Genomic DNA, 57671 nt, shown 5'->3' on the forward strand with positions numbered 1-57671 from the left:
AAAGGTTCATTACTTAAGCCCAATGCACCTTTACTTTATAAACCGAATACTTTGAGTATTCTTATATTTTTAACTAATTGAATTGAATTAAGTATTTGTTCATAAAGATTCAGTTAGTATGAAGTTGTTCTCCTGTGAATCCCTACGACATATTGTTGTTTTAAGCAGTTTTTGCCAGCTCATATTGAGCTGGTTTTTTTTTGCCTATTTTTTTCCTAAAACCACCTAAGTATTAGCAAAATGCTCATGCTTTACCCTATTATTGCTAAGCTCACTGGGCTAAAAAATTCTTACAACTATTGCTCCTATCTAAATTAGGTCAATTTTAATCCTGAAAAGTCAACGCGCCCTAGTGCCATTCAGCCCTGCATGTTAAAGTTATTACAGTAATTAATTTAATTAGGCGTACCGATGCGTTATTACCTATCTACACTTTTTGTTTGTTTAACTTTTTTTTCGGGCATAGTAAATTCTGCTGAACAAAAACCAGCAGCCCCTACAGCACAACAAGAGCAACAAGCCCTCAAACAACTTAAAGAGTCTATGTTTAAACCGCTAATGGAGCGCTACATACTCGACGAGCTAAAAGCCGTAAGGCAAGATCAACAAAAGCTCCGTGAGGATGTAACTAAGCAAGTTACTCATGCACAGCTTGATACTGCAGATCGCGCGTTAACATACACTACCGATACTATTAATAATGTATTTTTTATAATTACCGCTACGGCTTCTATTTTGGTTTTAGTGGGCTGGAACTCACTACGCGATGTTAAAAACAAAGTAGAAGATATTGTAAATACACGTGTAAGTGTAATTACTGACGAGTATGAAGACCGATTAAAAATTCTTGAAGAAAAACTACGCGTACGCTCAGAAGAAATACTCAGTAACCAAGAGCGTATATCGGTTACCAACGAGGTTCATTCGTTATGGATGCGTGCCAATTTAGAAAGTGATTTTGCTAATAAAATTGAAATATTTGATGAGATTTTAAAACGTAAACCAGAGGATGTTGAAGCCATTGCTTATAAGGCCGATGCGTTATTAGAAATAAATGAAACAGCACAAGCCATTGAATTGTGTAATCAAGCCATTGATATAGATAGTGTCTATGGTTATGCCTATTGGCAACGAGCATGTGCTTATGCACTAACACATAAGCATGCTGATGCATTAGCCGACATTAAAATGGCACTTGAATACTCTCCAAATTTACGTAATGAGCTATTACATGAGAGCGCATTTGCAAGCTTACATGACAACGACAGCTTTAATACGATAGTAGCTGGTGAAGTTGTTTAAGCACTCGGTATTTGGCCTGTATGATTAGGCGCAACATCATAAAAAAGGGCCTTGGCCCTTTTTTTGTTTTTAAAGGTTAAGTTTGTTGTGTAATTAAGTAATTAGAAGCTGCGCTTCTCGCGCGAGCAAGCTCTGCGCCTACAACACAGCGAATCACGTCAAAATGCGATTATAATATTCACCTGTAGACGCGCTGCTTGCAGGCGTTTAAAAACGCAGTTTTTAGGATGGGTGATTAAGTAATTAGAAGCTGTGCTTCTCGCGCGAGCAAGCTTAGCGCCTACGTGGAAAACTTAACCGGTGGTTAAAATTCACTTGTAGACGCGCTGCTTGCGGGCGTTTAAAAACGTAGTTTTTAGGATGGGTGATTAAGTAATTAGAAGCTGCGCTTCTCGCGCGAGCAAGCTCTGCGCCTACGTGGAAAACTTAACGCGGTGGCTAAAATCCACCTGTAGACGCGCTGCTTGCAAGCGTTTAAAAACGCAGTTTTTAGATGGTTGAATTAATACCAACCCGCAATAATACTTAATCATTTTTAGGGGCTAAACGTGTCGCTACCTGCGTTAAAAAATTCTCATTTAGAACAACTAAATAGCGAATTTTTTGCCTAGCTATCAACACGTTTTTCCATCCTCAAAATAGATCACTTAATTAAGCGAATTGGTATAAGTAATTAGAAGCTGCTACCCATTTTCTTCAGGCATAAAAAAAGCCGCATAAAATGCGGCTTTGGAGGTTTAGTCTCACTTCACTTTGGGCGTGTCTCCAAAACTTAGTGAATACGTTACCAAGGAACTGTTATGTGTTATTTAAGCTATTGACTCTAATGCAATTTTAACCATTTCGTTAAACGTGCTTTGACGCTCATCAGCAGGTGTTGCTTCGCCAGTGATTACGTGGTCACTTACTGTAAATAATGCCATTGCGTTTGCGCCGTATTCAGCTGCAACGCCGTATAAACCTGCTGTTTCCATATCTACTGCTAGCATGCCTAACTTGTCTAAGTCTTTATAGAACGAGTCATCTGCTTGATAGAATGTGTCTGTCGTAAATACGTTACCTACTTTTGCTTTAATTCCTAGCTCTTTAGCAGCGTTTACGCCGTTTAAAAGTAGGTCAAAGTTAGCAATAGCAGCAAAATCGTAGCCACGTACGCGTGCACGGTTTACGTTTGAATCTGTGCTTGCACCTTGTGCAAAAATTACGTCACGAATTTTGATATCTGTGCCAATACCGCCACACGTACCAATACGTATAATATTTTTAACGCCAAAGCTTACAATTAGCTCACGTGCATAAATAGACATTGATGGAATGCCCATGCCTGAACCCATGATACTTACTGGCTTACCTTTGTAAGTGCCAGTGAAACCGTACATGTTACGAACGCCTGTAACTTGTACTGCATCATCTAAAAAGTTTTCAGCAATATATTGCGCACGTAGCGGATCGCCTGGCATTAATACTGTTTCGGCGAAATCACCAACGTTTGCACTGATATGCGGAGTACTCATTAATTGTTTTCCTTTTTATTTGGCGTTTTTAGCTCATTTAAAAAGCTGTCGCCGTAATCAAGCGCAGATAAGCTAAACCACTGTGCCAGTGTTTGACCTATATCTGCAAAGCTGTTGCGTTCACCTAATGGTGTGTTACTCATACCTGGTTGGTATGCAATAACAGGTACGTATTCACGAGTGTGCTCAGAACCTGGAAAGGTTGGGTCACAGCCATGATCTGCAGTGATCATTAATACGTCATCTGCTTTTAACTGATTTAGTATAGTTGGTAAATAGTCATCAAATTCTTTTAATGCTTTTGCGTATCCTACTGGATTACGGCGATGACCAAATTTTTCATCAAAATCAACTAGGTTAGTAAAGATTAAGCTGCGATCTGGCGCGCTTTCCATTACTTCGCTGGTTTTTTCTAGCAAGTTCATAAGCCCAGGTGCTTTATGCTTTTGGGTTATGCCCTGATGCGCGTAAATATCTGAAATTTTACCAATACTAATTACTTCGCCGCCGTCTTTTGCTAGTACATCTAGCAATGTTGGTGCTGGCGGAAGTACTGAATAGTCACGACGATTACCCGTTCGGGCAAAGTCTTGGCTATTTGAACCCAAAAATGGCCGCGCAATCACTCGTCCTATGTTCATTTCATCAAGTAGCGCCCGTGCGATTTCGCAAACTTGATAAAGCTTCTCTAGGCCGAATGACTCTTCATGCGCGGCTATTTGAAACACGCTATCAGCTGAGGTGTAACAGATTGGTTTACCTGTTTTTACGTGCTCTTCACCTAGCTGTTCTAAAATGGTAGTTCCTGATGCATGGCAATTGCCTAAAATGCCAGGAATACCTGTACGAGCAATAAACTCGTCTATAAATTCTTGTGGGAAACTTGGCTGTGTTTTTGGGAAATATCCCCAATCAAATAACACCGGTACGCCTGCCATTTCCCAATGACCTGATGGTGTGTCTTTTCCGCTAGAGATTTCTTTAGCGTAACCCCATGCACCTTGAGGAGCTTGGCGGTCTGAAATTAAACACGGTTCGCCACCGGCAGCTTCGCATGCATCCACCAACCCAAGTTTTGATAGGTTAGGAAGCGACAGTGCACTGCCTGTTTCGTCGTAATATGCTTTTAGTAAGTGAGCGAATGTATTAGCCCCAAGATCGCCGAATTTATCTGCATCTGGTGCTGCACCGATTCCTAGGCTATCTGCCATTAAAATAATTGCTCTTGCCATTTTGACCTCACTTTGATTCTAGGTGGTTACTTTATCCGCTGATCGAATTTTCCGTACAGGACAAAAGTCCTGTTTCATAAAACCTAAACATTATAAATTTGCACCCTTGAGCGAAGCAAAAGAGATTAATCGTGTCTTTTTTGCTATTGTGATCTACCAACAATATATCTTTCTGTGTGGATGAGAACTTTAGTGACACGAACTACTATTATAGCCATTGCAGGCGCATCAGCGTCGGGCAAATCTCTTTTTAGCCAAACAATTTACAATGAGTTGGTTAATGAGCTTGAACCAGGCGCTATCGCCATTATTGAAGAAGATGCTTATTACAAGGATCAGTCGCATTTGCCGATGGCTCATCGTACGCAAACAAATTACGACCATCCAGATGCATTTGAACACGCATTAATGCTTGAGCATTTAACGCAACTTCGTTGTGGTAACTCAGTAGAAGTACCAACGTATGATTATGCACAGCACACGCGTAGCGCAACCACACGCCGAGTGCCAGCTGCTAAAATACTCATTGTTGAAGGTATTTTACTATTGAGTGATAAAGCGCTTAATAAAGAATTTGATATTAAGGTGTTTATAGACACACCTTTAGATATTTGTTTAATGCGTCGTATGCAACGTGATATGGAGCAACGAGGCAGAACATTACAATCTGTTGTTGAGCAATATCAGGCAACTGTTAGACCGATGTTTTATCAATTCATTGAGCCTTCTAAGCATAACGCTGATTTAGTTGTGACTCGAGGCGGCATGAACCGCGTTGCGATTGATATAATAAAAAGTAAAATTAAATATTTACTACAAGAATAACAACGGGAAACATTTGTATGACAACATTTATGAGCTTAGTAGGCATGTGTGTGCTACTAAGCATTGCCTTTGCTGCGTCAACTAATCGCAAGGCAATTAATTTAAGAACCGTTGGTATAGCATTTGCGATGCAAATTGTTATAGGCGGTTTTGTTCTGTTTTTCGAAGCAGGAAAAAATGTGTTAACTAGCATGTCATCAGCCGTCTCGTCGGTTATTGGTTATGCTAATGATGGTATTGGGTTTTTATTTGGTCCACTTGCCTCACAAGACACATTAGGTTTTATTTTTGCAATTCAAGTTTTGCCAGTTATCGTGTTTTTCTCAGCGCTTGTTGCTGTGTTATATCACCTTGGCATTATGGATTGGATAATTAGGATTTTAGGCGGCGGTTTACAAAAATTATTGAAGACCTCTCGCACAGAATCGCTTTCAGCAACTGCAAATATTTTTGTAGGCCAAACTGAAGCACCGTTAATAGTTAAGCCATTTATAGCAACGATGACAAAGTCGGAATTGTTTGCAGTAATGGTAGGTGGCTTAGCCACTGTAGCAGGCTCTGTAATGGCCGGTTACGTAATTATTGGCGTAGATCTTAAGTATCTTATTGCTGCGAGCTTTATGGCTGCACCAGGTGGTTTCTTAATGGCCAAGATGATTGTGCCAGAAACTGAAACGCCTAGAGATAACTTAGCTGATTTAGATTTAGATGACGAAGATAAACCTGTAAATGTAATTGATGCAGCTGCATCAGGTGCTGCAAACGGTATGCATTTAGCACTTAATGTAGGTGCAATGTTACTTGCTTTTGTAGCGCTAATTGCATTATTAAACGGTTTATTAGGCGGTATTGGCGGGTGGTTTGATTACCCAACATTAACGCTTCAAGAAATATTAGGTTATGTATTTGCTCCAGTTGCATGGTTACTAGGTGTGCCATGGGATGAAGCGATTATAGCCGGCAGTTTTATTGGTCAAAAGATAGTAGTAAACGAGTTTGTTGCTTACTTAGACTTTATAAATTATCGCGATACGTTAAGCGCGCACACACAAGCAATCGTTACTTTTGCTTTATGTGGGTTTGCTAACTTATCATCGATAGCCATTTTACTAGGTGGGTTAGGCGGTATGGCGCCTAGTCGGCGGAAGGATATCGCACGCTTAGGGCTCAGAGCAGTGTTAGCAGGATCTATGGCTAACCTTATGAGCGCAGCAATTGCTGGGTTTTTCCTCTCGCTAGCTTAGAAACTTATTGAGATGAACACCGGTGTTGCAAAACAAGAGGATAGCGCTTTAAGGGGTTAAAGCTCTATCTGACTTGAACGATACTTCACCAAGGGCCGCAAGGCCCTTTTATCGTTTTAGGCCTTAATTTTTTAGCCTCACCTACTTCAAACTTCAAGCCACTTATCTATCTAGCCTCCTTTATAGTTATACATAACTCAAATAAACCAATATCTTAGTAACAAGTTCACATAAATAATTTTTTGTGTTTTTCATATTTTCAGCCACACTTATTATTACTTAAGCTAACCGAATGACGATTCGCTATTGTGAAATATATTCTTTATTCTCTTTTTTTAATTTGCTCTGTGTATGTTCAAGCAAAGGAAGCCCTGCTTGTTGTTACAGAGTTAGCACCACCAAATCAAGTATTGATTAATGGCGAGGTAGCAGGTGAAGGTACTCAATTTATTAGAGATATATTTGCTGAGGCTGATCTAACACCTAACATTCAAATGTATCCTTGGGCACGTGCTTATAAAATTGCAGATGAGTTAAAAAACACCTTTATATACAGCCTTGCACGCACTGTAGAGCGAGAAAATAAATTTTATTGGATTGGACCAGTTGGACGATTTGAGATGGGCTTTATCGGCCTATCAGAACGAAATGATCTTATTATAAATAATACTGAACAAGCAAAAGTGTATAAAATTGCAATGCAACGCAATGACTTTTCAACACAAACCCTCACGGGACTTGGCTTTGAAGTTGTTTTAACCTCTGATATTCAAAAATCATACTCCTTACTATTAGCTAAAAAAGTAGATTTAATTGTAGACGATCCTTTATTCATGCAGCAGATGAGTGATTATCTAAAGCTCAAACCAGCACACTTAAAGTTTATTTATAAAATAGATGAGCTAACAATTGATGCTTATTTAGCTGCAAATAAAAAAACAGATATGCATTTAATAGAAGCACTGCAAGCTGCATTTTTAAAAATAAAGCAAAATAAAGGGCTGCCTTACGAAAGATAAATCATTGAAGGTAAGTATGCTTATAGGCGGCAAAATCATCTTTCATTTTTAACTTTTTATATTCTTTGTTAAATCGCTTTATGGCACACACAACTACTTACTTATTAAATGCGATGCAATTGCTAGCAAGCGCACAAAGATGTAATTTTTGCAGCCTTTCAGCACCTTCCCCACTTTATAGTCAAAGGTTCCAGCTGATGCATTATTGTCATTATGAGCCCAAAATTAGATCTATTTTTCTTTTTAAAAACAAATCCATATATTGTTTTCGCCTCCAAACATTAGTAAGTTTTTACCCGCTTTAAAACCAATTTTATTTACTATGATTCGTATATATCACCCCTTACAATTTTAAAGAAAACTGCTTTGCATCTTTTTGATTATTTATACTAATACCAATTCCAATAAATAGAGGTTCACGTTCGGTGTTTTCGCTATTGAAACAATGCCTAAGTGAGGGTCTTTATGAACTAAGTTATAAGCACGCTTCCAAAGAAGCAATTTAAACTCGCAGGTTTTATCAATAGCTGTGCAAATATCTTTTACAATATCGAGAGTACTACTAACAAGCTGGTCTTTGTCGTTTTGAATTTGTTGTTTTGAAATTATAAGGGAGAAATGTTCGGTATAAGTTACAAGCTTCAACTCACTTGCATTAGCGTAATGGTTTAGAAGAATGACTTAGAAGAATAGAAAAACAAATATTAGGAGGGGCTTAATAATAGCAATATCATTTAGTTAATTTACATTGATAATGGACGTTGCTTGGTTTGAGTCAAATTTCAGACACAAAAAAAGCGCCTTAAGCGCTTTTTTTCATTTTACTTAAAAAGTAAAATTATACAGCTGTGATGTTATCAGCTTGTGGACCTTTTTGACCTTGTGAAAGAGTAAACTCTACACGTTGGCCTTCAGCTAAAGTTTTGAAACCTTCGCTTTTGATTGCTGAGAAATGTGCGAAAACGTCTGGGCCATTTTCTTGCTCGATGAAACCAAAACCTTTAGACTCGTTAAACCACTTAACTGTACCTGATACGATGTTAGACATTGTAATATCCTGAAATAAAAATAAAAATATGCTCATAAGAGCGGGTGTAGCAAAAAATGAGATGGTACTTTAAAAACTTCAGGACGGTACTACAAGTATTACTTATATCGAAATGGAGATTTATAGCTTACATGCTTTCTTTCTAGCTGCGGCCCACTATATAGAGTTTAAATAATATGTCAAGTACCTATCTATAATCAGAATAATAAACAACCAAAACTACTTTTAGTTGTTATTAAAATTCAAATTCTAATGCGAGCCTAAAACTATGGTTTTTTTCTGATTGGCTTATCTCAGTGATGAAACCCGCTTCCCATTTTAATTGCTTTTGCCCATCAAAGCGCTGTAAACCTATAAAGCCAGGCCCTATACCAATAAAGTCTTCACCTACGTAAACCTCTATAGAAGGCTGGAAAGCAGAGCGATATCGATAGCGATATTGTGCTCTAAACTCACTTTCCCATTCGTTTTTAATGTCTTGCCCCCACTCATAAACCAAAAAAGCGTTTAGCGTAAGACTTGTTTTTCCAAATTCTTTTTCGATCACAAAACCCGAAGTTGCCTCATACACATCTTCGTTATGCTTTTTTTCAAGCTCAAATAACGCGCCCCAATCAGCCCATAATTTACCTTGCTCAATTAATTGCCAACGTAGCTCAAGCTCATAAGCTTCTAAACCAAAATCGCCGTTATCGTCTCGCTCACCAACTAAATAGCCTTCCAGTGCCATTGTATCGTTAATAGCACCACCGCCACCCAAACGCTGCGCTAGTATGTTGCCACTATCTGTTTGGTGCGACACTAATCGCCACTCAAACTCACGCTCAAAAGGCAAAACATAGGGGTGATATACCTTATCAACAACAATACCATCAGCCTTTACTTGGATTGAGAATACCAACAAACAAAGAGCGGTAAAACTAAGCGCTAAATATAGGTTGAGTGCTTTCATACACGTTCCTTAGTTATTGAAGCTGGAATAACATAACAAAGCAATAAAAATAACACGCTGCTTGTACTATATATAAGTACACTCATTAAATCAGGAGTGGCCTCGTAACCAACAAGAGCACGCAGTACACGGCCGAGCTCAGAGTTTTCGTTTAACAAATCACGTAAATCCCACACTGTTGAGGTATTTGTAATTAAATCTATTTGGCTTGCTAAATCCAGTGCAACTAATAACTTAGCCGCGCTGTTAAAAGCAAGCAAAGTAAAAAGCGGATACATACCAAAACGGTGCTTAATTGCATTCATTAAAAAGTACAGCAATACGCTAAAACTTAAACAAATTCCAACACCTAATAAAGTGCCAATAAATAAGCTTTGCCCTGCATCATTATTTTGCCAAAAACTGGTGAGGTAAATAATATAGTGGCTTAAATAGAGCGTTATTGTGCTTATAACTGCGATATAAAATGCCGCTGACTTTTGCTTTAGTGCAAATACCAATACAGTAATAAATATAGTGATACATAGCCCTATTTGTGAGTACTCTAACCCTTGGTGTTCAAACCACTGGCTCACCCACGACGCACTTTGCATGTACAAAAACGACATTACCGCGCCTATTACTAAAGCAGACCCTATTTTTAAAGAGCTTTGTTTTTTAACTACTTGCAGTAGCACTAATAAAATAGCCACAGGTAGTAATTGATTAAGGCTCATGACTAAACTAGTTATTAGCATGCTGCGCCCCTTCATCGCTAACTATAACAACGCCCCTTGCTGTATTTGGCGAAAACTCACCAAAAAACTCGTAATGCCCTTTACTTAGCGGTCCTATATAAATAATACTTTTACGATTTGGGTAGAGTACTTTTTCTCTGTTTAGATCAAAGCTATCAAACTCTTCTGGTGTACTATCTTGGTTTTCTATCAATAGTTTTACTTTTTTATTTGCGGGAATAATTATTTGCGAGGGATAAAACAAATGATCTTTTAAAATAATAAGGTACTCTTTACTCGCCGCGTTAAACGACAAAAATAGCAAACAACAAAGACATTGATTAAATAAACGTTTAGTCACTTTTTACTCCTGTAAAAGTAACCTTAACGGTTAGTCCGCCTAAAGGGCTATTCGCTAAATGAATACTTGCGCCATAAATAGCAATTATGTGTTGAACAATCGCCATACCTAAACCCGCACCTTGCTCGCCTGATGGATGTTGATCGCCACCCACGCGATAAAAGCGATTAAATATCCGGTCTTTTTGCTCTTCGGTCATGCCCGCACCAGAATCATCAATTTGCCAACTAAAGCCGTTATTACTTGACGCTAATTTAATTATAATTTGACCATTATCAGGTGTGTATTTTATGGCATTGCTAAGTAAATTAGCGATGAGTGTGGTTAATGTAAATTCATCACCATTAATTACAAAATCATCACCTTCGAGGCTAATCGTTTGATTTTTTCCGTCTATTTTGTCGTATTGCTCCGATACAACTTGCTGAGTAATCGCTAGCAATGACTGCTCGCTAAACTGCCTCTGCCATTGCTCAGGCTGAGTGCGCCCTAAAATTAGCATTTGTTCAACAATATTACTTAAGCGATTAATGCCTTGTGACATTGCTTGGAGTTCTTGATGGTTTTGCGAGTTGCTTTGCTTACTAGCTAAATTGTGTACATTAATTTTTAAGCTACTGAGCGGGGTACGTAATTCGTGAGCTGCATCTGAAGCAAAAAAGCGCTCTCGTAAGTAAGCGGTTTCTACTCGTTTAAATAAATCGTTTAAACGATTAATAACAGGTTTAATTTCTTCGTCGGTTACCTGCCAGTTAATTGGCGTAAAGTCGTTTGCTTGGCGAGTAGCCAACTGCTTAGATAGTCGGGTAAGAGGGGCTAATGCGTATTTAACAAAAAAACTTATAAAAATAGCAAGCAGAGGGACAGCCCATAACATAGGTAACATTGCAGATAAAATAACGGCTTCAGCTAATTCAAACCGCTTTGACATAGGCTCAGCAACGATGACTTTACGGGTATTTTTTCTCATCACAAACACTCGCATGCGCTGCCCTCCTACATTGGCAGTTTGAAAGCCCTCGCTAAAACTAATTTGGTTATTTGATAAACTCGATGAGCCACTAAGTAAACTATTATTTTGCCAAATTTGATACAACAACTGAGCACTATTATTGCTTACTTGTACTGCATTTGTGCTTAGTGCTAATGGTTGTTCAATTAAAACGCCAGCCACTATTTTAAGTTCATTATCAAGCAAGTTTTCGCCGTGGTGCATGCTTTTTTGATAGCCTTTTACTAATGCTAAAAAGCAAGTAAGCACCATCATTGAAAGTAAAATTAAGGTCAGACGTTTACGAATAGACATTTTCAACCTCGAAAGATAAACACACCCTAACGCTTACCAACCACGTAACCAATGCCACGTAAGGTTTTAATAAAATCGCTAGGGAATTTTTTACGAAGATGATGAATATGCACCTCTATGGCATTAGAGCCAACTTCTTCACCCCATTGGTAAAGTTTGTTTTCGAGTTGTTGTTTTGATTGCACCCTTCCCTGATTTTCCATCAGCGCTTTTAAAAGCATGTATTCTTTACGCGGCAATGTAAGTGATTTCCCACTAACTGTCACCGTATGCGCTGAGCTGTCTATTACGACTTCTCCGTATTGTAACAAACTAGATTGAGTTTGATTAACACGTCGACTTGCTACACGTAGTCGAGCAAATAACTCAGCAGGATCAAACGGCTTTGCAAGGTAATCGTCAGCGCCCATGTCAAGCCCTTGGACTTTGTCATCAATACTGCCGCGAGCAGTTAAAATAACCACCGGAATAACTTTTTTTTGCGCTTTAATATGCTTTAAAACTTGCGAGCCGTCGCCATCAGGTAATCCTAAATCGAGAATAACAAGCTCAATTTCACCACTAGAAAGGCACTCTAAGGCGTGTTTTACTGTGCCACTATGCTCTACGCTGTAGCCCTCTTGACGCAAAGAGCGAATAAGCCCTTGCGCCACTAAATGATCGTCCTCAACGAGTAATAAATGCATTATGTGTTTATCTTTTTAGTTTTTTATCTACTTTTACCAATAGCTGGCTTATTGCTTGTTGGCGATATTTATCTGCTTTTGCACGAGTATCACGAATGCCCGCGGCTTGTGCTACAAGTAGTCGTGCTTTAGCTTGTTTATAATCGCCTTCGTCATACAAGTATTCACCGTATAAGTAATTAGTATCAATGCCTTCGAGATTAAAAGCGAGCGCTTGTTTAAATAATTTTTCAGCTTTGTCGTCATCACCAAAACCAATTGGCCAACCAGGTACTTTGCTATAAAGCGTTGCAAGGCTTGCGTAAGCTGAGCCATTTAATGCACTGCCATCTATTGAGAGTGCATTTTCGAGTGACGTTTTTGCCTCTTTTGCTAAACCAAGTGCACCCAACCCGCCTTTTGCGCCTGCAAAGCTGGCTAACACAATGCCATTCCAAATATGTGTTTGCGCCGAACCTGGATAGTTTTGAACAAATAATGCGCTTTGCTCACTTAGTTGCGTAAACGCGTCTATTTGCGCATCGTCTTCAAGTTCGTAATTAGCAGTTGCCCACTTTTGTTGAATAGAGGTTAAGTCTTGTGTTTCATCTGCGTGTACTGCGGTTGCAAATACAATTGTTAGTACTAAATAAAATGCGAGTGTAAATTTATACATAATTTTGCCCTTGTGTGTTTGTTAACTTAAAAAACGTTTAATTTTGGGAAGTTGTTTTGCAATAGCGTTGTCAACAACGCTTGGGAATGCGCCATTTATGCGTGCAAATAATTTTTCAGGAAAACCAATAAAACGCCTTGTTTGATTCGAATTTATAAGTGCTAATAACTCTTGAGCAACTAATTCTGGCGAGTCCATTTTATTACCGAGCTCTTTATTCATTGCCCGCGCTTTACTACTATTAATGGATGTATCTGTTGCCCTTGGTGCTAAATAGGTCACTTTAACGCCTGAACCATTCAACTCACGCGAGAGCGCTTCTGTAAAACCACGTAAACCAAATTTACTGGCGCAATAAAGTGTTTGAAACGGGTAGCCAATACTGCCAAACGATGAGCCCACGTTAACAATGGTGCCTTTGGTATAGTGTAACTGCCCTAAAAATAGCTGGCATAATTTAATAGGCACCGACAAATTAGTAACGAGCATATTGTCTATTTGCTCAGAACTTGTGTGCTCTAAGCTTTGCATTGTATTTATACCAGCATTGTTAATAAGTAACTTAACGCCACCGAGTTGCTTGGCTTTTATTGCTAAGTTAATGCGTGTTGTATCGTCGGTTAAATCGCCCGTAAATATTTCACTGTCTGGGCATGCACTACTGAGCTCCTCAAGGGCTTGCGTATTTCGCCCTACAAGCAGTAACTTCCACCCTTTTGCATATAGGGCTTTAGCAATCGCTTGCCCTATTCCGCCTGTTGCGCCAGTGAGCACACATAAAGAGCTACTCATGCCAATTTGCCTTGTGCACTTGCTTTAAAAAACGGTTCGTCATCGAGCCCACGAAATATATCGCCGTATAAACGATAAAAGCGCTTTGCACCATGGAGTATGGCTTGTTGATCCGCCTCATCTGTTATTTGGTTCATTAGGTTTTCAAAAAACTTTACATGCTCTATATCAAGTGCGCCGTGAGAGGTTAAATAACTAAATGCTTTTTTAGGTAAGCCCACAGCATTTGCAATATTTGAAGCTGCGCCATCAGCAAGCGCTATAGAAGTGCCTTCAAGCACATGCACCATGCCAAAAAAGCTCAATGGATTTTTACGTGTAATGGAGTCGTACGCATACGACACCATCATTTCGGTAGCAAATTGCGGCTGACTACACCGTACTGTTTCTTTGTCAAAACCACAGGCTGCAATATCATTAAGTACCCACTCTTGATGACCTATCTCTTCTTCAATGTATTCTGCGACCGCTTCGCGCAGCCACTCTTGATCGTCGGTTAATCGCGCACCAACCGACATCATTAATGGCACAGTGTGCTTAACATGGTGATACGCTTGCGCTAAAAACGAGGCGTATTCTTCAAGTGATGCTTCGCCTTTAAAAACACGCTGAATAATAGGCGCTGCAAGCAGATAGTTTTGCTCTTGTTTAGTTTGCTCTTTGAGGGTGTTAAAAAAATCACTCATTAATTACTTCTCCAAGTCGGTAAAATTGCTCAAACACAGCATGGTACTGCTTACTTATGGCATCTCGTTTTGGGCGATTATTTGTGGTTAATAATCCTTGTTGCACACTTAATGGGGCAGTTAAACGATACCATTTTTGAATTCGTGAATAGTCGGGTAGTTGTTTATTAATTGCGTTAATGTATTGAGCTAACACTGGGTTACTTAGCTTTGAATCGGCGTAAATAATGGCGGTTAAAAAAGGTCGACCTTCACCAAACACAACCGCTTGTAAAATTCCGCTTTGACTTAGTAATAGTGATTCAGGCCACTCGGCACTGATGTTGCGACCCATGCTGGTAATAATTAGGTTTTTTAGGCGGCCTTTAATAAATAAGGTATTTTGATGCTGCTCGACTAGATCACCGGTTGCATACCACTGGTTTTTGTCGTGAGGTTGATGATTTAAGTAACCTAAAAACAAATCGCCTTTTATAAAAAGCTGGCCATTTTCAATTTTGGTTTGAATATGAGGTAACACAGAGCCTGCACTGTGAAGGTTATCGTTTGTGGGCGTATTTAAACTAACTACAGATGCCGCCTCAGAAAGCCCATAACCTTGGTATACCGGTAAATTTAAGCTACGCGCTTTGGTTAATAGCATTTCGCTGACAAGCGCACCACCTACTGCAATAAACTGTAACGAACTAGGCGGTTGCCACCCATCTTCTGCAAAAGCAACTAAGCATGCTAATAGTTCAGGCACTAAAATAAGCGTATTTGGCTTAACTTTATCAATAGCAGCTATAAGCTGTGCGGGTTGTTTTAATACAGTTCCAACAAAGCCTAATTCATTTAACGGCATTAAATGCACTGTACCGCCACTTTTTAAGGGGGCATACACACCGGCTATATTTTCAAGCAATACAGCAAGCGGCAATAAACATAAATGAACAGGCTTTTTAATATTAATCTTATCGCACAGAGATTGAGCTACCTGCATTTGGCTATTTGCAGATAAACACACGCCTTTTGGTTGCCCAGTCGATCCTGATGTAAACGTTACTTTTTGAGTTTCTGGAAAATAACTGACGGGTTTAGCTACAACGATTTCGTAAATATATAATGTGTAAAACTCAAATAAAGTAATCGATGCAGTCGGCTCCCCAAGTAAAGGGTTTAGCGTGTCGCAAATAAGTAAATTAGCGCCGCATTGAGCTAGTACATATTGAGTTTGTTGTTCACTAAAAAAGTGAGCAATTGGCACAGCCACTTTGTTAGAAACTGCAGTAGCGGCATCAATAACAAGCCAAGCTGGCGTATTATCGAGCTTATAAGCGACACATTTGCCGTTAAAGCTTTGTAGTATTTTTACTACTTTTTGTATTTGCTGGTTAAACTCACCACCGTTAATTTCAAGTGTTTGCTCTTTATTATGGGCAATAATTAATGGCGATATTGAATGTGTATTATAGTAATTCATACATTCACCAATGCATTTACCAAAGAATTAATACTTGAGTGGTTTTGCTGCATCAAACTATAAAGCATTGGGGTATTTAATACTTGTTGGTGAGCTTGCTCTAGGCTCACAATGCATACTGTTGGTTGGTTGGCGTAATAGCTGCCCCACTTTAATGGGTTCTCAACTACAAAACTGCTCGCAAGTGCAATTTCGGTACACGTAACACCAAGTAAGCGCAATAAAGCACGCACTTTGTTGGTTGCACAAAACACTAAATGTTTTGCCCCCACACTTTGCAGAGCTTCGTTAACAATAATAAAATGTGCAAGTGTTGCTCTTCGATTTGTAGAGCAGAGATTACCAAGTTCAAAAATCTTATTGCGAGAAATGCTCTCATCTAAAAAATCTTCAACGGGTGATGCTAAATATTGCTCAATAAACAATGGCGAAGTTGCTTGCCTTAGCCCTAACGTGCACTTTCCTTGCTCGGTAACGTATTGGCAAAGTAGTGGCATAAAAGAGGTAAGCTTAGCGTTATACGCAACTAAAAAACCTTCTTTCACTGTGTTTTCGAGATTTTTTCGATGCACATCATTAATACGAGCACTAATAAATTGACTGTTATTTTGTGTTAAACCTAATGATGTAGAAGTGTGGGCTAATTGCATAAGCTCGCTCATTTAAACCTGTTTATATTTCAGGGTTTAAACTTAACGAGTGAAACTTAAAGAAAACTTAAGAAAATTAATTTAAATGAAAAAGCGTCTTAAGTGTTAAATCGCGAGGGCCTAGGCAAGCTAAATAGATCAGAATTCAACTAACTAACAAATTGCTATAACAAAACTTCTTTTTTAAATTAAACTTAGGTTAATTATTACCCTAGGGCCTATTTATCTTTCGAGGTTAAATTTGCAGCAGCATGTTTGGTTTTTAGGCAAGGCAGAGCCTATGTAGTGTGGTTATTCCCCATTAATGGGCGATAACGCAGCATAAATACCAAACATGCGCTGCCCTCTGGGTTCTTTCTAGGGACGATTAACTCTTTGTTGCCTGCATGGATGTAGGTAAGGGGCGTGAGCAGGACGCGGAAGCTTTGCTCGGTTTTTACTTATTCTTACATGGGTGTAAGCCAGTAGGGTAACGCAGGAGCAGTTACCGAGCCCACTAGGTTACAAACCTCGCGCCGCGATTAAATCGCCCCTAGATAGAACAATTTTTAATCCTGAAAGGTCAACAGGCCCTAGCAGCTTTGTATGCATCACGTTAGTATAGTGTTCTACTTAAGTTACATAACGATAATTACATGAGCATAAAAACAAACGCGTTAATTTACTTTTTAGCTTTTTGCAGCGGCTTTTGCATAATGGGCATTGAGCTTTTAGGTGGGAGAATTCTTGCCCCCTTTTTTGGCAGTAGCGTGCATATTTGGGGCAGTATAATTACTGTGTTTATGCTTAGTTTATCTTTTGGGTATTTACTTGGTGGTAAACTCAGCACTAAAAATGCATCCCTTACCAAATATGGTTTAATATTTTTAATTGCCAGCATTATGGTTGTGCCTATTACATTATTTTCGCAGCCAATAATGGAATTTATATTTACCCATATTGAAGATAGCCGCTACGGCTCGCTCTTAGCGTCAACTGCTTTATTTTTTATACCTACCGTTATTTTAGGCATGATCTCGCCCTACTCTGTGCGCTTACTGGTAACAGATAGCGATAAAAGCGGCCAAGTGGCTGGGCGTTTATACTTTGTAAGTACGCTTGGCAGTGCCCTGGGTACTATAATTACCTCGTTTTACTTTGTACTCGCGTTTGACGTGAATACAATTATTAGCGCCTTTGCTTTAACGCTTGGGTCACTGGGTTTAGTAGCGATTGTTATTAATACCTTGGTTAATAATAAGGGGCTTGCTCATGCTTAAATATTTGCTACTGCCATTAATTGTGTTTTCAGGTTCTGCGTTTAGTAACGTTATTCATGAAGAACGCTCGCTTTATCGCAATATTATTGTTGAAGAAACGAGCGACTTACGTTGCCTTAAATTTAATACTAAAAGTAGCCAAACAAGCCAAAGTTGCATGTATAAAAGCAATCCCGACAAACTTGTTTTTAATTACACAAAATTGACGTTTGCGAGCCTTTTAGTAACCGACAACCCTAAAAGTGTACTTATTATAGGATTAGGTGGCGGTACGCTTTCTAATGTTATTCATGAGCTATACCCCACTGCAAATATTCATAATGTTGAAATAGATCCTGCAGTAACTAAAGTTGCACGCGATTACTTTAACTTTATAGAAAACGACTTAGTGACATCAAGCGTGCAAGATGGCCGTATTTTTATAAAGCGCGCCGCTATTAAAAAGCAAAAGTACGATTGGATTATTTTGGATGCGTTTAACGGTGACTATATTCCGGAGCATTTGCTCACTAAAGAGTTTTTTGAAGAAGTACAAAGCGTATTAGCCGATGGTGGCGTTATTGCCGCAAATACGTTTTCAAGTAGTAAACTTTATGAGCATGAGTCGGCAACTTACCACGCTGTATTTGGCGACTTTATAAATGTAAGCCGCGAAAATCGCAGCAACCGTATTATTTTAGCGGGGCTTAAATCAATACCGAGCGAAGCCCAAATTAACACGCGTGTTAATGCTCTCGCCCCTAAATTAGTAAAATACGGTGTAGATATAAAAGCGATTAGCCAACTTATGCACTTTACTAAAGACGGCCAAGATTGGCCTGCAGATACAAAAGTACTTACCGATCAATACTCCCCAGCTAATTTACTTAACTTTTAAAACTCCCTAAACCTCACCATTTTTTTACAGGTGAGGTTTAGCAAATATTTTGCCACTTCCCGCACTTACACATATTTACTTAGCTTGCTAAGTAATGATAAAATAGTTAGCTTGCTAACTATGTTGGGATGGCTATGCCTACACAAAAACCTTTTCACGAGACGCTCGATTTAACAGTTATCGGTAATATGGGCCGAGTTCATCGCTTATGCCGCGAAGCAGTAACCATTGCTGTTGAGCCTTTGGGGCTTACTCAGTCGCGCTGGACTGCACTAATGCATATAAATATGCGTGGTGAGGGACTAACACAACTTGAACTTGCTAATAGCTTGGGGATAGAAATGCCTTCACTGACTCGTACGCTTAAGCAATTAGAGGAGCAATCGTTAATCGTTCGCCGTGTAGACAAACATGATAAGCGCAGTAAAAGACTCTATTTTACTGAGCAAAGTGATGCCATTTTACATTCATTGCAAGAAACCATTTCCGATATAAAAAATCAGTTATACAGCGGTTTATCTGTTGAGCAGCTAGATGCCATTGCATTTGGTTTGATCAAAATAGAGCAAAACGCCCTTAAATGTATTCAAGTTAATAAGTAAGGCTAAAAATGACACCGGATCAAAAGTTTGCACGCTATGTAAGGTTTTCTCTCATAGGGTTTATCTTAGTATTTATTTACTATTTAGTGGCCGATATGGTTTTGCCTGTGACACCACAGGCACGTGTATACCACCCTGTTGTGCAAATATCACCGCAAATTAGTGGCCGAGTCACTAGTGTGCAAGTTAATAATAACCAACCAGTTAAAGCGGGCGATATATTATTTAGTATCGATGAAGGCCCATATAATTTAGCCAAAGAGCAAGCTCAACTCGCGCTTGATGATGCCAAATTACAAAACAAGCGTCTTGATACCAATGTAAAAGCCCTTGAAGCACAAATTAGTGCTGCAAATGCTAAGCAGCATGAGCAAAAGCTATTAAAAAGCAGAGGCGAAAAACTCTATACTCAAAAGTCTATATCGGAGCAAGAGCTTGAAAGCATTCGTGCTAATTTTGAAGCCAGTAAAGCAAATGTTGCGGCTCTAGAAGCGCAGTTAGCTGAAGCAGTTTTAGCTAGAGGTGACTCAGGTAATAAAAACTTAGCTATGCGTCATGCAGCTAACCAGTTAGCGCAGGCTGAGTTAAATTTATCCTACACGCAAGTACGTGCACTAAGTGACGGCGTAGTTGCTAACTTACAATTATTAGACGGCGCATACGCAGTTGCAGGTAGCCCATTATTAGCTATTGTCGCTAAAAAAGCCGACTTAGTTGCCGACTTTAGAGAAAAGTCACTCTCAAATATGAAGCAAGGCACTCAAGCGCGCGTAGTATTTGATAGCCGCCCAGGTGAAGTTTACGACGCAATACTAGAAACATTTGAAGCAGGTGTTAGCAACGGTCAACTTAGTGCAAATGGTTTACTAAGTACAACAGAAACCAGCAATCGTTGGGTACGCGATGCACAGCGTCAACGTATTCATTTAAAGCTCGTAAATCATCAAGACTTAATAGCGAACATGCCAAGCGGGTCACGTGCAACAGTACAATTATTACCCGAATCGACAATTGGGCAATGGTTTGGCTCTGCACAAATTAGATTTATTAGCTGGTTACACTACATTTATTAATGGAGGCTTTATGACTCAAATTGTTAGCCAAGGCCCACAATTAGACTCTAATGGCCTTCGCCAAGCACTACGCATTGCAGGTGGATGCACCCTTGGCTTTACTATTAGTAAATTAATGAACTGGCCTAATGGTATATTTTTTACCGTTTATCCTATGTTGATATTGGGCATGGTACCTACGTTAAGTCGTGGGCTCATAAATCAATTTATAGCATCTGCTGCATTTAGCGCGCTTATAGTGCTGATAATGCAGGGATTGTTTTCTCACTTACCAGTAGTTATGACATTATTAGTGTTTGGTGTTTTTTGCTTTTTATTTTACCAAATGAGTAGCGGTAGTGCCTTTTTATTTGGCGCTTTAGGCGTGATAAGCCTTTCTATTCAGCTACATTTTTCGAGCTATGTTGATGAAGGAAGTAGTATTTATCCGTTAATTTTAACTAATGGTTTGGCTATATTTTTAACCGTTGTTATTGGAGCATTAATGCATGGCCTATTTCCTGATGTAACCGCAAGGCCCGGGCGAGTAATGCCAGCTAAAGCAAAAGAAAGTATTCGCCATGAGGTATTGTTATGCTCAACCGTGGCTACGCTCTCTTTTGTGGTTTTTCAGGTTCTTGATTTACAAGACTCAATATCTGCGCAGGCAGCATCTGTGCTTATTTTGTTTTCATTGTGCTGGAAAGCCGCAGGTATGGCTGGTTGGCAGCGAGCAATTGGAACGCTTATAGGGTGTAATGCAGCGTTACTATCGCAACTATTTTTGTATAGTCACTCTGATTTTTTACTTTTTCCGATGGCTATTTTATGGATACTTTCGTTTCTTTTTGCGCGTTTTCATATTTTAGGCGGAGGCATACCTGGTATTGGTTTTGGTGTGCTGACTACGTTTGGTATTTTATTTGGGAACTCACTCGGGCCAGGCCAAGATCTTGTTTATAGCGCAATGTACCGGTTTAGCTCGGTATCGGTGGCTATAATATTAAGTCTGTGCGTTGTGTATATTATGCACCATATACTTAATCGGTTTAGTGTAACTCGCCATCATACTTTTGATTAGGTAAATCTTGTTTTATAAAACTAAAGGCTGCAATTGCAGCCTTTTTTATAAGCTTAGTTAAGCTATTTTAATGATATAAATAAACTATAATTTTGTTTTAAATACTCACCAACGGCTCTTTGTACACAATAAAGCTTTTAGTCTTTTTGGGTGATAAGGAGCGTAAGCACACCTGCTATAATTCCCCAAAAAGCAGACCCCACTGATAGCAATGTTAAGTTAGATGCTGTTACTAAAAAAGTAACAATTGCGGCCTCCGTATATTTAGTGCTACTAAGGGCTTGCTGCAAACTATTAGCAATGGTGCCAAATAGCGCAATGCCCGCCAAAGCTAAAATAAGTGCCTGCGGTAAACTTGCTACCAACCCAACTAATGTAGCTGCGCACAGCGCCATTAAAATATAAAATGCGCCCGCCGCTATACTCGCCCAATAACGTTTATCATGATTTTTATCCGCTTCATCACTCATACAAATAGCAGCGGTAATAGCGGCTAAATTAATAGAGTAAGCTCCAAACGGGGCGGTAAGCATATTTACAAAACCAGTCACATTAAGAGACGCAGATATAGGCGCTTTATATTTATGCGCTTTTAAAACAGCAATACCCGGTAAATTTTGCGATGTCATGGTAACTATATAAAGTGGTAAACCTATGCTAATGCATGCTTGCAAGTGAAAAACGGGTTCAATATAAGCAAATTCGCTCATTTTCCAGTGCAGTGCACTGGTATCAATATGGCCCATTTGCCAAGCGAGTAATACACCTATAATAAGCACACTTAACATAGCAAAGCGGGCAAAAAAGCGTTTACCAATAAAGTACATAACAACCATTAAGCCAATCACTAAAGGCATGTCGTTCATAAAATTAAACACATCGATACCAAAGGTAACAAGTACGCCGGCCAACATGGCGCACGCAAGCTCACTTGGAATACGGTTCATTATTTTTTCAAACCAGCCCGTCACCCCCGACAAAAAAACGAGCAATGCACTGAGCATAAACGCGCCAATAGCCTCGTTTAAGTTATACCCTTGTGCACTTGAAATCAGTAATGCAGCCCCCGTAGTAGACCACGCAATTAAAACAGGCACTTTGTAATAGTACGACAAACCTATTGACGTTGTGCCCATCACTAAACCAAGCATTAAAATCCAACTAGCTACTAAATCGGGCGTGCCTCCAAGGGTTATCACCACCTGATAAATCAATGCAATGGAACTCGAAAAACCAATAATTACAGCCACAAGCCCTGCTGTAATTCGGTTAAGCAACTGATCAGACACCTTCATAAATCCCTCGTAATGCCATTTATGCAGCACACAACATACGTGCCCGATAAATGCATTGCAATTAGCGATTAGTTTACAAAGAGTGAAAAAATTCACTTTTTATTTTCATTGTAATTAACGTCAAAAAGTCACTTTTAACCATTGTATTTAACTAAACAAACAAGTACCCACAAACGCGCCAAAGGCCGCATAAACCCTACAAAAAACCAATACTAAAAAGAGTGAAAAACATACCAAAAATAAATATCCTTATATTTTATAAGGAATTATGAAATTTAGAATTAATTCTTTTCGGTTACATTTATTATCTTGATCTAATCCATTTAATAATATAAAACGTAACAAACAGTTAACCAAAAAAACTAAAAGAGAAACAAATGAAGAGTTCTGTCGTCTTACTAATTGCTATACCATTATCGGCATTTGCAGTTTATGGGCTATTTTTTAATGCAGATGAAACGGGCGAACCTATCGCGCCTGTTGCTATTGATTTTGTTCCTATTGATTTACAAAAAACGCGCAATACACATCCCCCTGCACCTATTGATATGAGTAAAGATCCAATTACCGTTAAACCTATTGTTGCCCCTGACAACAGCTTACCGTTTGAAGAATTTGATGCCGTAAATCGCCTATCCGACAAAGCAAAGCAAGTGCTTATAAACGCAAAAGTTTTACCTACCGACTTACATAACGAAGCCTACATTGAGTTTGATTTAAATTCTTTACAGGCTTTAGAAACTGGCGAAAATTTTGATTTAGCTATTCCGCAAACAGCCGAAACATTCACCGCAGAAGTGACTAATGTGATTGAGTCTGAAAATGGCGATAAGAGCATATTTGGCAAAATAGTGGGTGTTGATGGCCGCATGCATAATACCGTTTTAACGGTAGGTAAAGATGCCGTATATGGTCAATTTACTGCGCCTTCTGGCAATTATGTATTCGAAAGTAAAGGTAAGTACGGATGGATTGCAGCAAAACGCGATTTATATAAAAGCCACATAGAGCATGATGTAACCGCACCAAAACCCAAATCAGATAAAAGCATCGATATATTTGCACCAAAAATTGATGGCTAACCAATAATCAAAATATAAAAAACAACTAAAGCCGCACTATAAGGCAACTTTAGTGTGTCTGCTTTTTATGAGCTCAACCAAGTTCCAACCACAACAAGAGTAAGGAAATACAATAATGAAAAAAGTAATCACAACAACCGCACTGGCTGCGGCATTATGTGCAGCAAGTGTTGCACAAGCAGAAACAATCGATATCGGTATTTTATATACCGACCAATCAGCTGCTGCAACTAGCAATATTGACACTAAAATAAATCAACTAATTGCTTTTAGTAATCAGGTATATAGCCAAAATGGCGTTGATATAACACTACGCTTAGCTGGCAAACAAAACTTAGGTGACTATGCAGTAACGCCGTCTGAGGATTGGTTAGATTCGGTTACAAATAGCAGCTACGTAGATGGTTTACGCAGCGATTGGAAAGCCGACATGATTGCCGTATTAGGTACTGGTCAAAGTGCTGGCAATGGGCTTATTTCATGCGGTTTAGCATGGGTTGGCCAAGGCACTAATGGCAATCTATACAGCTCAATGAGCAGCCGTATGTACTCAATCACTGCAATTGATTGTGGTGCAACTACATTTGTACACGAACTTGGTCATAACCAAGGTTTAGCGCATTCACGCAAACAAGGTGATACGTCTGGCGGTGTATATGTAGATGGCATGGGTCACGGCGTACAAAACGAGTTTGCAAGTATAATGGCTTACCCGCACGTTTACGGTAGCGCTACTCAGTACGATTACTTCTCTAACCCTGGCTGGAGCGTAAACGGTATTGCATTTGGTATTACAAACCAAGCGCATGCAATTCGCACAGTTACTGCTACAAAAACAAGTATTGCTAACTTTAAATAAGCTGCCCAATAAAAAAGTGGGCTAAATAGCCCACTTTAAAGTTTTAACATGTTCTTCCCTGCAGAGCGCTTACGCGCTCTTTTAGATTAAGCTAATGCACAACGATTTTTTGCTTAATTGCTGGCATTAATGTTTTACCATTGCCATCTACTTTGTTTAACAATTTAAGTCCCATCACTTTTGCAAGTACGGGGTAAATATCAAGGTTATTTACTTCTTTAAGGCTTACACCTTGTTTAAATGCAGGGCCTACAGCAATAAATGATGCTGCCATATCCTCGGTATATGCATAACCGTGAGTCCCTAGATAGGTTGGTTTTTTACCATTGGTAAATACCGCTGGCGCTGTAGTTTGCACCACAATATCGCCTACGCGAGTGCCTTTATTGTAATGATACGCTGCTAATTGTTCGTCAGTTAATACTGTATAACGACCGTTTGACGCATCTCGTAAACGTGCTTTGTAACCTTCAATATCAGCGTTTTTAGCATCAGGCTGAGTATAAATAAGTAAACGTGGGCCAGTATTTTTAACTAAAAAGTTTTCATCTTGAGGTAGTGTGGTTACATCAATGCTTTTATCTGGATCTATACTCGTCATACCGTGATCCGACACAATAACTAAGTTTACCTCTTGCTCTAATTTACTTAAGCGAGTTTGTAATTGCCCCATTAATTCATCAAGCTGTTTAACTGCATCACGCGTTTGTGGTGCGTCTGGCCCAAATTCATGGCCCATGCTGTCAACTAGCGAAAAGTAACTCGCAATAAAGCGTGGGCGCTGTGCTTTTGGTAAGCTTAACCACTGAATAATTTGATCAACACGGCTTTGGTAATCGCTGTATTTAGAATAGTGATAAAAGTAATCTGGTGTCATGCCGTTAAATAATGCATCTGACTCAGGCCAAAAATAAGTAGCCGATTTAAGCCCCTGCATTTTTGCTAAATTCCAAAGCGGAATACCCTTTACCCATGTGCTATCGCCTAATGCTTTGCCCATGCTGTAACAGTCGTTTTTACGCGCTTTATCACAAAAGCTATTATCAACAATGCCATGGTTTACCGGCAGTAAGCCCGTAATAATAGAAATATGATTAGGAAACGTTTTAGTTGGATAAACAGGTATTAGCTTTTGTGCGCGAACACCGCGCTCGGCCATTGCTTTTAAATTTGGCGCGCCGTGTTTTTCAATATAATCCCAACGCAGGCCATCAATTGATACAAGCACCACAGTTTGCTCTTTTGCAGCAAATGCGCTGTTCATTCCTAACATTAGGCAAATTGATACTGCCTTTAAAATCCACTGTTTCATTATAAACACCTATAAATGCACAACAATTACTCAAAAAATTATTTTAAAGCAAGTTGTTACTTTATGATACAAACTGATAGATTAAACCCTGTATATTAAAGACAAATGACTATGTGCTAAAAACTATGCCAGTCATCAATTGTAAAAAAGGACAAGTATAAAGATGACCATAGATTTTAGTAAAAAAATAACGCCAGCACGAATGTACCGCACAACCTCTAACTTACAGATGGCGCTAGAAAGCGACCGTGGACGTATTATTAACAGTGCTGCTATTCGCAGGCTGCAGCAAAAAACACAAGTGTTTCCGCTTGAGCGCAACGCAGCTGTGCGCTCTCGCCTTACCCATTCGCTTGAAGTTCAACAAGTTGGTCGTTTTATAGTGCAACGTATTTTTGCTAATTTAAGCTATGAGCAACAAAAAGATTACGGCTTAACCGAGCTAGAGCGCCCACTAGAAAGCTTAGTAGAAATGGCCTGCCTAATGCACGACATAGGCAACCCGCCATTTGGGCACTTTGGCGAAGCAGCTATTAACCACTGGTTTAATAACAACCTAGCAAGCGTAACACCCGAGCGCTGTAAAGAACCAAACACCGGTATAGGTGTTGTTTTTAAACACCTTGCGCTTGATATTTGTAACTTTGAGGGCAACGCTCAAGGCATACGTATAATTCATTCTTTGCAAACGCTTAATTTAACCTACAGCCAAAGTGCTGGTATTTTAAAATACACTCGCCCTGCTGGGCTTGATGTAAAAGACATACCCCAAAATAAAAACTACTTAATGAAAAAAGTGGGTTACTACTACAGCGAAAAAAACTTTGTTGAAGCGCTACAAAAAGAGCTCACTATTGAGCCTTACTGCCGCCATCCTGCAAGTTACATAATGGAAGCCGCCGACGACATTTCGTATTGCCTAGCCGACATAGAAGACGCCGTAGAAAAAGACATAATAAGCACTGAGTTGCTGTGCGAAAAACTTAAAAGTAGTTACAAAAAAGTATTAATAAATCTGTTAATCGACGACGCTCAACATCAAAATTTTGTAGACAAAGCCGTAGACTACGCACTAGAGCGTGCACAAGCACAACCCTATAATTTTAATAGTGAATTTTTTATATACTTGCGGGTTGCATTGCTACATCCGCTAGTAAATCACGCCGCAAAGCGCTTTATCGAAAATATAGAACCTATTTATCATGGCGATTTTAACCAAGCGCTTTTAGAAGATAGAAGCCATCTACATGCAGTAACTAAAACACTAAAGCAGGTAGCGCTTGAGCATGTATTTTCAAACAAAGAAGTCGAAAAATTAGAGCTACAAGGGTATCGCATAATTAATGGTTTGCTCGATTGCTATAAACCATTACTGCTACTAAACAAGGATGACTTTAAGCGTGCACTAAATGGCGATTCACGTTTATTAATAGAGTCGCGACTTGTTAAAAAGCTCTCTAAAAAGCACTTAAATAGTTACCAACACGCAATAGATGCGATGCAAGAAGAGCCCGATCACTTTGCGGCATACGAGTTTTATTATCGTTGTAGATTAATCCAAGATTATATAAGCGGTATGACCGACCAATTTGCTTACGATGAATATCGCAGCCTTATGGTTATTGATTAGTTGTATTACTCTGGATAATTTTTAATTTTGCGCTTAAAATCAAACTATTAATATTTAAGCGCGCATAACTTCATGATATCAAAACTAATTAGATTTACCCTTTGCTTTGCCTTATTTTATAGTGCGCAAAGTGCTGCATACAACGAAGCTATGTGCATTTTAATTAAACAAGAAATGCAGCAAAATAGTAATAATAAAGCGAGTCAAAAATATCGTAAAGCTGCGCGTGATTACAAAAATAACTGTAATAAGCCAAAAGAAATTCAAGCACAACCTAAGCCCCAAATAATGGAGCCTGAACCGGCGATTATTACTCAGCCCCAACCTAAAATTGTTGAACCTGCCCCTGTAATACAACCCACTGAAGAAGCTGTTAAAGATAGCATCAACGAGCAAACACTTAATTTAACTGATGATCAAAAACAACAAATTAACGATCAGCTAAATACCAATAGTAACGAAATAGTAATTGATGCAGAGCCAACAACAGTAGTACCCGAGCAAGTAGTTACAGAGCAAAAAAGCGAAGCCGCAATAGAGCAAGTACAACTGGCGACACCAGAGCAAAGCGTTCAACCTGCGTCTGAAAAGCCTGTACCTTTAAAATCAGCACCTGTGTTAACTAAACCAGCGCCTGTAATTGCGCCGCAACCTGTAGCACAAAGCCCAAGCTCGTTACTTTTACCCACTTTAATACTTGTTATAGTGGTACTTATTGGCGCTATGATAGTCGTGCGCCTGCGCCGTGCAAAACAAAGCAAAGCGATGGCAGAACCGACTATAGCGGCTCCACCTGAAGTTAAATCAGAAAAAATTGCTACGCCAGCTAAACCTGAAATTAAAGCAACAAAGCCAGTACAAACAACAAAAGATCCAGAGATTGAGCCTGTCGCCATCAACGAAGTAACTCAAGATAATAAAGCAGTTGAGAGCAGCGTAGAGGCAAATGAAGAGCCTTTAGAGCCTACGAACACTGCGCAAAATGCTGATATTGAACATACATCAACGCAAATTTCAGATGAGCAAAACAACGTAGCTACACAAGTGCAAACAAGCGAAATTGAGCCTACACCGCTTAACTCAACTGATACTTTAGAGCAAACAAGTACCGCTACGTTTAACGAAGTAAAACAAAAACCTGAACCTAATACCGCCGAGTTTGAAGCAGCAGCAAAAACAACCTTAGAGCGTATTAAAAATGCCAGCAGCTTTAATGAGCCAGAGGTACGCGACTTTGACCCAGATGCAAAGCCAGTAAAAAAACAACGTAAGCACTATACAGCGCAAGTAACGGGGCCTGCGCCAATAGAAGCCGAACATAACACTGTAGAGCCGGTTATTACTACTCCTGAGCCAGTAACAGCGAGTGAGCCGGTTATAGATTTACACGCTCCAGAGCAAATATCTGACGCTCAATCGACTACATATACAACAGAGCAAGACTTTAAAGAACCAGAAGTGCGTACATTTAACCCAGATGCACCATTACCTGGTGAAAAGCCGATGCCTAAAAAAGAAGACGCGATACCTGAGCAAGCACAAACAACACCGCTAGTTGATGAGCCAGTAATTGAGCCTAAAAAAGCAGACAGTAACAATCCATTTGCTAACTTATCGTTAGACTCAAGCTGGGATCCTGACTCGGCTGAAAAGCCCAAAATAGAAGAGAAAAAACGCGCACCTAAATCACAAGCTTTAATAGATGCAGAAGAACGCGCTAAAAACATGCAAACCAAATAGTAAGTTTTAAAATAACGCTTCATATTGTGAGGCGCTATTTTCGTAACCAAATAATTAACTGCTTTTTTACCCCATATTACTTACACTCTTATCCCATCCTAAATGCGCCTTAGTAATTAGAAGCTTCACCCCTCGCGCAAACAAGCTCAGCACCTAGTGCAATATTCAAGCTTGAAAGTCTTTTGTAAGCCTACAACTTGTTGACGCGATGGGTGCTGAGCATACATTTAACTGGTGGTATTTTTAGACTGGAGTTTACGGCTACGTTATCCGTAGCCTTAAATTAAAGTAACTTGGTCAACATGCCCTAATTAAAAGTCCTAGTTAACAGCCCTAGCGGTACGTTTATTTTTAAGCTTTAACCCGCCAATTAATAGCAGTGGCCCTATAAACATAGCAAGGCCATACACGCCACCGGTAACCGCGTATTCTGGTTTATTCAAAAAGCTAATAGCAATTAAAATAGCTAACGATGCATTTTGAATTCCAACCTCAATTGAAAGCGTCAGCGAATCAGTTAAATTTAATTTTGAACACTTAGCAATTAACCAACCAACAACCATTGAACCAATATTAAGTGCTATGCACGCCCAAAATACATCGTTAAATGAGCTAACTAATAAATCGCGCTCTTTTATTACTAGTGCTGCAATCATCATAAGCATAAAAAACAACGAGAAGCGTCTAAAAAACGGCTCTGCTTTAATAGCAAAATCACTTTTAAAGTGACGTAACCAAATGCCTATAGCAACTGGCACTAAGGTAATAAAAAATAGCCCTAATGAAGTAGTTAAAATAGAAAAAGTAGCATCGTCTGCTGGGGCAAACTGACTCATAGCAAAGCCAATAATAAACGGTGTGGTTATTATACTAATTGCGGTAGAGGCAGCGGTTAAACTTACCGAAAGCGCTAAATTAGCTTTAGCAAGCTGGCTTACTACATTTGACATAGTACCGCCTGGGCAGGCAGCTAATATCATTAAACCAATAGCGATAGGCGTTGGTAGGTTAAGTAAATAACACAGCCCTAATGCTAATAAAGGCATTGCTACAAGTTGGCCTATTAAACCCATAACAATGGCAAGCGGGCTTTTAAATAGACGAGTAAAATCGTTTGTTGTGAGCCCAAGACCCATACCAAACATAATAAGTGCAAGAGCGAGCGGAAGTATTACTTCGGTTAATATAGATGCATTCAAATTAGACAGCCTCGTTTGTTATTGTTTTTAATTGGAGTGTTAATTTTTAAGTTAACTGTAACGCCTCTTTGCAATAGCTAGAAGCATTACTTATTTAAAATAGTCGCAATGCGTTTATCCAGTTCTGGAAGTACATCTTGCTCAAACCATGGATTCTTTTTAAGCCATATATTATTACGCGGACTGGGGTGTGGAAGCACTAAATAATTTGGCCAATACTCACGCCACGATTTTACTAACTCCGTAAGTGGCATTTTTTTAGTCTCCGGTAAATGATACGCCTGCGCGTATTTACCTAATACTATTGTCAGCTCAATATTTGGTAGTGCAGCCAATAATTGCTCGCGCCATGCTGGGGCACATTCTTTTCTCGGTGGTAAATCACCCGACTTACCCCTACCCGGATAACAAAAGCCCATAGGTAAAATGGCTATATTATTAGCATCGTAAAATTCATCCCTTGTTAGCCCAAGCCATTCTCGCAGGCGGTTTCCGCTTGCATCGTTAAACGGCACGCCTGTTTCGTGAACTTTTATACCCGGTGCTTGGCCCGCGATTAAAATACGTGCGTTTGGGTTAAATTGTATTACAGGTCGAGCCCCTAAAGGTAAATGAGGATCACAGATCACGCATTTACTAACTTGGTCTATTAATTGGTGACTATTCATGTTTATTTGGCCTTAAATGCTTAATTTTTATCCTAAATGGCCATTTAGGATAAATGAGTTGGTAAAAAATCGGTTTATTTTATCTAAAATGGCGATTAGTTAGTAAAATCCTGATCTTTAAGCCTAAATGCCCTACAGCCCTTATAGTACCTAGTGTTCTTTCGCCCATACCGCAAATTCGTTACCACTTGGTTCTGTAAAGTGAAACCGACAACCGCCAGGAAACTCAAAAATAGGTTTTAATATTACTCCGCCAAATGTCTCTACTTTTTTAAAGGTTGCGTGTATGTCGTCGCTATAAAAAATAAGTAATGCTGCCCCATGCTGAGTTAGTGATTTTAATGGAGCCTGAAAAATCCCACCATCTAACCCCTGCCCACTAAACGCCGTGTATTCTGGGCCGTAGTCAGTAAACTGCCAATTAAATACATGACTAAAAAAGGCCTTAGTTGCGGGTAAGTCGCATGCAGGAAACTCTACGTAATTTAGTTTTTCGTGATCGCTCATCGTTATTTCACTCTTTATTTTTACTCAGTTTATTAACCTTAAGCTTTACATGCAGCCTGTGCAATATCATTAAACAATAACAGATCAGTATTTTACTAAGTAATCTGAACTCTGGATAATAAATCTATCTCGAGCAGCTATTTTCAGCCCTAGAGAAAATAAATTTAAATATCACCATAATTCAATACGTATAAAACCTGTTAACCAAGGTTCAGGTTAAGTAAGAAGGATAATTTACTAAAAGTTAGCCGCCGTAAATGAGAATAGCTATCTTTTGTATTTGTAACATATATAATAGCGCCTTTGTTTTATCCTCAGCTTTAAATAAAGGGATTAATTAACTATGCAGGCACCTTTGCACAGTGCGCCATTCGATAAGGTTAACGTAATTGCGCTTATAGTAAAAAGCGTAAGCAGTTATCGAGTTTTGGTATTTTTACGTTTTTTTATTGCCATAATTGGTGGCTATGCCTTTACCTCTGCAAGTACTGCGTTATTAAGTTTTGTATTGCCAATAGCTAAGCAAGACGCTGTACTGTTTAGTGTTTCAATCAGCATTTTAATTTATGCCGTAGTATTTATTTATGCCTTTAGCGTTAAATCATTAAGAAAAGTTTGGATCAGTATTTTACTAAGTACAGGTGCGTTTATCGGATTGCTTGTATTACTAAAGGGTTGGGTATGAAAGACAGCTTTTTTAGATCGATGACTTGGTTACACACTTGGGTAGGGTTACTCGTTTGTTGGTTATTATATTTAATATTTTTTGCAGGAACACTTAGCTTTTTTAGAGACGAAATAACGCTGTGGAATCAACCTGCCATACATAATGTACAAGCCCAAACACAGCGTATAGAAGCGCAAAAACAACAAATAATTACAGGGTTCGATTACTTAGCTAACCATGGAGCTAACTCATCAAGCTGGCGTATTACATTACCTGAGCCGCGTATTCCTTATTTAATTTATGGTTATGCAAAGCCAAAAGAGCCAGGCCAGCGCCGCAGCCAGTTTAAAAACACACAGTTAAACCCTAATACCATGAAAGAGCTTGAACCCTTTGTAGATACTAAAGGTGGTAACTTTTTTTATCGGCTGCACTATGATTTACATTACATGGATGCAATAACCGCACGCTGGATTGTATGTTTTGCTAGCTTTTTTATGCTGATTGCCATTATTTCGGGTGTGGTTATTCATAAGCGTATTTTTAAAGATATGTTTAGTTTTAGACGTAATAAAGGTAGCCGTACGTGGTTAGATGCCCACAATTTAAGCTCTGTGCTTGCCCTGCCTTTTCATTTAATGATTACTTACACGGGCATGATTACGCTCATATTTATGTTGTTTCCCTACCCTGCGCAAACGTCTTACGATAACGGCATGCGTGGCTTTTTTAACGATGTAACCCCTCGCAACACCATGACCGATAAAGCCCAAGGCGAATCATCAATGGTGCCGATTCAAAGCATTTTGGATCAGGTTTATACTAAGTGGCCTCATGCAGATATTACTCGCGTACAAGTTAACCAACCAAATATGGCAGCTTCAACAATTACCGTATTGGTAAGCGCAGGTAAAGCACTACGTGACCAAGCACCACGCTTAATATTTAGTGGTGCTACAGGGCAAATGGTCGCTAAAACTGATGACGAGCTAACTAGCAGCAAAGCGCTTTACGAGTCGCTTAATTCAATGCATACGGGGCGTTTAGCTACGTGGTTACTGCGTTGGTTATACGTATTAGGCGGTATTGCAGGCTGTGTAATGATTGGCTCTGGCTGTATTATGTGGGCTAAGCGAATTCGCGAGCGAACTAAAAATAACGTTAAACCTTCGTTTGGTTTAAAACTAGTTGAAGGGTTAAACCTAGCCACTATTATGGGACTTCCACTGGCAACGTGTGCATTTTTTATTGCTAACAGACTACTTAGCCCAACTACCGCAGAGCGCGCCGATAAAGAAATACTCGCGTTCTTTTTAACATGGCTAGCGGTTGCTCTTTTAGCACTTATAAAGCGCGACACACTGCAATGGCGAGTTATGGCAGCTATAAATGCTGTTGCATGTTTAAGCGTACCGGTTATTAATGCACTTACAACTAACGGTAATCTAATTAGCTATTTGATGCACAAACAGTGGGCTTTATTTACTTTTGATGCACTGTTTTTGTTATTTAGTATATTGTTTTTTATACAAACCGAAAAATTACGTACTGCTAAAAACAACTCAAAAATAATCAGCCCTAGTCAATCTAATAACCTTAAAAGGCAAAAACCATGATTGATTTACTTGGGTTTAGCCTATGCCTGCTCAGTTTTAACTGTTTTGCGCTGGCTAAGTATAATCATTTTAAAGATGTATTTAAAAAACGCCCTACAGAATCCCAACGTAAAAAGCTGCTATTAGCTGCTTGGATCAGTATTTTACTAAGCTTGGTGCTTTGTATAGTTACTCAAGGTGGATATGGAACATTACTATTTTGCGGGTTTATGAGCCTAAGTGTCTTAATTATAATGGTTTTTTATAATTTTTTAGTAGGCTACGTAAAGTGGTTTAGTGTTTTAAATCGCGTGTTAGTTGTACTAAGTGGGTTGTTTTTAGCGTTAAACTAGCCTTAGTTAGTAAAAACGTGATCCGTTATTTTCTCATATATTAGGCAAAAAAAATGGCAAGCTATATAGCTTGCCAACAATAGGGGATATTCAGTGTTTCTAATACTTGCTGTCTCACGGCAAGTGCATACAATATAACCATAATATATGTAAGTTACTTTACAGTTAAATTACTCTTTTATTACTACTTTAAAAACGTATATAACTAACTGTAAACCCCCTTTACATAGTCTCTTGGTTTACCAAAATTATTTCATCGGTAGCAAAGCCCAACTCTTTAGCTTTAGTTAAAAAGTGTTCTTTAAGCTCTTTGCTAACCGTTGGTGTACGCGATAAAAACCACAAGTAATCTTTGTTGTAACTGGTTATAAATGCATATTGGTAATCGGGTTGGTCAAGTTCAAAAATCACGTAAGCGCCATAAAATGGACCAAAAAACGAGACTTTAAAATGCCCTGTGTCGGTGCCTTCAACAAACTTGGCTAATCCTTCGGCGTCATTCCATTTTTTATCATCCGTTAAATACCCTTTGTTAAGGACCTTTACTGTGCCGTCGTCGTTAATTGAATAAGTAGCGGTAACTTGCTCCATACCTTCTTCAAACGAGTGATTAAGACGCGCTATTTCAAACCATTTTCCTTTATATTTTTGTATATCAAAGTTTTTAACGGGTGTTATTCCCTCAGGAGGGCTGTTGCAAGCACTAAGAAAAAATAGCCCTGTAATAAGTAAACCGTATTTAATAGCCTTCATGTAAGCTCCTTTTTAAATTACATAAATAGTACGTATTATCTAAATATAGATGGATATAAAGTTTGCTAGCCGATTAAAAAATTTTGCTATAGGATCATATTAATTCTAAAGCAATAAAAATGACCATAGCATGAAAATTTGGGTAGATGCAGACGCGTGTCCTGTTGTTATAAAAGAAATACTTTTTAGAGCTGCAGAGCGTATGAAAATCGAGACTATTTTAGTGGCTAATCACGCAATGCGTATTCCGCCGTCAAAATACATAAGCCGCGTTCAAGTATCGTCGGGGTTTGATGTAGCCGACGACGAAATAGTAAAACGTATTGAAAAAGGCGATTTAGTTATTACTGGCGATATTCCGCTAGCAAGTGAAGTAATTGATAACGGCGGGCAAGCACTCAACCCGCGTGGCGAGCTTTATACCACCGAGAATATCCGCTCAATACTTAACGTGCGCGACTTTATGGATACCATGCGCTCAAGTGGCGTAGAAATGAGTGGTGGGCCACCGCCACTTAGCCAAACCGATCGCCAAAACTTTGCAAATAACCTCGACCGTATTTTAGCGCAAAACAAGGCTAACTAACTTGAATACCCAATTAGTTGGCTTAGGTGATACGCAATTTAGCGTGGCGGTATACGTAGCAAAAGCGCCGCCAATGCCGTTTTTTGAAACACTTGAATGCCTAGAACCGGTTATAAATGAGCAAATAAATACCATAAACCAGCACTGTGGTAATGGTTGGCGTAAGGTATTTAACGTTTACGCCAAAGTGCTATTTTCCCTGCCAAGTGAGCATTATTCATTTGCTAAACAAGCCCCTACTTGGCAACAATATCGCGATGAGTATTTACTGCAAAAAAACAGTAAAACTGCCCTGCTATTTAGCGCGCCTAACACTACTATTACGTGTGCAAATAAAGCTACTAGCAATAAAAACCAGTTGCACATAATTGCCGGTCGTACGCACGCTAAAAACTTATTACAACAAGGTAAGTTACATGCACAATTTGATTGGCTCGACGACGAGTTTGCAATAGACACCAGTAACAACATTATTGTGTGCCCATATTTTGATTATAGACAGTTAAGTAATATAAAAATTGCGAGATTAAGCGAACTAGTCGCGCAGCTAAAAAAATAACACATTGTAAGGAACGACCATGGCCGGAATTTTAGAGTTAAACGAATTATTAAAATCAATGCAGCCTGTGCTTAAACAAGGTGAATACATATTTTGCTGTTTGGCAGGGAAATTGGCTGATTATGTTCACTTAGAGCCACTTGCCACTTACGTTGAAGAGGAAGGGCTAACCCTTATTTTAAAAGCTGAAACCGCCGATAAAGCAGGTATTACTTACGAGGGTAAATATAATTTAATTACTCTTAATGTACATTCAAGTTTAGAGGCCGTTGGTTTAACCGCTGCGGTATCTGCAAAGCTCACTGAGCATAATATAAGTGCTAATGTGGTAGCTGCGTTTTATCACGACCATATTTTTGTACAAACAGATAAAGCACAAGCCGCGATGAAAGCGCTTGGAGAGATTGGTTAGGGTTGCTGGCACAGTAATGATCTGAGTGATGTGGATATTAGAGCGTCGGGTGGCGCTTCGCTTAACCGACCTACGTATAAAATAAAAGCGTGGTGTAGAGAGGGTTATATAAAAACACCGAGTTTGTTCACTCGGTGTTTTTATTGGTGCCAAATAGCGGGTGCTTGTTCAGCTTGTAAAACTTAAACTACATACCCACTAAAGCCTAGCGCTTTAAAATACAGCTTCGGAATGCCAAATTTGCACTCATTTAGCAGTTCGCTAAAGCGCATTCTATCAAGCGGGTAAAACTCATTTTCTAAGTCGTGCCCTGTTTGTGTTTTACCTGTTTCGGTTAAACCCAATTGCGCGCACGTTGTAAGCTGGGCTTCGCGCTCAAATGAAGTTTCAGGGCGCATTAAATCTGCAATATAAAGGTTTGCGTCTTTTTTAAGGCTTCCTTTAATCGCTTTTAGTAACTCTTTTTTATCGCCGTTATCTTGTACAAAATGCATTACCAATAAACATAAAACGGCATCGGCTTTAACCGATAATTTATTAACAGGTCCACTATGAATATTAACGCGGCTTGCTATGCCTTGCTCATCAAATTGCTGCTTCGCGATAGCAAGCATATCGGCCGATGTATCTTGCGCGGTAAATTGCCATGTAGGGTTTAGTGCCGCTAATGCGAGTACTTCTTTGCCTGTGCCTGCCCCTACTACTAAAATATGCGCATTATCGCTTAGCGTTGCTTTTAGCTGCGCGTTAGTGAGCTGATGTAATAATTCATAACCAGGAACTAAACGGGTTATACGGCTATCGTATTGTGTTGCTTGCTCGCCTGTAAACGTTGGCATTGTATCTCCTTGTTTTCAGTAATGTTGCTTATAAAACTTCAACTGTGGAATATCCACCTGGCTTTTTGGCTACATGCACTTGAGTGGCTACACGCTCGCTCATTTGTGTTACGTGCGATATAACGCCTACTTTTCTGCCTTGTGCTTGCAAAGAATCCAAAGCGTCCATTGCAATGCTTAGGGTTTCGCTGTCTAACGTACCAAACCCTTCGTCAATAAACAAAGAATTGATTTGTACTTTGTTTGACGAAAGCGATGCTAAACCAAGTGCAAGTGCGAGCGATACTAAAAATGACTCCCCGCCTGAGAGTGTATTAACAGAGCGTTGCTCGTCGGCCATGTCGCGATCGATAATCGCAATGTCGAGCGTTTGCGCTATGGCGGTTAATTCGTAGCGTTTGTTGAGTGTTTTTAAATGGCTGTTGGCATAGTGCAGTAATATTTTTAACGTTTGTGTTTGCGCTAAGTTACGCATGGTTTTACCCGTTGCATCACCCAATACTTTATTAAGCAAATGCCACTGTTCAACCAGCGTTTTAAGTTTAGTTAACTCAGCCTGCTTACCTTCAAGCGCTTTTGCGTTTTGGTTGTGTTGCTCAATAGCGGTATTAGTTGCTAGTAATGAATTTTGCAGCTGCGTTTGTTGCTCGTTTAAGCTGCTTAGTTGAGTACTTAAAGCCTCTGCACTTTGCGTTGGTTTATCGCTACTGTTGTGTTTTTCAAGCGTAAGTTGCTGCTGTTTTAATGCGGCGTTTGCATCTGTTAGGGCTTGAGTTAACTGCTCGTGCTGAGTTAAATGCGCTTTAATAGTATCGCTACTGAGCGTTAGTAAAATTTTGACCTGTTCGTGCGTTGCATTGCTATATTGCGCTTTAAAGTCAGTAAACCACTGGTTATAACGTGCCTCAAGCGTTGCTAGCTCTTGGCTGTTTTCAAGTAAGCGTTGCTCAACATTTTTAAGCGTTATAGCGTGCTCATCTCGTTGTTTTATAGCGTCGTCATATGCTTTTTGACTCGCTTGAACCTGCGATTGCATTTGCTCTTGCGCACTTGTAAGTTTTGCTTGGTAGTCGTCTGCGCTTATTTGCTCGTTATTAAATAAAGCTAAGCGCTCACTTTGCGTAGCGTTTAATAGCTCTTTAGCTTTTACAAACTCTTCATTAAGTGCTTTTAACGATTGTTCGTTGTTACTTATAAGCGGTGTGAGCTGCTTTATTTGCTCATTAGCTGTGTCTTGACGTTTTTGGCTTTGCTCAAGTTGCATTTGAGTTTGCTGATACTGCGTAACTTGCTCGTGCAACTGGGTAAGCTCAAGCGTATTGGCTTGTAGTTGCTGCCAAAAATCACTGTTTTCAAATTGGCTATTAAGCGTTGTACCGAGCTCGTTAATTTGCGCACTTAGTTCGCTATGCTTACTCGTTATTTGGTTTTGCTGATGTGTAAGCTCAAGGTGTTTATTACTAAGTTGCTGCTGTACTTGCTGCTCTGCTTTAAGTGCTGCTAGTAGCTCATTTACTTTAGTTTGCAGTGTACGTTGGCGTTTTTGCTGCTCAAAGTATTGCGCTTTTTGCTCCGTTAACTGCTTATAAGTTACTTCAAGCTGATCAGGCGTTAAGTCGTTAAGCTCGGTGCGTGCACCTTGCATGGTATTTTTAATGTCGAGCTGTTTAGCTTTTGCTGTTTGTATTATTTGCTCAAGTTGTCCGTGTTCAGCAGTTAATACGGCATGTTGAGTTTGGTGCTTATGCAGCTCGCTTTGTGCATGGTCAAATTGCTTTTTAGCTATATTAAAAGCATTCTCAAAATCAGTAATTAAGTTATTTAATTGCTGATTTTGATTTACCGCATACGGGTGCTCCGTTGCGCCGCACACTAAACAAGGCTCATTAGGGCGAAGCTCTGTGCGTAAATGTTCTACGTTTTCGCTGGCTCTTAAGCGCGCTTGGTTAAGTGCGTACTCGCTGCCTTTAAGCGCTTGCTCACTGGTTATTAAATGCTGATTAAGTAAAGCATGGGCTTGCTGGCTTTCATTTAACTGCTGATTAAGTACTTGTTGGCGTTGAGTGCTTTGTTTTAGTTCTGCGTTAAATTGCCCGTAGCGCTCTCGCTGCTCTTTTAAGTAATCAATACTTTTTAGCTGCGCGTCGCAGTGCTCTGCATTAAATTCATTAAGCTGAGTATTTAATGCCTGTAAAGTTGATTGCTCACCACTAAGTGCCACCTCGCACTGCTGCACTTTATTATTTTGCGCATTTAAAAGATCGCTCTGACTTGCAAGCTCGCTATTAAGAGTTTGGCTTTGTGCAAGGTTTGCGGTTAATTGCTGCTGTGCATTTAAGTAAGTATTAAAGCTTTGCTGATAGTAGCTCCAGTCTTTTGCTAAAACATGCAGCTGTGCATGCTCATTAAGCCATTGCTGGCTTTTAGCTGAGTCGGTATTAGCAAGTTCAAGCTCGCTATTGCTTTGTTTAAGCTGTTGTTTGAGCTCATCTAATAGAGATTGCTCTTTGGTTATTTGCGACTCAGTACCTTTTACAGCTTGAGTTTGCAAGGCTATATTGCTATCGAGCTCTCGCGCTTTAGCTATAACGGGCGCTGCATTTTGTTTTTGCTCATTGGCGTTATTAAGCAGCTCGGTGTGTTTAGTAAGCGCGGTATTACGCTCGTTAATTACCGCTAAATGATCAACACTTTTAAGCGATGTTATTTGCTGATCCAAAGCCGTATTTTGATCGGTTAACAAATTAAAACGGCTGCGGTTATCTTTTATTTCAAGCGCTTGTTTAGCTTGTTTTGCCTGCTCGCTTTGCTCAACGATACTTTCAAGCGCTGAGCTTGCTTGTTGCTGGGTTTGCTGTGCTTGCAGTAAGTTTTGCTCAAGTACTGTAGCTTGCTGATACCAGTTAAGTGCTTTTTCGGTTTTGGATAGCTCTTTTTTAGTGTGTTCGGTTTGCGCTTTTAAATCGGTTAACTTGGTTTGTTGTAGCTCAAGTTCATCGCTCGTTAACAAAGTATAGCTTTCAAGACCAGCTTTAAGCGCTTCAAGCGTTGCTACTTGCTCTTTATGGCGCTCAAAAATACGCACGCCAATACGGCTAAATTTATCGGTACCTGTTAAGCACTCTAAAAGTTGCGCTCGCTCATCGCCAGTGGCTTTTAAAAACGCAGCAAACTCATGTTGTGCTAAAAGTACGGCACGGGAGAATTGCTCAAAGTTAAGCCCTATTTTACTCTCGACTTCTTTTATTGTGTGGCTTTTGTCAGCTATAAGGGTTTCGTCTGGCAGGGTTACTAAAGTGTGCTCTGCTACTTTAAGTTTGCCTGTTACTTTTTTATGGGTTCGTGCAATTGTATAGCGCGCACGATAAAGCTGTTTATCTTGTCCTAAAAAGTCGACCTCGGCGTAACCTTCCCATGTACCTCTGCGTAGCAAGTTTCGCGCATCATTAAGCTTAATGCTGTCGCCGTTAAACTCAATTAAGTTACCTTTATCACCGCGCAGCCTCGCTGTTTTTGTATAAAGGGCTAAACAAATAGCATCTAAAAAGGTACTTTTACCAGCACCGGTATCGCCTGTTATAGCAAACAATCCTGCATCTTTTAATGGGGCTTTAGTAAAGTCTATTTCAGCGTCAACTATTGAAGCTAAATTATGAATACGAACTGCGGTTATTTTCATAGTTGTTCTTGCTCCGTAAGCTCGTTTATCACATCACTTAAAAGTGTTTTTAGCTCATCGGGTACGCTTTGCCCTGCCATGTCTTTATCGTTTGCGAACGCTTGTTCTAATAGGTTTAGTGGATTGAGCATTTCAACTTCGCTTAAATCTTCAAATACGGTGTTGTCGTCATTTTGCGCTGATTGCTCACGTACACGTTCAATACCACAAAATTTAATATGCTTACCTTCAAGTGCTTGTTCTATTTGTTCTCTGAATGTTGTGTCGGTATCGCTTGATTTAAGCTTTACACGTAAATAAGGCGCTATTGTATTTTGTGCAGTGTCGAGCGCTTTAATTTGCTCGCATAGTTCGCTTAATGGTACACACTCCCCTTTTGGTAAAATAATTACATCGGCAGAGCGCGGAATGTAAAGGGGGTTTACAGTTGTACTAATATGTTGTTTTTCATCAATAATAAACTCAACAACATTTACTTGGTGCGTGTAGTTACGTTCTGAAAACGACATAGGGATAGGTGTGCCGCTGTAGCGAATAACATCACTTTTAGCGACTTGTTGCGCTTTGTGTAAGTGCCCAAGGGCAACGTAGTTGGCTTGTTTACCAAATACATTGGCTGAAATAGACTCTTCACCACCTATTACTAAGTTACGCTCAGAATCACTTGAGATGTCCCCGCCCTTTGCGTGTAAATGCCCCATAACTATTAATGGTGAGTTTTGCTCGTTTATATTAGTAGCTTGCTCTAGTGCAAGTTCGTAAGCTTTTGAAACGCCTTGAGCATAACTAGGACCGTTTTCGGTTTGGCTAAGTAAACTTACATCACTTGCGCGTAAAAATGGCATAGCGACGATTACAGCGCGTTTACCATTGGTATTTATGGTAATAACAGTTTCATCGGGTGTTGCGACATCAAAGCGCCCTACTACGTGAGTATCAAACTGTGCAAGTAATGGCTGAGCTGCCAAAATACGATTTGCAGAGTCGTGGTTACCCGCAATAATCACTACGTGTAATAGTGGGCATGCTTTTTTGGCGTCTTTAATAAATTGATAAAGCTGATTTTCAGCGCTAGCACTTGGAGTTGCTGTATGATAAATGTCGCCAGCAACTAAAAGTAAGTCTATTTGTTGTTCAACAAGAGTGGCTAATAACCATGTAAAAAAAGCTTGATGTTCAACACGGCGATCGTGTTCGTAAAATTGTTGGCCAAGGTGCCAATCTGAGGTGTGGAGGACTTTCATGTCGCGCTCTTAATAAAACCGTAAGAGCGCCAATATACCCAAGGCTGTTAAAGATGCAAGCCTAAGGCATGCATTACGTTAGGTTAAACTGTACCAAGCTGAAAAAACAACCGGTAATGCTAAAAGTGCCATTAATAATGGAATTTTTAACGTTTTAGTTTGTTTTGCGTGTAGCGCCTTTAGTGCATTAGTTTCGTTGCACGCTGCTACTTTATCGATATAAAAATAACCCGAATCGAGATACTGCTTACAGTTATTCTCACTTGCTGGAATCGCAATTAGTTCTTGTTGTTTTTTTAGGATGTAAAAATCCATAAGCCCACCGCATTTCTTGCTAGTAATCGATATTAATTTGAGGATAAATGTGACGAATTTATTTGCCTCAAATAAAAAGGTTGGCGATTTTAAATATAAACAGCACTAAAGATCAACCTAAAATTACACTATTTGTCATTTATCGTACAAATAGCGAATATTAATGAAGTTCGGCAATATTTGAGCCAATTATTTACTCGTTTCACTGTATTTTTGTTCAGTAGAGTGGGCTTTTAGGCCATTTTACTTGTTGCGAATTAGTAATACTTATACGTAGGATTAATGGTCTACCTGGTAATGTCAAAGCAATACTTTTTTAGCAATATATATAAAATGAATGATATTTTTTTAAGTTCTGGGACTTTGTATTTAACCGATCAAAACCATTATTAAAACCCAATTTTGTAAACCCCCTTTACAGTTTTTATCTATTCGTATTTTGTTACAAAATAATTGTATTTTTCAATCTAAAAAACTAAGTGAACATCACCCTAAAAATACGGTACTTGGTCGCTAATTTATTGAAGCTAACTGGTATATTTGTCAAAGTACGCTCACAAAATTATATTAGGACTAACAATGAAAAAAATAGGTCTTACGCTAAGTGCTTTTGTATTGCCATTCGCAATATCTAGTGCAGCTATGGCGTCTTCGGTTGAGCAAACAAAAGGTTCTTTTGTTGATAAATTTCGTCAATTAGACGAAGCACTTCCTACACCCAATGTTTATCGTAGTGCCGCTGGCGAACCAGGTGAAAAATACTGGCAGCAACGTGTAAACTACGATATTGATGTGAAGCTAGATGAAAAAAAGCACCGCATCACTGGTAGTCAAAGCATTGAATATAAAAATAACTCACCACATACGCTTAAATATTTATGGTTACAGTTAGATCAAAATATTTTTAAAAGTGACTCTATTGCCGAAACAACTAAAACGTTTAAAAGCACTTTAGAAAGCCTACCAGCTCAAAAGCCCGCTAAATTAAGTTTAGGTGAATTACGTCGTCAGCAATTTATGAGCGACAACGAACTGGGTTATACAATCAGTGGCGTAAAAGATGACGATGGTAAAGAGCTACGCGTAACTGTAGTTGATACCTTAATGCGCATCGATTTAAACGAGCCATTAAAACCAGGTAAAGAAGTAGAGTTTAGCATGAACTTTGCCTTCAACATTGTTGAAGAGGATGCAGTGGGTGCACGTTCTGGTTACGAGCACTTTGAAGAAGACGGCAACGACATATTCTTAATTGCTCAGTGGTTTCCTCGTTTAGCGGCTTATACCGATTACGAAGCATGGACAAACAAGCCGTTTTTAGGCTCTGGTGAGTTTACGCTTGAGTTTGGTGATTACGATGTTGAGATTACTGTTCCGGCAGATCACATTGTATCGGCAACAGGTAAACTTGATAACGCGAGCAAAGTACTTACAAGTACTCAGCGTAAACGTTTAAAGCAAGCCGAAACATCTAAGCGTCCTGTGTTTATTGTTAACGCAGAAGAAGCGCTAGAAAACGAAAAAGAAGGCACCGACAAAACTAAAACGTGGCACTTTAAAGCGCAAAACGTACGTGACTTTGCTTGGGCGTCGTCTCGTAAGTTTATGTGGGATGCAAAGGGTTATCAGCAAGGTGGTGACGTTCAGCCTTTAGTTATGGCAATGTCGTTCTTCCCTAAAGAAGGTGGTGACTTATGGGAGAAGTACTCAACTGAAGCGGTAGTACACACAATGGAAGTGTACTCTAAGTATTCTTTTGACTACCCATACCCAACTGCGCAATCGGTAAATGGTCCTGTTGGCGGTATGGAATACCCAATGATTACCTTTAACGGCCCACGTACTAAGTTACAAGATGATGGTACACGTACTTATTCTCAAGCTGAAAAGCGCTTTTTACTTGGCGTAGTTATTCATGAAGTGGGTCATATTTACTTTCCAATGATTGTTAACTCAGATGAGCGCCAATGGACGTGGATGGATGAAGGCTTAAATAGCTTTTTAGATGGCGTTGCTGGTCGTGAATGGGATCCTACTATTCCTTGGGGTGTTGAGCCTCGCGATATAGTGAGCTACATGAAGTCTGAAAACCAAGTACCTGTTATGACTCAGTCAGACAGTGTATTACGCTTAGGTCCTAATGCTTATACTAAACCTGCAGCAGCCCTTAATATTTTACGTGAAGTAATTTTAGGCCGTGACTTATTCGACTTTGCATTTAAAGAGTATGCTCAGCGCTGGAAATACAAGCGCCCTACTCCAGCTGATTTTTTCCGTACAATGGAAGAAGCCTCTGGTGTTGATTTAGATTGGTTTTGGCGTGGCTGGTTTTACACCACAGACCATGTAGATATCTCTTTAGATAAAGTATATCAACTACGTTTAGACACTAAAAACCCTGATATTGATTACAGCCGTTTACGTGATATTGAAGCAGACAAACCTACTTCATTATTTGTTGAGCGTAACCGCGCACAAGGTAAAAAAACATGGGTTGAGAAAAACTCTGATGTTACCGATTTTTATGACGAAAACGACCGTTTTACTGTAACCAATAAAGAACGTAACTCGTACAATAAGTTTTTAAAAGGCTTAGAGCCGTGGGAGCGTAAAACGCTTGAGCGTGCTTTAGAAGAAGATAAAAACTATTACGTTATGGAATTTTCAAACCTTGGTGGTTTGGTAATGCCTATTTTATTAGAGCTAACATATGAAGATGGCACTAAAGAAGAGCGCTATATTCCTGCTGAAATTTGGCGTCGTAATTATAAAAACGTTCAGAAGCTGATTGTTACCGATAAAAACAAACCGCTTGTATCAGTTACTGTTGATCCAGGCTGGGAAACAGCTGACGTAGATGTTGAAAACAATAACTACCCTCGTCGTATTATTCCTTCACGTATTGAAGTGTTTAAAAAGGAAAAGAGTAAAGCTAAAGTAAGTCGCGATATCATGCAAGATATTAAAACTGAGCTTAAAACTGATGAGAAGAAAGACGAAAAGGATGACGGTGAGGAGCAGCAATAATGCGCTTTTTGCTTATTATTGTTTGCCTTTTAGTTGCTGCGCCAAGTATGGCGCATCAACTAAAGTCGTCAGTTACAACCGTGCTTTTTAATAAACGAACGCATAATGTTGAATTAATGCATCGCTTTTATTTACATGATACCGAACACGCCGTAGGAACATTGTTTAAAGGCAAAATTGATATTATTAGTAATAAAGCCGACCAACAACGTTTTGCTAAGTATGTTGAATCGCATGTTGCTCTACAAACGTTAAGTGGCGAACCTTTACCACTTAGCTTTGTTGGGGCACAAGTTGATGGTAAGTTTTTTTGGGTTTACCAAGAAGCACCAATTCCTGAAAATATTGAAGGAATTAAAATGAGTAATGGCGCACTTCGTGATTTATGGCCATCTCAGGTAAATATGGTAAACGTTGAGGGCAAAGGTAAGATTAAAACTTTAAACTTTGCTCAAGATGATACTTGGCTCGAAGCCCGCTTTGAGCAAAATTAATATTTAAAACTTCCCCAACCGACGCGCACAGCAGTTGTTTATGTGCGCGTTTTCTTCATACGTTTAAACTGCGTTCATGTTTGATCTGTTATTTGTAAATTTACGTAAAATTTGTGAGTTCAATTTGTATATTTACCTTTTTTTGCGCATGATATATCAAGCACTTAAATTACCTTGTTATCAATAGATTGATAATGGTGCGTATTAATATTTAAATATAGTTAGTTTCATTTATCCCTTTGTATTTACCGGCCTAGGGCATAAGCAGTAGAGAATTTTATGTTTAAATTTCATTTAGTAATAACTAAATTCAGGGAATGATATGACTACTCAGGTTGAGGCTATTTTTGGAGTGATTTTTGATTTAGATGGAACATTGGTTTCATCAGAATTAGATTTTGCATTAATAAAGGCCCAAATAGGTTGCCCTTGCGAGCAAGACTTACTTGATTACATTGCTCAGTTGCCCTCACCGTATATGCGTGAAGAGGCAATGAATATAGTTCACCAACACGAATTAATAGATGCACAACATGCCAGTATTTTACCTGGTGTGAGTGAAGCTATTCATGCTTTAAAGTCTAAAAATATTCCGATGGCGATTGTTACTCGCAATTTTGATAAAGCAGCGGCAATTAAATTACAAAATAATCCACTCCCTATCAGCACAGTTTTAACGCGAAGCGATGCCCCAGCAAAGCCAGATCCCAGCGCTTTAAATGCCATTGCTACACTTTGGAACATTAACGCCAGAAATTTACTTTATGTAGGCGATTACCTTTACGACATTCAAGCTGCGCACAATGCAAATATGCGCGCGTGTTTGTACGCTCCAGAGTCAACGCCTGCTTATGCCGATCAGGCAGATTACGTTTTACATGACTTTGTTGAATTAGTGACATTAGTTGAGAGTTATTCTGAAAAAATAGAGTTATGTTAAATAGCGTGCTATTAAATTTATTTAAGAATAAGTGCTACGTTATTTAAATTACAAAATAACGTTTGTTCCTAGCCCAATACGTTTTGAATTGGTAAAATACCGCAAAACGTAACGTATTCATTAGGGGCACAAAATGGGCAGAGCATTTGTAGTTCGTCAAAGTTCTATGATCAAAACAGCCAATGCAAAAACAAAAGTAAACTCAAAGTATGGTAAAGAGATTTACGTTGCAGCAAAAAGTGGCGATCCCGATCCCGAAGTAAATCAAACACTACGCCGTCTAATCGAAAAAGCCAAAAAAGACCAAGTACCCGCACACGTTATTGAAAAAGCAATTGAAAAAGCAGCCGGTGGCGCAGGGGAAGACTATTCTGTTGCCCGTTACGAAGGCTATGGCCCTGGTAATTGCATGGTTATAGTTGACTGTTTAACTGACAATCCGAACCGTACAATTAAAGATGTACGCTTACCGTTTACTAAAACAGACTCAAAAATTGGTACTCCTGGCTGCGTAGCACATATGTTTGATCATTATGCGGTACTTGGCTTTGCGGGTGATGACGACGAAATAGTATTAGAAGCATTAATGATGGCTGATGTTGATGTTAGCGATGTTGAAGCCGAGGACGGTAAAATATCGGTATTTGCACCGCCAACAGAATACTTTAAAGCTAAAACTGCCCTTGAAGACGCATTTGAAGGCATTAACTTTGAAGTAGACGAAATTACGTTTATTCCTCAAGTTAATATTGAAATTGAAGACGAAGAAGTTATTGCTAACTTTGATAAGTTTATAAATATGCTTGAAGATTGTGACGATGTACAAAATATTTATCACAATGCCATTGTAAAAAATTAGATTTAATTAGCTAAAGCTTTAAAAAGCGTGTTTTGTGTATGCAAAACACGTTTTTTTACGTTTGAATAAATGTTAGATATTCATGTGTATTATCTATATACCTTTAAAATGCCTTAAAAGTGATGTTATTCTAATTTTAGGCGATAAAAAACCAGCTTAAAAGCTGGTTTAGCACTTAATCTGAACTTTGCTTAAGCGGTTAAAGCGTATTCGTTTTTTGTGCTTTATATTTTATACGGTAGCTATGTAGCAGTGGTTCAGTGTAACCACTAGGTTGTGTTACACCCTCCAAAACCAGTGCAAGTGCAGCTTGAAACGCTATGCTGTTATTAAGGATTTCTTCGTTTGTTGCCATGGGTGTATACGCAGTGTCGTGCTCGTTTTGACCATCAACCACTTTGGCCATTTTAGCCATTGTTGATTTTATTTGCGCCTTTGAGCACACGCCATTTAGCAACCAATTAGCCATATGCTGGCTTGAAATACGCAGTGTTGCTCTGTCTTCCATTAGCCCTATATGGTTAATATCGGGTACTTTTGAGCAGCCAACGCCTTGATCAATCCAACGTACAACGTAACCTAAAATGCCTTGTGCGTTGTTTTCAAGCTCGCTTTGAATATCTTCTTTTGAAAGCGTTTTAGGGTCTGTCATTAGCGGCGGTGTAAGCAGGTCATTAAGGCTCGCAATAGTTCGCTTAGCTATACTTTGCTGCTCGGTAAATACGTTTATATCGTGATAATGCATTGCATGCAGAGTAGCGGCTGTAGGGGAGGGCACCCATGCAGTATTAGCGCCTGATTTAGGGTGAGCTTGTTTTTGCTCCATCATTAATGCCATTTTATCTGGCATTGGCCACATGCCTTTACCTATTTGTGCTTTATGACTTAAGCCACAAGCAAGGCCAATATCGACGTTGCGATCCTCATAAGCTTGTATCCATGGTTGCTGCTTAATCTGTGCTTTTGGAAGCACAACACCCGCTTGCATAGAGGTATGAATTTCATCGCCTGTGCGGTCTAAAAATCCAGTATTTATAAATACAACACGCTCTTTGGCTGCATAAATACAGGCTTTTAGGTTTACAGAAGTACGGCGTTCTTCATCCATAATACCCATTTTAAGCGTGTTTTTAGGTAAGCTTAGCGCTTCCTCTACTAAGCTAAATAAAGTGTTAGTAAACGCTACCTCTTCAGGGCCATGCATTTTTGGTTTTACTATATTAATACTTTGCGCGCTGGTATTTTTAATACCTGTTTTTTTATTTAGGTCGTGCAGGGCAGCGGTGGCAGTAAACATCGCATCCATAATGCCTTCAAATACCGGTTGATTGTACACATCGGTAATCGCAGGATTCGTCATTAAATGGCCAACGTTTCTAACAAACATCATGCTACGGCCTTTTAAAGTAACGGTGCCGCCATCAAGTGCGGTGTATGTTTTATCACTTTGCAGAGTGCGCTCTACAGTTTTATCGCCTTTTTTAAAGGATTCAACTAATTTACCTTGCATCAAACCAAGCCAATTTTTATAAACTTGTACTTTATCTTCTGCATCTACCGCAGCTACAGAATCTTCACAATCCATAATGGTGGTAAGCGCGGCCTCTAACACTACATCTTTTAAGCCTGCTTTATCTGCTTGGCCAATAATGTGGTGGTGATCGATATGGAGCTCTATGTGTAAATCATTGTTTTTTAATAACACTACGGTTGGGTTTTGTGCTTCACCTTGATAGCCAATAAGCTGAGATGGGTCAGCTAATGTGGTTTGAGAGCTATCACGTAACGTAATTAAAAGTGCGCCATCTACTACTGAATAATTAGTGCTTTCTATATGCGAGCCATTAGTGAGCGGCAATGCTTTATCTAAAAACTGGCGAGCGTAGGCCATTACCTTAAAACCACGAACAGGATTGTAGGTATTGCCTTTTTCGGCTCCATCGTCTTCGCTTAACACATCTGTACCGTATAAAGCGTCGTATAACGAACCCCAACGTGCGTTAGCGGCATTAAGTGCAAAGCGTGCGTTACTGACAGGCACAACCAACTGAGGGCCTGCTGTAAGGGCTACTTCGGGTTCTACATTTTGGGTTTCAATTTCAAAGTTGGTAGGCTCTTTAACTAAATAGCCAATATCTTGCAAAAAGGCATGGTACTTAACGCTATCCCACGTTTTATTAGCAAGATGGTAGTCATCTATTTGCTGTTGAAGCAATTCTCGCTTTTCAAGCAGTGCCTTATTTGTAGGGGTAAGTGTTTGAACTATATGTGCAAAGCTTTGCCAAAATTGATGCTCACTTAAGTGAGTGCCTGGTAGTAATTGATTTTTAACAAAATCAGCGAGTTGTGTGTCTACGCTGAGTCCTGAATGTGTGAGAGTGTGGGACATAATTGCCTTCCTTAAACGGTCGCGATGTTGTTGTGTGCTTGTGCGTTAAGGCAACAATAACTCAAAAAGGCAATGTTGAGTGCTTTTTAGCCATTCACAAAATGTATAGCCACAATAACAACTATAAATTTACTAAATCTAGAAAAGGAGCCTAATGTTGAATCAAGCGAAACGGAGCACACACTCCTAGCCACTCTCACAACATTAAAATAATTTACACACTCGTTCGAAGGATTTTATTATGACAACATATCAACGCGAAACAGACACACTCTCTACTCTTTGCCAATCACAAGGTAGCGCATGGAAAGCTATTAACCCTGAATACGCAAGCCGTATGCGTTTACAAAACCGTTTTCGTACAGGGATTGAAATTGCGCAATACACAGCAGACGTTATGCGTGAAGATATGGCTGCATATGACGCCGACACAAGCCTGTACACCCAATCTTTAGGGTGTTGGCATGGCTTTACTGCCCAACAAATGATGATGGCTATTAAGCGCCATCAAAAAACAACTAAACGCAGCTATGTATACTTAAGTGGCTGGATGGTTGCAGCACTTCGCTCTGCATTTGGTCCGCTGCCAGATCAAAGCATGCACGAAAAGACATCGGTACCTGCATTAATTGAAGAAATTTACACATTTTTAAAGCAAGCTGATGCACGTGAACTAGACCACTTGTTTAACGATCTAGATGCAGCAAAAGCGAATGGCGGCGATGTTCAAGCTGTTATTGATAAAATAGACAACTTTGAAACTCATGTTGTGCCAATTATTGCTGATATTGACGCAGGTTTTGGTAACGAAGAAGCAACTTACTTACTGGCTAAAAAAATGATTGAAGCCGGTGCGTGTGCCATTCAAATAGAAAACCAAGTATCTGACGCCAAACAATGTGGTCACCAAGCGGGTAAAGTGACCGTTCCACACGAAGACTTTTTAGCAAAGATTAACGCAGTACGTTACGCCTTTTTAGAACTTGGTATTAATAACGGTATTATTGTGGCACGTACAGATTCATTAGGTGCAAGCCTTACTCAAAAAGTACCTGTGTCGCAAACACCAGGTGACTTAGCAAGCCAATACAATGCATTTTTAGAAACGACGCCAATTAACGGTGTTGATGACTTAAATGAAGGCGACACAGCAATGAAAATTAATGGCCAGTTATGTAAACCAACTCGCCTAGATAACGGTTTATTTCAATTTCGCGAAGGCACTGAAAAAGACCGCGTAGTACTAGATTGTATTACGAGCTTGCAGTCGGGCGCTGATTTACTGTGGATTGAAACAGAAAAACCTCATGTTAAGCAAATTGCAGAACTGGTAAATCGTGTTAAAGAACACGTGCCAAATGCAAAACTGGTATACAACAACTCGCCTTCGTTTAACTGGACGCTTAAGTTTCGTGAGCAAGTGTATCAAGAGTGGGAAGAAGCAGGCCGTGACCTTAGTGCTTACCCAAGCCTTGGCGACAATAAAGGCCTTATGGCACCAGAAATGGATGCAACAGAACTTGCGCAAGCAGCCGATTTACTAGTGCAAAACTTCCAGCGCGATGGCGCACGTGAAGCAGGTATTTTCCATCACTTAATTACTCTGCCTACGTACCATACAGCTGCGCTGAGCACTGATATTTTATCAGAAGGTTATTTTGGCGATATGGGTATGCTGGCTTATGTACGTGATGTACAACGCCAAGAAATTCGCCGTGAGCAAGCTTCTGTTAAGCACCAAGACCTAGCAGGGTCTAACATGGGCGATACACACAAAGAATACTTCTCTGGTGATAACGCGCTAAAAGCCGGTGGTGAAGATAACACCATGAACCAGTTTTAATTCCTAACTAGATAGTGTTACTCAAGGGCCAATAGGCCCTTTTTTATTGCTTTAAGTAAAGTTAGAACATTGAAGCATAATTACAGATCAGACTTTAACTAGGGCGTGTTGATCTTTGTGGATTGAAATTTGTTCAATCTAGGGGCGATTAAATCGCGGCGCGAGGTTTGTAACCTAGTGGGCTAAGTAAAAACCGAGCAACAAAGAGTTTATCGCCCCTAGAAAGAACCCAAAGGGCAGCGCATGTTTGGTATTTATGCTACGTTATCGCCTATTCATGGGGAATAACCACACTACATAAGCTCCGCCTTGCCTAAAAACCAAACATACTGCTGCAAATTAACCCACCAAAGTTCAACACGCCCTTGCCAAATAATTTTGGATCACTATTTAACTACCTGAGTGAATTTACAGATCAGAGTTTAACTAACCTTTCATAAAACGGCATATTTGGGGTGATTTTGCTGTAAAAAGCGTTTACAACAACTTTAAAAGGCAGGTAAGTGACTGATTTTTGCTTTAATAGGCAAACTTAGCGAATTTATAAACCGATTTTTTACTAACTTCTCTGTGCTATAAAACAAAATTTTACTAACTGATAGGCTATAAACAGTGACTCAAACCGATTTTTTACCAACTCAAGTTACAAAAAATGCTATAAACCGAAATTTTACTAACTGAAGTTTTAGCTAAGTCCGATATTTAACTGTCACAGAAGTGTAAAGGGGGTTTACAGTTTGAATACTAAGGCGGTAAATACAAAAGCCACTTATTTGAAGTGGCTTTTATTTGAGCTATAAATTTATTACCCAGAGTTTATTTAGTGTGTTTATCAAACCACCATTGAATATAAGCTACTTTAGTCATTAAGTTTGATGGGCGAGCTGTAATACCATGCGATGCATTAGGAATGCGCACCATTGCAGTATCAACGCCTTGTAGTTTTAATGCCTGATAAAACTGCTCAGTTTCTGATATTGGTGTACGGTAGTCAGATTCGCCAGTGAGCAACATAGTAGGAGTTTTAACGTTTCCAACATAACTAATAGGCGAGCGCTTCATGTAATGCTCGATGTGATCCCACGGTTTACCCGGAAACCAGTAATCAGCAAAAAACGGGTAAAAATCGGCAGTTAGTACAAAGCTGATCCAATTAATAACAGGCTTAGCAACTACAGCCGCAGCAAAGCGATCGGTATGACCTACAATCCAAGCTGTTAGTACGCCACCGCCAGAGCCACCGGTTACAAACAATTTAGACTCGTCAATAAAGCCTTTCGCTATTAGCGCATCAACGCCAGTCATTAAGTCATCAAAATCGTTACTTGGATAATTATGATGAATAGTTTGTGCAAACTCTTTACCGTATGAATCACTACCACGTGGGTTCATGTATAAAACGACATTTCCTTTGGCTGCAAACAGCTGAATTTCAGCGCTAAAGTGTGGACCGTAATTAGCTACTGGACCGCCATGTATTTCTAGTATTAGCGGATATTTTTTGCTGCTGTCAAATTCTGGTGGGTAAGCAATCCATCCTTGAATAGGCAGCTCATCGTGACTTGATTTAATCCAAATTTCTTCCACTTTAGCCAAAGCTTTGTCGCCCAATGCATCTGCATTAAGGGTAGTTAAACGCTGCGCTTTACCGCGTTTAATTGTTGCTATATCAGCAGGGCGCTGAGTATCGGCAAGGGTAAAGGCTACTTCGCCATCTTCGCTTACATCAAAGTCGCCACCAGAATAAGGGCGACCAAAGGCAACACTGCCAATTTGGGTTGTTATAATTTTACGCTTGCCGCTGCGTGGTTGATAGGCGAGGGCAGTTTGACCTTTATCTGCATAGCTAAAGTATATGCCTTTGGAGTTTGCACTCCATTTTATTTGACCTACGCTACGATCAAAATCTGGCGTTAAGCTAGTTGTGTTACCTGTTTTTAAATCACGAATATAAAGCTGAGCGTTTTCGTAGTTAGTGCGTTTATCATCGTAACCTGTGTACGCTAAGTAACGACCATCGGGCGATACTTTAGGCTGCTCGTCAGGACCATTTCGGTCAGTAATTTTAGTTATATTTTGCGAAGCTAAATCGAGTTTATAGATTTCACTGTTCGTGGGTTTTAGCTGGTTGTTTGTGTGCCTGTTCGCAGAAAAATAAAGCGACTTACCATCGTTACTAAAACTTACATCGCCTGCGCTATCAAATTCATCATGAGTGAGTTGTTTGGCATTACCACCGTTAGCGTCTATGGAAAATAATTGGCTAAAACCTTTTTGTGTGTAACCGCCACCATCTGAACGATAATAAACATTATCGATGAATTTAGCGGGTTCTGCCCAGGTTGCGCCTTTTGGTTTGCCTGGTAAGCTCACTGGCGGTGAATTAGCGCTTGGAACAAACATGCTAAATATTAGCTGGTTAGAATCAGGGTTCCATGTAATCGAACGTGGACTACTCGTTAAGTTACTAATTTTTGCCATAGCACCTGTTTTAAGCCATTTTATATATATTTGGCTGCTGCCATCGCGAGTTGATATAAACGCAAGGCGTTGACCATCAGGAGAGAGGACTGGCGAATAATCCATATGCACGCCAGAGGTTAGCGGTTGCATTTGTTTGGTTTTGTAATCAACAGACCAAATATTACCAACTTTGCGATCTGTTTTTATATCCATGCGGTTACGCACAAAATAAACAGTTTTACCGTCTTCGGTTATATCTATTTGATTGGCATATTCTAAATTAAACACGTCTTGCAGTTGTAGTGTATTTGTTTCAGCGTAGGCTAAATTGCTACAGCCTAAAATGAGGCTAAGTGTTAAAAGCTTTTTCATTTTAATCCCTGTTGTTACTTTTTTAATTTGCTAAGTAGTTATATGTTAGGGATTATTAAATTAACAGTAGGATGCGATGAAGCTCTTATTTAACTCTATGAGTTAAAGCTGTAAAGGGGGTTTACAGCTTCTATTTGAAGTTGTGTAAAAGTTTAGTTAGCTGAGTTACAAAGGGCTTTTATATCTTTTATAAGCGCTATGCCATCAGCATTGTCGCCATGTACGCATAAGCTATCGGCGTTGAGCGTTAGTTTTTTTCCAGTTCGTGTTGTCACGCTGCCATCGGATAAAAGCTGAGTTACTTGTTTTAGTAATGCAGCTTTGTTGTGAACGCTACCCTCAAGTGTTCGTGACACTAAATGCCCGTCGTCGGTGTACTGCCTGTCGGCAAATGCCTCGAGTATTAGATCAACTCCTGAGCCTTTAGCTATTTGAATGTGCTTATTGGCATTTTTAGTCGCTAAGACCATTAGTTTCAAATCTATTGGGTAGCTAGCAATTGCATTTATAACGGTTTGTAATATTTGCTCATCAGCCATCATGTCGTTATAAAGTGCGCCATGCGGTTTAACATAGCTAAGTGTTAAACCTTGTACTTTTGCCATGCCCTCAATAGCGGCTATTTGATAATGCAGGCAATTTGTAAGCTCTTTTTCGCTAAGTACCATTGAGCGCCTACCAAAGCCTTGCTTATCTGGGTAGCTTGGGTGAGCACCAATTTGTACGTTATGTTGCTTGGCAAGTACAAGAGTGTTTGCCATTACGTCGGCATCACCTGCATGGAACCCACACGCAATATTAGCCATATCAATATGTGGCATAACGTCATCGTCTAGCCCCATTTTCCACGCGCCAAAGCTTTCGCCTAAATCACAATTGAGCTTCATATTAGTGCGCCTTTTGCGGTTTTATTGTGACAGGTAATACGCCGTTAGCCGGTGCTTCTCCTAGTAACACTTTTGCAAGTGCGGTAAAAGCGGGACCAGACACAATATCGTTTTTATCTACATCAATATTATATGCGTAAGATGCAAGTACAGCATTTGCATAATTGCCAAATTTAGCAATGTCGTAAGGCGCTCTTAGGCTTATAAAAACAGTGCTTTTATTACTCTGCTTTGCCATCTTTAATAATGACTCAAGTGCTTTTGGTTGCTCTGCATTATTAAGTGCAAAATTAGGATCGTCTTTTAAATCATCCATACCGCCAATTTCTACCGCACTTTGATTAGGCGTTGCATTGCCGGCTATAACTACATCAGCAGCGTGTATTTGTGTTTTAGCTTGTGCAGGGTTAAACCCTTGTAGGCTGCTACAGCTATAGTTTAGTTTTTGCTGGCTGGTAGCTTCAATCGCTTGCTGCATTGCCATACATTTACGCGTGTCTGGCATAATAATATGAACATTACTTCCTGCTTTTAAATTAAGCGGCAAAGTACTGTTATTATTTTTAACCTGCGTTATTGCCTCTACAGCAAGCTGCGCTTCTATTTCGCGATGTGCTGCACTGCCGATTGTTTGCTTTGCATTTATGAGCGCGGTAATAGGGTCAAAATTAGTGCTTAACCTAAATTTATTTTTAAGCGTAATTATACGCATCGCTGATTGTGCTACTTCTTGCTCGTCAAGTTGGTTTGATTTAACCGCTGCAACAAGCTCTTTAATAAGGTCATCGAGCTTGTTTAAATCATCCGGCGTTCTAATTTCAACGGGCATTAGGGCAATGTCAGCCCCAGCCGCAAACGTATTTATTACCGCTTGAGTTGGTGTGAAAAAGTTACTAATGCCAGCCATATCAAGCGCATCAGTTACTACAACACCTTGGTAATTAAGCTCACCACGTAAAATATCAGTAATGATTGCACGCGACATTGTTGCCGGTTTTATCATAGTTTTGCCATTAACACTTATGAACGTTTTGCTATCGAGGGCAGGGTATTGAATATGCGCCGTCATTATCATGCCTGGGTTTTGCTTGGCGATAATGTGCTTAAACGGTGCTAAGTCTTGCTCGTAAATAACTTCTTTTGCATGGTTTACTTTAGGCAAACCTGTATGACTATCTACATTTGTATCGCCGTGGCCTGGAAAGTGCTTTAACGAGGTAATAACACCGTTGTTCTCAAATCCTGCAACCTGTGCGGCGCCCAATTTACTCACTAATGCTGGGTTTTCACCAAACGAGCGTACATTAATAACAGGGTTATCGGGGTTCATGTTTACATCAACCGTGGGCGCGTAGTTTACATTGATACCCAGCGAGTTTAGTTCTTTAGCTATAACAGTTGCTGTTTTTGTCGCAAAGCTCGTACCGTGTTTTTTGTAGGTTGCGCCAATCGACATATTACCGGTAAATGAGGTGGCAACATCGCGTGGTAAACGCGCTACACGTCCGCCTTCTTGATCTATTGATATAAATAGAGGCAGCTTACTACTGGATTTACTTGCAGCTGTTTGCAATTGGCTATTAAGCGTAATGGTTTGTTCTATTGATTGGGTATTTTCAGAAAATAAAATAATTCCACCAATATCGTATTTAGCAATAGCGGTAGCAAGCTCATTAGGTAACTCGGTCATTGGAGTTCGGCATTTATTACTTGCTCCTTGCTGGCAAAAGTAGCGAAAGTCGAGTATTAACTTTTGCCCAAGTTGTTGTTCAAGAGAAAGCA

Annotated in this window: 51 protein-coding genes (1 of these 51 running past the window's edge); 24 read left to right on the plus strand and 27 right to left on the minus strand. The window is 39.6% G+C overall.

The window, feature by feature from the left end; genetic code table 11:
- The first annotated feature begins 411 nt into the window (after positions 1–411).
- Positions 412–1302 (plus strand): tetratricopeptide repeat protein, encoded by an 891-nt coding sequence (locus CXF89_RS00775; protein ID WP_007583526.1) that lies wholly within the window; start codon positions 412–414, stop codon positions 1300–1302.
- Between the two features lie 809 nt (positions 1303–2111).
- Here the strand turns inward: CXF89_RS00775 and deoD are convergent.
- Complete coding sequence (deoD, locus tag CXF89_RS00780) at positions 2112–2816, minus strand: purine-nucleoside phosphorylase (protein ID WP_002959109.1); 705 nt, start codon at positions 2814–2816, stop codon at positions 2112–2114.
- The gene (locus CXF89_RS00785; RefSeq protein ID WP_010555228.1) at positions 2816–4048 is read right to left on the minus strand and encodes a phosphopentomutase; all 1233 of its coding nucleotides are present in this window, start codon (positions 4046–4048) and stop codon (positions 2816–2818) included. Before CXF89_RS00785 ends, deoD begins: the two co-directional genes overlap by 1 nt.
- Positions 4049–4240: 192 nt before the next feature.
- Between CXF89_RS00785 and udk the strand changes: the two genes are divergently transcribed.
- From udk to CXF89_RS00800, 3 genes are all read left to right on the plus strand, one after another.
- Positions 4241–4873, plus strand: coding sequence for a uridine kinase (udk, locus tag CXF89_RS00790; protein WP_007583533.1), 633 nt, complete (start codon positions 4241–4243; stop codon positions 4871–4873).
- A 17-nt stretch (positions 4874–4890) separates the two neighbouring features.
- Positions 4891–6117: a NupC/NupG family nucleoside CNT transporter gene (locus CXF89_RS00795; RefSeq protein WP_007583535.1), complete on the plus strand. Its 1227-nt coding sequence runs from the start codon at positions 4891–4893 to the stop codon at positions 6115–6117.
- A 308-nt stretch (positions 6118–6425) separates the two neighbouring features.
- Positions 6426–7136: a substrate-binding periplasmic protein gene (locus CXF89_RS00800; RefSeq protein ID WP_121953515.1), complete on the plus strand. Its 711-nt coding sequence runs from the start codon at positions 6426–6428 to the stop codon at positions 7134–7136.
- Between the two features lie 838 nt (positions 7137–7974).
- Here the strand turns inward: CXF89_RS00800 and CXF89_RS00810 are convergent.
- The 11 genes from CXF89_RS00810 to CXF89_RS00860 all read right to left on the minus strand — a co-directional run bounded on the left by CXF89_RS00810 (position 7975) and on the right by CXF89_RS00860 (position 16450).
- Positions 7975–8184, minus strand: a complete 210-nt coding sequence (locus CXF89_RS00810; RefSeq protein ID WP_002959120.1) for a cold-shock protein — start codon at positions 8182–8184, stop codon at positions 7975–7977.
- A 235-nt stretch (positions 8185–8419) separates the two neighbouring features.
- A complete protein-coding gene (locus CXF89_RS00815) occupies positions 8420–9136 on the minus strand; it encodes a hypothetical protein (RefSeq protein WP_024607818.1) in 717 nt (238 codons plus the stop codon).
- Entirely contained in the window at positions 9133–9873 is a 741-nt protein-coding gene (locus CXF89_RS00820; RefSeq protein WP_121953517.1) for an iron transporter, read from the minus strand. Before CXF89_RS00820 ends, CXF89_RS00815 begins: the two co-directional genes overlap by 4 nt.
- Entirely contained in the window at positions 9860–10213 is a 354-nt protein-coding gene (locus CXF89_RS00825; RefSeq protein ID WP_024591521.1) for a cupredoxin domain-containing protein, read from the minus strand. The genes CXF89_RS00820 and CXF89_RS00825 overlap by 14 nt, the downstream gene beginning before the upstream one ends.
- Positions 10206–11519 (minus strand): ATP-binding protein, encoded by a 1314-nt coding sequence (locus tag CXF89_RS00830; protein ID WP_121953518.1) that lies wholly within the window; start codon positions 11517–11519, stop codon positions 10206–10208. The genes CXF89_RS00825 and CXF89_RS00830 overlap by 8 nt, the downstream gene beginning before the upstream one ends.
- A 26-nt stretch (positions 11520–11545) precedes the next feature.
- Positions 11546–12205, minus strand: coding sequence for a response regulator (locus CXF89_RS00835; RefSeq protein ID WP_007376647.1), 660 nt, complete (start codon positions 12203–12205; stop codon positions 11546–11548).
- A 7-nt stretch (positions 12206–12212) separates the two neighbouring features.
- Positions 12213–12860 (minus strand): tetratricopeptide repeat protein, encoded by a 648-nt coding sequence (locus CXF89_RS00840; protein ID WP_121953519.1) that lies wholly within the window; start codon positions 12858–12860, stop codon positions 12213–12215.
- Positions 12861–12881: 21 nt separating this feature from the next.
- Positions 12882–13652: an SDR family oxidoreductase gene (locus tag CXF89_RS00845; RefSeq protein ID WP_121953520.1), complete on the minus strand. Its 771-nt coding sequence runs from the start codon at positions 13650–13652 to the stop codon at positions 12882–12884.
- Positions 13649–14338 carry an iron-containing redox enzyme family protein gene (locus tag CXF89_RS00850; protein ID WP_101216030.1) on the minus strand — a complete coding sequence of 230 codons (690 nt, stop codon included), beginning with the start codon at positions 14336–14338 and terminating at the stop codon, positions 13649–13651. Before CXF89_RS00850 ends, CXF89_RS00845 begins: the two co-directional genes overlap by 4 nt.
- Positions 14331–15800: an AMP-binding protein gene (locus tag CXF89_RS00855; protein WP_121953521.1), complete on the minus strand. Its 1470-nt coding sequence runs from the start codon at positions 15798–15800 to the stop codon at positions 14331–14333. The genes CXF89_RS00850 and CXF89_RS00855 overlap by 8 nt, the downstream gene beginning before the upstream one ends.
- Positions 15797–16450 carry a thermostable hemolysin gene (locus CXF89_RS00860; RefSeq protein ID WP_121953543.1) on the minus strand — a complete coding sequence of 218 codons (654 nt, stop codon included), beginning with the start codon at positions 16448–16450 and terminating at the stop codon, positions 15797–15799. The genes CXF89_RS00855 and CXF89_RS00860 overlap by 4 nt, the downstream gene beginning before the upstream one ends.
- Before the next feature lie 635 nt (positions 16451–17085).
- Here CXF89_RS00860 and CXF89_RS00865 point away from each other — a divergent pair.
- The 5 genes from CXF89_RS00865 (at position 17086) to CXF89_RS00885 (ending at position 21321) form a co-directional block, all read left to right on the plus strand.
- Positions 17086–17709 (plus strand): fused MFS/spermidine synthase, encoded by a 624-nt coding sequence (locus CXF89_RS00865; RefSeq protein ID WP_121953522.1) that lies wholly within the window; start codon positions 17086–17088, stop codon positions 17707–17709.
- A complete protein-coding gene (locus CXF89_RS00870) occupies positions 17702–18586 on the plus strand; it encodes a spermidine synthase (protein ID WP_121953523.1) in 885 nt (294 codons plus the stop codon). The genes CXF89_RS00865 and CXF89_RS00870 overlap by 8 nt, the downstream gene beginning before the upstream one ends.
- 134 nt (positions 18587–18720) lie before the next feature.
- A complete protein-coding gene (locus CXF89_RS00875) occupies positions 18721–19188 on the plus strand; it encodes a MarR family transcriptional regulator (protein WP_007583567.1) in 468 nt (155 codons plus the stop codon).
- A gap of 8 nt (positions 19189–19196) precedes the next feature.
- Positions 19197–20261, plus strand: a complete 1065-nt coding sequence (locus CXF89_RS00880) for an HlyD family secretion protein (RefSeq protein ID WP_121953524.1) — start codon at positions 19197–19199, stop codon at positions 20259–20261.
- Between the two features lie 10 nt (positions 20262–20271).
- Positions 20272–21321, plus strand: coding sequence for a DUF2955 domain-containing protein (locus CXF89_RS00885; RefSeq protein WP_007583570.1), 1050 nt, complete (start codon positions 20272–20274; stop codon positions 21319–21321).
- Between the two features lie 137 nt (positions 21322–21458).
- Here CXF89_RS00885 and CXF89_RS00890 read toward each other — a convergent pair whose 3' ends face one another.
- Entirely contained in the window at positions 21459–22616 is a 1158-nt protein-coding gene (locus CXF89_RS00890; protein ID WP_121953525.1) for a benzoate/H(+) symporter BenE family transporter, read from the minus strand.
- A gap of 377 nt (positions 22617–22993) precedes the next feature.
- Here CXF89_RS00890 and CXF89_RS00895 point away from each other — a divergent pair, with 377 nt between their 5' ends.
- Together CXF89_RS00895 and CXF89_RS00900 are read left to right on the plus strand one after the other, a co-directional pair.
- Positions 22994–23698: a hypothetical protein gene (locus tag CXF89_RS00895; RefSeq protein ID WP_121953526.1), complete on the plus strand. Its 705-nt coding sequence runs from the start codon at positions 22994–22996 to the stop codon at positions 23696–23698.
- Between the two features lie 115 nt (positions 23699–23813).
- The gene (locus tag CXF89_RS00900; protein WP_007583576.1) at positions 23814–24557 is read left to right on the plus strand and encodes a zinc-dependent metalloprotease family protein; all 744 of its coding nucleotides are present in this window, start codon (positions 23814–23816) and stop codon (positions 24555–24557) included.
- Positions 24558–24648: 91 nt separating this feature from the next.
- On the opposite strand, the gene CXF89_RS00905 is transcribed toward CXF89_RS00900, so the two are convergent.
- A complete protein-coding gene (locus tag CXF89_RS00905) occupies positions 24649–25869 on the minus strand; it encodes an alkaline phosphatase family protein (RefSeq protein ID WP_024591549.1) in 1221 nt (406 codons plus the stop codon).
- 163 nt (positions 25870–26032) lie between these two features.
- On the opposite strand from CXF89_RS00905, the gene dgt reads away from it, so the two are divergent.
- Together dgt and CXF89_RS00915 are read left to right on the plus strand one after the other, a co-directional pair.
- Positions 26033–27499, plus strand: a complete 1467-nt coding sequence (gene dgt, locus CXF89_RS00910) for a dGTPase (protein ID WP_121953527.1) — start codon at positions 26033–26035, stop codon at positions 27497–27499.
- Positions 27500–27571: 72 nt separating this feature from the next.
- Positions 27572–29239, plus strand: a complete 1668-nt coding sequence (locus CXF89_RS00915; protein WP_121953528.1) for a cell surface protein — start codon at positions 27572–27574, stop codon at positions 29237–29239.
- Between the two features lie 320 nt (positions 29240–29559).
- Here the strand turns inward: CXF89_RS00915 and CXF89_RS00920 are convergent, their stop codons facing one another.
- The 3 genes from CXF89_RS00920 to CXF89_RS00930 all read right to left on the minus strand — a co-directional run bounded on the left by CXF89_RS00920 (position 29560) and on the right by CXF89_RS00930 (position 31613).
- On the minus strand, positions 29560–30438 hold the full coding sequence (locus tag CXF89_RS00920; protein WP_024591551.1) for a bile acid:sodium symporter family protein: 879 nt from the start codon (positions 30436–30438) through the stop codon (positions 29560–29562).
- Positions 30439–30524: 86 nt separating this feature from the next.
- A complete protein-coding gene (locus CXF89_RS00925) occupies positions 30525–31106 on the minus strand; it encodes a uracil-DNA glycosylase family protein (RefSeq protein WP_121953529.1) in 582 nt (193 codons plus the stop codon).
- Between the two features lie 150 nt (positions 31107–31256).
- Entirely contained in the window at positions 31257–31613 is a 357-nt protein-coding gene (locus CXF89_RS00930; RefSeq protein WP_007583589.1) for a VOC family protein, read from the minus strand.
- Positions 31614–31956: 343 nt separating this feature from the next.
- Here CXF89_RS00930 and CXF89_RS00935 point away from each other — a divergent pair, with 343 nt between their 5' ends.
- The 3 genes from CXF89_RS00935 to CXF89_RS00945 are packed head-to-tail and all read left to right on the plus strand — an operon-like array spanning position 31957 to position 34228.
- A complete protein-coding gene (locus CXF89_RS00935) occupies positions 31957–32298 on the plus strand; it encodes a hypothetical protein (protein WP_007583591.1) in 342 nt (113 codons plus the stop codon).
- Positions 32295–33896, plus strand: a complete 1602-nt coding sequence (locus CXF89_RS00940; protein ID WP_121953530.1) for a PepSY-associated TM helix domain-containing protein — start codon at positions 32295–32297, stop codon at positions 33894–33896. The genes CXF89_RS00935 and CXF89_RS00940 overlap by 4 nt, the downstream gene beginning before the upstream one ends.
- Positions 33893–34228 (plus strand): DUF3325 domain-containing protein, encoded by a 336-nt coding sequence (locus CXF89_RS00945; RefSeq protein WP_121953531.1) that lies wholly within the window; start codon positions 33893–33895, stop codon positions 34226–34228. The genes CXF89_RS00940 and CXF89_RS00945 overlap by 4 nt, the downstream gene beginning before the upstream one ends.
- Before the next feature lie 222 nt (positions 34229–34450).
- Here the strand turns inward: CXF89_RS00945 and CXF89_RS00950 are convergent, their stop codons facing one another.
- A complete protein-coding gene (locus CXF89_RS00950; RefSeq protein ID WP_121953532.1) occupies positions 34451–34981 on the minus strand; it encodes a lipocalin family protein in 531 nt (176 codons plus the stop codon).
- A gap of 130 nt (positions 34982–35111) precedes the next feature.
- On the opposite strand from CXF89_RS00950, the gene CXF89_RS00955 reads away from it, so the two are divergent.
- From CXF89_RS00955 to CXF89_RS00965, 3 genes are read left to right on the plus strand one after another with little or no spacing between them, the layout of a single operon-like run.
- Complete coding sequence (locus CXF89_RS00955; protein WP_007376692.1) at positions 35112–35567, plus strand: YaiI/YqxD family protein; 456 nt, start codon at positions 35112–35114, stop codon at positions 35565–35567.
- Position 35568: 1 nt separating this feature from the next.
- Positions 35569–36126: a DUF6942 family protein gene (locus CXF89_RS00960; protein WP_121953533.1), complete on the plus strand. Its 558-nt coding sequence runs from the start codon at positions 35569–35571 to the stop codon at positions 36124–36126.
- 19 nt (positions 36127–36145) lie between these two features.
- Positions 36146–36538 carry an ACT domain-containing protein gene (locus CXF89_RS00965; RefSeq protein ID WP_121953534.1) on the plus strand — a complete coding sequence of 131 codons (393 nt, stop codon included), beginning with the start codon at positions 36146–36148 and terminating at the stop codon, positions 36536–36538.
- 182 nt (positions 36539–36720) lie between these two features.
- Here CXF89_RS00965 and CXF89_RS00970 read toward each other — a convergent pair whose 3' ends face one another.
- The 4 genes from CXF89_RS00970 to CXF89_RS00985 all read right to left on the minus strand — a co-directional run bounded on the left by CXF89_RS00970 (position 36721) and on the right by CXF89_RS00985 (position 42615).
- A complete protein-coding gene (locus CXF89_RS00970) occupies positions 36721–37377 on the minus strand; it encodes a class I SAM-dependent methyltransferase (RefSeq protein ID WP_024592702.1) in 657 nt (218 codons plus the stop codon).
- Between the two features lie 28 nt (positions 37378–37405).
- Positions 37406–41056: an SbcC/MukB-like Walker B domain-containing protein gene (locus CXF89_RS00975; protein WP_121953535.1), complete on the minus strand. Its 3651-nt coding sequence runs from the start codon at positions 41054–41056 to the stop codon at positions 37406–37408.
- Positions 41053–42300 (minus strand): exonuclease SbcCD subunit D C-terminal domain-containing protein, encoded by a 1248-nt coding sequence (locus tag CXF89_RS00980; protein ID WP_121953536.1) that lies wholly within the window; start codon positions 42298–42300, stop codon positions 41053–41055. Before CXF89_RS00980 ends, CXF89_RS00975 begins: the two co-directional genes overlap by 4 nt.
- 78 nt (positions 42301–42378) lie before the next feature.
- Positions 42379–42615 carry a hypothetical protein gene (locus CXF89_RS00985; protein WP_002959190.1) on the minus strand — a complete coding sequence of 79 codons (237 nt, stop codon included), beginning with the start codon at positions 42613–42615 and terminating at the stop codon, positions 42379–42381.
- Positions 42616–43194: 579 nt separating this feature from the next.
- Here CXF89_RS00985 and CXF89_RS00990 point away from each other — a divergent pair.
- From CXF89_RS00990 to CXF89_RS01005, 4 genes are all read left to right on the plus strand, one after another.
- Positions 43195–45642, plus strand: a complete 2448-nt coding sequence (locus CXF89_RS00990; RefSeq protein ID WP_024592705.1) for a M1 family metallopeptidase — start codon at positions 43195–43197, stop codon at positions 45640–45642.
- Positions 45642–46136 carry a DUF6702 family protein gene (locus CXF89_RS00995; protein ID WP_024609288.1) on the plus strand — a complete coding sequence of 165 codons (495 nt, stop codon included), beginning with the start codon at positions 45642–45644 and terminating at the stop codon, positions 46134–46136. Before CXF89_RS00990 ends, CXF89_RS00995 begins: the two co-directional genes overlap by 1 nt.
- Positions 46137–46458: 322 nt before the next feature.
- A complete protein-coding gene (locus tag CXF89_RS01000) occupies positions 46459–47076 on the plus strand; it encodes an HAD family hydrolase (protein ID WP_007583617.1) in 618 nt (205 codons plus the stop codon).
- A 133-nt stretch (positions 47077–47209) separates the two neighbouring features.
- Positions 47210–47935, plus strand: a complete 726-nt coding sequence (locus CXF89_RS01005; RefSeq protein ID WP_007583619.1) for a YebC/PmpR family DNA-binding transcriptional regulator — start codon at positions 47210–47212, stop codon at positions 47933–47935.
- A 199-nt stretch (positions 47936–48134) separates the two neighbouring features.
- Here CXF89_RS01005 and CXF89_RS01010 read toward each other — a convergent pair whose 3' ends face one another.
- Entirely contained in the window at positions 48135–50324 is a 2190-nt protein-coding gene (locus CXF89_RS01010; protein ID WP_121953537.1) for a malate synthase G, read from the minus strand.
- 241 nt (positions 50325–50565) lie between these two features.
- Here CXF89_RS01010 and CXF89_RS01015 point away from each other — a divergent pair, with 241 nt between their 5' ends.
- On the plus strand, positions 50566–52167 hold the full coding sequence (locus CXF89_RS01015; RefSeq protein ID WP_121953538.1) for an isocitrate lyase: 1602 nt from the start codon (positions 50566–50568) through the stop codon (positions 52165–52167).
- 816 nt (positions 52168–52983) lie between these two features.
- On the opposite strand, the gene CXF89_RS01020 is transcribed toward CXF89_RS01015, so the two are convergent.
- The 3 genes from CXF89_RS01020 to CXF89_RS01030 form a co-directional block, all read right to left on the minus strand.
- A complete protein-coding gene (locus CXF89_RS01020) occupies positions 52984–55002 on the minus strand; it encodes a S9 family peptidase (protein WP_121953539.1) in 2019 nt (672 codons plus the stop codon).
- 152 nt (positions 55003–55154) lie between these two features.
- The gene (locus CXF89_RS01025; protein ID WP_121953540.1) at positions 55155–55889 is read right to left on the minus strand and encodes a 5-oxoprolinase subunit PxpA; all 735 of its coding nucleotides are present in this window, start codon (positions 55887–55889) and stop codon (positions 55155–55157) included.
- Between the two features lies 1 nt (position 55890).
- On the minus strand, positions 55891–57671 hold the 3' portion of the coding sequence (locus CXF89_RS01030; RefSeq protein WP_121953541.1) for a glycoside hydrolase family 3 protein. The gene runs 31 nt beyond the window's last position; only the last 1781 of its 1812 coding nucleotides appear in the window; the start codon falls outside the window, past its right edge; the stop codon is at positions 55891–55893.

This window comes from Pseudoalteromonas sp. MelDa3 (genome assembly GCF_002863625.1).
GTDB lineage: Bacteria > Pseudomonadota > Gammaproteobacteria > Enterobacterales > Alteromonadaceae > Pseudoalteromonas > Pseudoalteromonas arctica.

Coding starts and splice junctions, on each gene's coding strand:
- CXF89_RS00900 (WP_007583576.1), top strand. CDS start 23,814: ATGAAAAAAGTAATCACAACAACCGCACTGGCTGCGGCATTATGTGCA.
- CXF89_RS00990 (WP_024592705.1), top strand. CDS start 43,195: ATGAAAAAAATAGGTCTTACGCTAAGTGCTTTTGTATTGCCATTCGCA.
- dgt (WP_121953527.1), top strand. CDS start 26,033: ATGACCATAGATTTTAGTAAAAAAATAACGCCAGCACGAATGTACCGC.
- CXF89_RS00890 (WP_121953525.1), bottom strand. CDS start 22,616: ATGAAGGTGTCTGATCAGTTGCTTAACCGAATTACAGCAGGGCTTGTG.
- CXF89_RS00860 (WP_121953543.1), bottom strand. CDS start 16,450: ATGCAATTAGCCCACACTTCTACATCATTAGGTTTAACACAAAATAAC.
- CXF89_RS00830 (WP_121953518.1), bottom strand. CDS start 11,519: ATGTCTATTCGTAAACGTCTGACCTTAATTTTACTTTCAATGATGGTG.
- CXF89_RS00955 (WP_007376692.1), top strand. CDS start 35,112: ATGAAAATTTGGGTAGATGCAGACGCGTGTCCTGTTGTTATAAAAGAA.
- CXF89_RS00785 (WP_010555228.1), bottom strand. CDS start 4,048: ATGGCAAGAGCAATTATTTTAATGGCAGATAGCCTAGGAATCGGTGCA.
- CXF89_RS01025 (WP_121953540.1), bottom strand. CDS start 55,889: ATGAAGCTCAATTGTGATTTAGGCGAAAGCTTTGGCGCGTGGAAAATG.
- CXF89_RS00895 (WP_121953526.1), top strand. CDS start 22,994: ATGAAGAGTTCTGTCGTCTTACTAATTGCTATACCATTATCGGCATTT.
- CXF89_RS01000 (WP_007583617.1), top strand. CDS start 46,459: ATGACTACTCAGGTTGAGGCTATTTTTGGAGTGATTTTTGATTTAGAT.
- CXF89_RS00810 (WP_002959120.1), bottom strand. CDS start 8,184: ATGTCTAACATCGTATCAGGTACAGTTAAGTGGTTTAACGAGTCTAAA.
- CXF89_RS00855 (WP_121953521.1), bottom strand. CDS start 15,800: ATGAATTACTATAATACACATTCAATATCGCCATTAATTATTGCCCAT.
- CXF89_RS00845 (WP_121953520.1), bottom strand. CDS start 13,652: ATGAGTAGCTCTTTATGTGTGCTCACTGGCGCAACAGGCGGAATAGGG.
- CXF89_RS00870 (WP_121953523.1), top strand. CDS start 17,702: ATGCTTAAATATTTGCTACTGCCATTAATTGTGTTTTCAGGTTCTGCG.
- CXF89_RS01020 (WP_121953539.1), bottom strand. CDS start 55,002: ATGAAAAAGCTTTTAACACTTAGCCTCATTTTAGGCTGTAGCAATTTA.
- CXF89_RS00875 (WP_007583567.1), top strand. CDS start 18,721: ATGCCTACACAAAAACCTTTTCACGAGACGCTCGATTTAACAGTTATC.
- CXF89_RS00975 (WP_121953535.1), bottom strand. CDS start 41,056: ATGAAAATAACCGCAGTTCGTATTCATAATTTAGCTTCAATAGTTGAC.
- CXF89_RS00835 (WP_007376647.1), bottom strand. CDS start 12,205: ATGCATTTATTACTCGTTGAGGACGATCATTTAGTGGCGCAAGGGCTT.
- CXF89_RS00815 (WP_024607818.1), bottom strand. CDS start 9,136: ATGAAAGCACTCAACCTATATTTAGCGCTTAGTTTTACCGCTCTTTGT.
- CXF89_RS00905 (WP_024591549.1), bottom strand. CDS start 25,869: ATGAAACAGTGGATTTTAAAGGCAGTATCAATTTGCCTAATGTTAGGA.
- CXF89_RS00885 (WP_007583570.1), top strand. CDS start 20,272: ATGACTCAAATTGTTAGCCAAGGCCCACAATTAGACTCTAATGGCCTT.
- CXF89_RS00950 (WP_121953532.1), bottom strand. CDS start 34,981: ATGAAGGCTATTAAATACGGTTTACTTATTACAGGGCTATTTTTTCTT.
- CXF89_RS00985 (WP_002959190.1), bottom strand. CDS start 42,615: ATGGATTTTTACATCCTAAAAAAACAACAAGAACTAATTGCGATTCCA.
- CXF89_RS00930 (WP_007583589.1), bottom strand. CDS start 31,613: ATGAGCGATCACGAAAAACTAAATTACGTAGAGTTTCCTGCATGCGAC.
- CXF89_RS01015 (WP_121953538.1), top strand. CDS start 50,566: ATGACAACATATCAACGCGAAACAGACACACTCTCTACTCTTTGCCAA.
- CXF89_RS00970 (WP_024592702.1), bottom strand. CDS start 37,377: ATGCCAACGTTTACAGGCGAGCAAGCAACACAATACGATAGCCGTATA.
- CXF89_RS00980 (WP_121953536.1), bottom strand. CDS start 42,300: ATGAAAGTCCTCCACACCTCAGATTGGCACCTTGGCCAACAATTTTAC.
- CXF89_RS00850 (WP_101216030.1), bottom strand. CDS start 14,338: ATGAGTGATTTTTTTAACACCCTCAAAGAGCAAACTAAACAAGAGCAA.
- CXF89_RS00935 (WP_007583591.1), top strand. CDS start 31,957: ATGCAGGCACCTTTGCACAGTGCGCCATTCGATAAGGTTAACGTAATT.
- CXF89_RS00820 (WP_121953517.1), bottom strand. CDS start 9,873: ATGCTAATAACTAGTTTAGTCATGAGCCTTAATCAATTACTACCTGTG.
- deoD (WP_002959109.1), bottom strand. CDS start 2,816: ATGAGTACTCCGCATATCAGTGCAAACGTTGGTGATTTCGCCGAAACA.
- CXF89_RS00840 (WP_121953519.1), bottom strand. CDS start 12,860: ATGTATAAATTTACACTCGCATTTTATTTAGTACTAACAATTGTATTT.
- CXF89_RS00925 (WP_121953529.1), bottom strand. CDS start 31,106: ATGAATAGTCACCAATTAATAGACCAAGTTAGTAAATGCGTGATCTGT.
- CXF89_RS00995 (WP_024609288.1), top strand. CDS start 45,642: ATGCGCTTTTTGCTTATTATTGTTTGCCTTTTAGTTGCTGCGCCAAGT.
- CXF89_RS00795 (WP_007583535.1), top strand. CDS start 4,891: ATGACAACATTTATGAGCTTAGTAGGCATGTGTGTGCTACTAAGCATT.
- CXF89_RS00880 (WP_121953524.1), top strand. CDS start 19,197: ATGACACCGGATCAAAAGTTTGCACGCTATGTAAGGTTTTCTCTCATA.
- CXF89_RS00915 (WP_121953528.1), top strand. CDS start 27,572: ATGATATCAAAACTAATTAGATTTACCCTTTGCTTTGCCTTATTTTAT.
- CXF89_RS00965 (WP_121953534.1), top strand. CDS start 36,146: ATGGCCGGAATTTTAGAGTTAAACGAATTATTAAAATCAATGCAGCCT.
- CXF89_RS01010 (WP_121953537.1), bottom strand. CDS start 50,324: ATGTCCCACACTCTCACACATTCAGGACTCAGCGTAGACACACAACTC.
- CXF89_RS00940 (WP_121953530.1), top strand. CDS start 32,295: ATGAAAGACAGCTTTTTTAGATCGATGACTTGGTTACACACTTGGGTA.
- CXF89_RS00865 (WP_121953522.1), top strand. CDS start 17,086: ATGAGCATAAAAACAAACGCGTTAATTTACTTTTTAGCTTTTTGCAGC.
- CXF89_RS01005 (WP_007583619.1), top strand. CDS start 47,210: ATGGGCAGAGCATTTGTAGTTCGTCAAAGTTCTATGATCAAAACAGCC.
- CXF89_RS00775 (WP_007583526.1), top strand. CDS start 412: ATGCGTTATTACCTATCTACACTTTTTGTTTGTTTAACTTTTTTTTCG.
- CXF89_RS00945 (WP_121953531.1), top strand. CDS start 33,893: ATGATTGATTTACTTGGGTTTAGCCTATGCCTGCTCAGTTTTAACTGT.